Genomic DNA, 55,901 nt, shown 5'->3' on the forward strand with positions numbered 1-55,901 from the left:
GATCACGACCGCGCCCGGCACGAGCTGTGCGAGCGCGTCGCGCAGCACTATGGCGAGGATTGGTGGTTCCTCACCATGTATGGCTGGGCGATGACGGAGAACGGCGACGTCGCGCGCGGCCGTGGCGTCACCGAGCGCGGCTTCGATTTGCGCCGCGCCAATGCCCATGCCGCGCATGCCGTGCTGCATGCGATGTTCGAGGACGGCTCGATCGAGGCGGCCGATCGCCTCGTCGACGACTGGATCCCCGGTTACGACCGCGCCGGAATCTTGCACGGCCATATCCGCTGGCACCAGGCCCTCGGCGCGCTCGAACAGGACGATGCGGCGCGGGCGCTTTCGATCTATGCCGACGTGCTCCAGCCGTCGGCTACGCAGGCGCCGCCGCTCAATGTGGTCACCGACGGCGCCTCGCTGCTGTGGCGCCTGTCGGCCTACGGCCACACCGTGCCAGATGCGCTCTGGCGCGATGCCGACGCCGCTGCGCAAAAACTATTCCCGAAATCCGGCCTACCGTTCGCCGACGTCCACATGGCGCTGTTTGCTGCCGCAACACAGAACCACGAGGCCCTAGCCGCGCGCCTCGCCGTGATCGAACAGCGGCTGGCGGACGGCAAGCTGCCGGCCGGGGAGGTGGTGCCTGCGATCTGCCGCGCGCTTCTGGCCTTCGCGGATGAGGATTACGCGGCCTGCGTGCAGATGCTCGCACCGGTTCTCACCGACGTCGTGCGCATCGGCGGCAGTCACGCCCAGCGCGAGCTGATCGAGGACACCTACATCGTCGCCCTCATGCGCAGCGGCGAGCTGCCTCTAGCCCGCGGCCTGCTGGAGGCCCGCTTGCATCGCCGGCCCTCCCTGCGGGATAGGCGCTGGCAGGCCGCGATGGGCTAGTCTAGGCTCTGCCACGAAAAAAACATCGGCCTGACGGCATGTGCGGGCCAGGACGATTGAGGCGGTCGCGAATCGCCAGCGGGTGACGCGGTGGTATTTCGGTCTGGGTTGGCAAAACAAACGGGATCGCAACGAATTTGCGGTTCGATGGCTATCGGGCGGAACTTTCCCGTGTCCGTCGCCCCCTGGCACGCGAGCCTGACGATGCGCCTCCGCCGACCGGTTCTGGCCGCAACCCTCATCGCCTTCGCAAGCCCTTGTTTTGCCGAGCCTTCTGCTCCGATTCCCGTCAACAATCCTCCGGCGCAGCAGAACGGCTTCATCGATCTGCTGGCGCTGATGTCCGGCCATTGCAAGACGCTCAAGGTCGCCGGGCGCACCTATGCCTGCAAGACGGTGGCCTACGCCCATGGCGACAAGGGCCGGGTCAATTTCGCAGTCGCGGTCGACAATCCCGCCGACGCCAACCACGTCGTGTCGTTCTCCGGCGAGAACGGCAAGCGCGCCGACGACAATTCCTATGAGCTGCCGATCGACCGGATGCTGCTCAACTCCAAGGACCGACCCAAGGTCGACGGCCTGCCGGTGCCGGCGGAGCAGACCTCGACCGGTGTCTGCCGCCAGACCGGCAATTTCGCCGCCAGGAAGGTGAACGACGTCGCCTGCTCGGCAACCGACAGCGAGGGCCGCAAATACGAGCTCTTGTTCGTCTCCGACGGCACCCCGGTCAGCGTGCGCCGCATCCGCCAATCGCTGCCGTCGATCCAGGATCCGTTCAAGTAGCCGCCTTCCGCGCCTCGGAGAGCGCGCGCATCCATCCGTTGAAACTCCAGGTCGGCCTAGTATGCTCTCGCGTGCATCCTCACTGAGGAGCCCGATTGCAAGCGGAGGCGGGGCCAGGAAGTATGCGCATCCTCAGCGGCCTCACACGCATCCTCATCGTCTGCCTGTTCGTCAATCTCTCGCATCAATGCATAGCGGCCGACGGGCCGCGGCAACGCTCGATTCTCGTGCTCGAAGAAGCCGATTTTCGCTCGCCGTTCTATCTGGAGATCTTTACCGGCATCAGCGCTGCAGCGAAGCAGAACGGCAAGTTCCCCACCGTGATCTACGGCGAGAGCCTCGATCTCGCCCGCTTTCCAGGACCGGACTACGAAGAAAGCCTCGTCGGTCACCTCAAGTCCAAATATGCGCAGCGTCAGATCGACGTCATCGTTTCGATCGGCGTTGCATCGGCGAAATTCCTTCAGACGCGGAAGCAGGAGATTTGGCCCACTGCTCCTGTCGTCTACGGATTCGTGCCTGATCTGCCCGAGACGCGCGCGCTGTTTCTGCCGGACACGACGGCCATCTTCGCCAGAGTGAGGCCAACACATCTCCTGACTGCGGCGCGCGCGATCGTTCCCGACTTGACCCACGTCGTCCTCGTCGGTGGCGCCTGGAAGAATCCGCTGGTCTACGGACAATGGAAGCAGGATTTCGCGGCCGCAATGCCCGGTCTCGAAGTCACCGATCTGTCCGATGCGCCGTTGCGCGAGGTTCGCAAGCAAGTCGCCAGCCTGCCCGCCCGCTCTGCGATCCTGACTTCGGCGATGTATTCCGACGGCGAAGGCACCTATTATTCTCCGGCTGCGGCACTCGCACGCGTCGCCGAAAGCGCGAACCGCCCGATCGTCATCACCTCCGATACCTTTCTCGGGCGCTCGGGAGTGGGAGGATTCCTGCTGCTACCCGACAGCATCGGACGGGAAGCTGGCGAAGTAGCGATGCGCGTTCTCGACGGCGAAGCGCCCTCGAGCATCCCGCCCTTCAATGGGGACAACGTGAAGCCGATCTTCGATTGGCGTCAACTGAAGCGCTGGAACGTCGACGAAGCTAATCTGCCCGCTGGCAGCCAGGTGCGCTTCCGCGAGCTGAGCTTCTGGGAGCGCTATTACTGGCACACCACAATCGCGGGCAGCGTGATGCTCGTGCAGGCGCTGATGATCGCCACTCTGTTGCGCGAGCGCAGGCTGCGCTTCCTGGCGCAGGTCGAGGCAGGCCAGCGCATGTCGGAGCTCGCCCACATGAACCGCCGCGCGACTGCGGGGCAGATGTCGGCCTCGATCGCACACGAGCTGAGCCAGCCGCTCGCCGCGATAATGATCAATGCCGAGGCCGGCGCACAGGCGCTCCAGCATCCATCTCCCGACCTAGGCGAGCTCAGGGACATACTGGACCATATTCGCCGCGATGATCAGCGAGCGAGCGAGGTCATCAATTGGCTGCGTTCATTCCTGAAGAAGGAGCGGACCGAGCCGCGCGAGCTCGACTTCAATGTGACGGTCCGGGAGGTGTTCCAATTCCTCTCCGTGCAGGCCGTAGCCCGTAAGGTCGAACTCGCGACCGAGGCTTCCTCCTCGGACATCCGCGTCAAAGGCGACAAGGTACAGCTGCAACAGGCCATCCTGAATCTCGTCGCAAATGGCATGGATGCTGTGGCCCATCTTCCGCCCGATCGACGCCGCGTCCTCGGCCGCACCAGCCTCGTCGAGGGCAATCGAGCCCATCTCTCCATCGCCGACGCCGGCGATGGTATCCTGGCGGAGAAGACGACTGAGATATTCAAGCCGTTCTTCACGACCAAGGCGCAAGGCATGGGCATAGGCCTTTCGATCGCACGCACCATCATCGAAACACATGGGGGGCGCATCTGGGCTGAGAACGTGCCGTCCGGGGGCGCCGTCTTCCACGTCAGCCTGCCGCTGGCAGCGCAGCGATAGCTGCGGAGCGCGGTTGCCCGCGACGTCGCCTCGGCGAGCCCAGGGTCAGGCAAGCGCTTTTTCCAGCGTCGCGAAGATCCCGACAAACGGTTTGTCGCCGCCTCATTCGGGGCGAACTCATGGCGACGACGCAGCAGCGCTCCGCGAGGGGAACCATTGTAAACTATCGTTAATGCATCACTCACACTACCTTAGTGCTGCGTCGTTTCGACGCCCGCACTGGCCGGAACGCGCGGGATGCTCATCTGTTGTCACACAACATTCAACTGGAGTGATGACATGAAGTATCTTTTTGTCGCGATGGCCGTCGGTGCTGCGGCGCTTGCCGGTGGCTCTGCGGCGAACGCGGCCGGTGGTTCCAGCGCGAAGCAAACCGCGCAGGAAAGCCAGACCACAGACATCAGCGCGCACCGTAGGCATCATCATTGGCGTGGTCACCGCCATCACTGGCGGCACCATCACAGCCACTACCGGCCCTATTATCGGAGCTATGGTTATTACCCGCGCCACCACGGCTATTACGGCGGTGGTCCGTACGGATATTACGGCGGTGGTCCCGGCGTGACCTTCAGCTTCGGCGGCGGACGCTGGTAAGCCAGACGCAGTCCACAGACAGGAGGCCCGCAGAGATGCGGGCCTTTTTTCTCATCGCCTCAGAATTAGCTCCGCCGTCGCGAGGCCGCTCGCCAGCGCCGCTTCAACCGTGCCCATGTCACGGCCGCGATAGAGCGCCTCTCCGGAAAACAGAACCATCCCGTCGGCGCGCGATAGCGTCGCCTGCGCCTGCCGCGTACGTGGTGTTGCCCAGGAATAGGCGCCGCGGGCGAAGGGATCGTGCATCCAATTGATTGCCGCCGACGCCATGAGGTCACGTGCAATGACCTCGCGCGGTAGCTTGAAGATGGCGGCGACCGAATCGAGCCCGGCCGCGATCAGTCCTTGCGGATCGAGACGCGACAGCTCCGCCGTCCGTGGGCCGCCGAACCATCCGGTGAGCAGCGGATGCTGGTCCGGATATCGCGTCCACCACACTGGAATCGTCTCCTCCGAGAGCAGGAAGGTCATGTCGGCGAGATCTTCGCCGTGATCGCGCCACCATGGTCGCGTGAAGCGGAGCAGGATCTTGATGACGTTGCCGAAGCCGATGTCGTCGGCTGCAATGAGCTTCGCGCGCGCATCTGCCGGCAGCGCGATCTCACGCAGCAGCGGCAGTGGCACGGTCAAGACGACGCGGCCGCACGGATGCGCATCGCCGCCTGCGCAGCGAACGACCACGGCTCCGCCTTCCTCCTCGATCGCCGACACTGTGCAACCGAGCCGGATCGCAACGCCGAGGCCGTGGCACTCGCCCGCCAGAAAATCGATCAGCGCGCCATAGCCGCCCTCGATGCGGGCCTGCGGCGCGTGACCGCCGTCCATCCACTCCTCGCGCAGCGCCAGCGTCGAGGCGTGCTCGGGGTCTGCAGCATCATAGCCCTCGACCATGCGCTCGATCGAATACCGTAGCTGCGCATACTCCACGCCGGCAAAATGGCGGCGCAGGAAATCGGCGACGGCGAGATCGTCCTTCAAGTCCCGAAGCACGGCGCGCAGCGCTGCCTCATGCGGGTCGTGCCGGTTTGCATGCGACAGGCCTGCGCCGTCAAAGCTCCACTGTGTGCCTTCGATCTCCTGAAGAGGCAGCCCGGCCTCGCGCAGCAAGGCTCGCGTGACCGGCGCCTCGCCATGGACGAACTCGGCGCCGCCGTCGGCGGGGTAGCCGAACTGCGAGGCCGGCAGCGGATGGATGCGCCCGCCGCAGCGCTCGCGCGCCTCCAGGATGGTCACGCGGCGGCCCGCACGCGCCAGCTCCCGTGCCGCCATCAGCCCGGCGGCTCCGGCGCCGACAATGACGATGTGCTCCGATTGTTGCGACATGCCGGCGCTCAACTGGCCCCGGCTTGCGGCTCGTTCTGGATCAGATAGCGCAGCAAGAGGACACCGCCGCCGAGCTGACGCGTGCTCTCCAGCGTCATCGCCGTGAGCGGCGCACGCTTGTCGCTGTCCGCCTCCGTCGAGTCGAACACGAAGGGTGCACCCTTCGCGCCGTCAATGGCCGGGCTGAGGATCAGATTGAATTCATCGATGAGGCCGGCGCGCAGGAACGCGCCATTGGCAACGCCGCCGCCCTCCACCAGCAGGCGCTTCACGCCGAGCTCGCGGCTGAGGATGTCCAGCGTGAGCGCCAGATCGATCTCGGACTTGCCGGCGAAAATGTAGGACACGCCTTCGCCGCGGAGCCCCGCGAGATGCGAATCTGGCACGCTTTCGGTGAGCACGACGACGATCGGATCGCCGCCGATGTCGGAGCGGCCCCAGCCGATCTTGCCCTGCGCATCGAGCACGATGCCATAGGTCTTCGCACCACGTCGCGCCAGCCAATTTTCACGCGGAAACTTTTGAGGCGTTTCCGTCGGGTACGGCTTGCCCTTGGCGAATTCCGAGCCGGTGACGCGGCCGATCACCCAGGCATCGCCGCCGAGTTCGTCATGGATCTTCTCGAACCAGTCCGTGCCCGCACCCTTCGGACGCCAGCGGCTGGGATGGGTGCGGCCGTCCAGGCTCGAATGCATGAGACAAACGACGTAAGGCTTCATGTGCTTCTCCGAATCTCAAGCCCCCGACCCACCGGCCTTGGCGCGATCGTTCACGATCACCGCCAGCGGATTGAGCTTTGGCGGTGCGACCAGCTCGAGCGTGTTGGTGTCGCGGTGATTGAACGGCGCGCCGCGCACGAACAACTCGGTCTGGATCAGATAGGTCCAGCTGCCGTCGTCGTTGAAGCTGATGTCGCAGCGATAGGAATCGGTGCGGAAAGCCTGCTCCAGGAAATCGGTCGAGCAGATCCCGTAAGCGGTGTCGCCGCGCTTCGCACTAACGGAGATCGTCCTGTCGTCCGGCCCGGCCTTGCCGGAGGCGAGCAGCACCTGCCCCCGCGGGATCGCCAGCGTCTGCATGATCAGACCGGTCGCCGGCTCCCACAGCCAATAGCCGACCTGATCGTGGAAGGTGATGTCCTCTTCGGGTGTGTTGATGTGGATGTGATAGCGCAGCCCGTAGAACAGCTGCGGCCCGTTGGCCTGCGGATCGATCGGGTCCATACGGATGCGCTCGATGAAGGTGCGCCGCTCCGGTCCCTCCGCCTTCGTATTGACGTCGATACCCTTGTTTGCCTGCCAGCTGCCGGCCAGACCGCGAAGCGGGCCGAGATTGGCAAGGCCGTCGGGCGAGACGTCCTCGGGCTCGGTGAAGATGTCGGCAGGAAGGGGAAGCATGGGTGTCCTCGCGCAAGATTTGCGAGGAGCAGCCATAGCACGGAGGCGCGTCTGCGACTCGCGCGCAAGTCTCACAATTGCGAATGGACCCCGGCGCGACGTAGCGCGTCCAGCGACCAGGACCGTCTTAGGCCGCTTCCGACATCGATCTCGCGCGCTGCTCGAGCACGCCGATCGTCGACACCAGATTGTCGCGTCGCGCGCGAAGGTTCAGCGCGAGCAACGGATAAGTCGGTTGACTGGCGTCGAACACCCCGGCTTTGGCTTCCTCTTCGAGAATGTCGGTGTTGATGAGCCGAACGCGCCACCAAAGATCGGCGATCAACGCATCGAGCCGGAGCTCGCCGGCAGTACCAGAACGGGACATGTCTTGCATCGCTTGCCTCAACCTGAAACGGGCCTCTCCGCCGAGGCCGGATTTGGTCGAGACTGAGCAAGCCGGATGCCAAACCGGATCGCTATGCCGACAGACGATCTGGACGCCCAACAATGCGGGTTCCGCAGTGATCCAGCGCCCCGCCCCGGTCGTTGTCAGTCCGAGAGGTCGCTTGTCGAGGCGCTATGATCGCTGCTATCCGGGCTTTGAAGATGCCAATCCGAGCCGAGGCCGGTTTGCCCCGGAGGGTGACGACGCGGCTGTCGATTGGTGCGAGCAAAGGGCCGAAAGCAACGGTGGACTGGGCTGATTTGATCGGACGCGTCGCCTCTGACGGTGACCGGGAGGCTTTCAAGCGACTGTTTGAGCATTTCGCGCCCCGCATCAAGGGCCTGATGCTCAAAGCAGATTGCAACGCCGAGGAGGCGGAAGAGATCGCCCAAAGCACCATGATCGCCGTGTGGCGGAAGGCGCACCAGTTCGATCCGGCGACAGCCGGCGCGGCGGCCTGGATCTTCACGATCGCGCGCAATCTGCGGATCGACTTGTTCCGCCGCAGGATGCGGGCGGATCGGCTGGAAACCGGCCTCGAACTGCCCGATGCGCCGGATCAAGCCGAGCCGGCCGACATCCTGATTTCACGCGGGCAGGATGCGGCGCGGATCGCGTCGGCCATTCAGCAACTCTCGGCAGAGCAATCCTTGGTGGTGAGGCTGTCGTTCATCGAGGAAAGGCCACACCCGGAAATCGCGCGCGCACTGGGAATTCCGCTAGGAACGGTCAAGTCAAGGATCAGGTTGGCGATGAACCGGTTGCGAGACATTTTGGACGAAGAAGCATGACGATCAGCCATCATCCGCCGGAAGATCTTCTGGCCGATTTCGCGGCCGGCAAGCTTGAAGAGGCCCATCAGCTGGTCGTGGGGGTGCATGTCGCCGGCTGCCCGCGCTGCACCCGCTTCGTGCAGGCCATCGAGCAGCTCGCAGGCGCCGCGCTGGAGGATGTCGCACCGGTGCCGATGGCAACAGATGCGTTCGACCGTGTGTTGTCACGCATTCACGAAGCCCCGAAGGAGGCAGTCGCGCCTGCCCTGGCGTCCAACACCGATGACGATGTTCCGCCGGCCTTGCGAAAGTATCGCATCGGCAAGCGCCGGCGGGTCGCGCCCGGTCTCAGCCTGCGACCAATCGAGCTATCTGGTCAGGGCCAAGCGCGTGCCTTCCTGCTTCGGTCGGCGCCGGGCTCGCGCATGCTCGAGCACACTCACACCGGCACCGAGCTGACGCTCGTGCTCGAGGGCAGCTTCAGCCATGAGGGCGGGCACTTTGGTCCCGGTGATTTCGACTATGGCGACGACGAGGTCGAACATCGCCCCATCGTCGGCAACGAAGGTCCTTGCCTCTGCCTGGTCGCGATGACGGGCGACCTGCGCATGAACGGCTTCCTCGGCCGGTTGATCGGGCCCTTCGTGCGACTCTGATCCTGCTTGGTCTTTCTCCCTTTGGGTGATCCGGGCCTGCGTCCGGAGCGTTTCGTAAGCGAACGCATGGGAGACAGGACATGGCCTGTTCGAGCCCGGTCAATCAGGCGCGGATCCAGATGCTGCCCGAACTGCTGGCACGCGTTTCCGCTGGCGAGGCACGCGCCTTCGCAGAGCTTCACGCTCTGACACGCGGCAGGCTGCGCCGGATTGCGCTGGCGGTCGGCGCCGCGCCGCACGACGTCGATGATATCCTGCAGGACAGCTTCCTGAAGATCTGGCGCAACGCCGCTCGGTTCGATTGCGGTCGGGCATCGGCCATGACCTGGATGTCCGCAATCGTCCGGAACACGGCGATCGATCATCTGCGGACCAGGCGGCAGCCCAGCGTCGAATTCGACGAAGCGCGTTTGACGGAGGCAGCAGACGAGCCGTCACCGGCCGAAGATTTCGACTACGCCAGCGCCGAACCCATCGTCCAGGGCGCGTTGGCCCGCTTGCCGGAAGATCGCCGCAGGCTGGTCGCCTTGGCCTATCTCGAAGGCGAGAGCCGCGCGAGCCTGTCGCGGCGCTTCGGTGTGCCGGTCGGCACCATCAAGACCTGGCTGCACCGGACCATTTTGGCGGTGCGCAAGGATTGCCTCAGCGCAGCGGCCGCAGCCTGATCCCGGCGAGACCCCGTGCATGGACGCAGAGATTATTGAATTTCCCGAACAAGGTCGCGACAACAGGCTCGCTTCCGCGATCGCGAGGCTCGAGACGATTTTGCGAGAGGTCGAACGCGTCGCAGCCGACGAGCCGATAGCCGGCATTGATCGGCTCCTCGCCCTCATGGAACGCATGGGCGATCAACTGGTCGGTCTCGCATGCAATCTGCTCCAGGAAGAGCCGAAGCTGCAGGCCCAACGCGCCTTCATCTCCTTATCCGACAAGATCGCGGAAACGAGAAAGGCGTTGGACCAACTCGAAGGCCGGAAGCAAACCTGAGCCGACACGCATGCGGGTGCGAGGTCGCCCCGGATGACGCAGCCGCGCGCCGGCTCAATGCGACAGCTTTTGGGCGACGAGGAATCCGATCCAGGCACTGACGCCGGCAAGACACGATCCCCAGCAGACGTCCGCCACGGTCAACCCGGTCGACCAGTTTCGCAGCGTCGCCTGATTGGTGAGATCGTAGGTCGTATAGGTGAAGCAGCCGAGCAGCAAGCCGGAGGTGAATGCGCGCAACGCGCCGCCATCTTGCTGCGCCGGCAGCACGGCAAACCAGATCAAGCCGAGAGGATACAACAGGTAGAATACGGCTGCGGCCGGCAGGTAGGGCTGGGCCCGCAACATATCGCCGAGCACCGGCCGATACAGCTTGTCGACCATGATCGTCAGCCAGACCATGTCGACGGCAACGAAGGTCACGGCTACAGCAAGGTAGGTCAAGAAGAGATTCATGCCGGTGTGTCTCGTTGCTCTGCATTCGGGTCATCGGCCGCCCGTCAGATTAACGCTTCACGAACCGCAACGGATCACTTCGGGCCCCTTTACGAGATCCGAGCCCGCGGCTGCCGATGCGCCTCCCGCGCCGTCATCTGCTATCGCGGAGCCTGCCGCGCCGGCCATGGGAAGAAGACGCTGGTGCGCGCCTGATATGCACGATAGCGCTCGCCGCGCGATCGCAGCATCTGCTGCTCAAGCGGGGGGATTCCCGTCACGTGGACCAGGATCCAGTACATGATCACCGGGGCCGCCAGGCTGGCCCAACCCCAGGCATAACCTGATGACAGCGCGATGATCGGGTAAGCCAGCCACCCCAGCCATTCGAAGAAATAATTGGGATGACGCGACCAGCGCCACAGACCGACATCGCAGACCTGTCCCTTGCGTGACGGGTCGCGTTTGAAGCGCCGCAGCTGCCAGTCCGCCAAGCCCTCGCCGGCGACGGCAATCAGGATGATAACGATCCCGATGTAGTCCTGCAGCCGCAGCTCTGGCGCCGGCGTGTGCGCCGCGAGGAACACCGCAAAGGGGAGCGGCAGCGAGACCAGCGCCTGTGATTGCAGGAAGAAGAACATTCGGCGCGGGGCATCCGCTCCCCATTCGCGCGCATAGTTCGCATATCTGGGATCGTCGACCCCGGCTGCAGAGCGACGCGCAATGTGCGTGCCGAGCCTCACCGACCAGAGCAGCACAAGCCCTGCAACGAGCGCCTGGCGAGCCGGCAGGGCGCCGTCGAGAGGCCACAAGGCAGCGGCTGCGCCGACCAGACCGCTTGAATAGGACCAGATCGCGTCGACCCAGCCGGAATTACCGGTGCGCTGCTGGACGACCCAGGCCAGTCCCATCAAGAGACAGAGGGTCAGCGCCATGCAGCCGATCGCCTGAATGTACGGAAGGATCATGCCCTCACCCCAATTGAGCTTGTCTATACGTCATGCCCCGGGCTGCGGTTTCGCCCCGGCGCTGTGCTCGCGCGAGGTGATCCGCGCCCTCTTGCCGGACGTTTCCTGATCGTTGCTTCGAGGGCCGTACTAGCGGTACCGTAGTGGGGGCGAAAAGCATGCGTTTGGCCGTGATCGGGACGGGAATTGCCGGCAATGCCGCGGCGTGGCTCCTGTCGAAACGTTACGCAGTGACCGTTTACGAGCGTGAGCTGCAGCCGGGGGGGCATAGCCACACCGTTCGCATCGACTATGACGGCGAGCCCATTGAGGTCGATGTCGGCTTCATCGTGTTCAACGAGACCAACTACCCGCAATTGACGTCGCTGTTCGCGCATCTCGGTGTGAAGACCGTCGAGACCTGCATGAGTTTCGCCCTGTCCGCAGATCACGGCCGGTTCGAATGGCGCGGTAGCGGCGATAGCGCCCTGCAAACGGTCTGCGGCCTGTTCGCGCAATTCCGCAACCTCGCATCCCCGTCATATTTCCGCATGCTGGCGGAGGTTGCGCGGTTCAACAAGCAGAGCGTGGCGGATCTGCGCGCCGGCCGGCTGCACGGCCTTACCCTCGGCGAGTACCTGCGCCGGCAATCATTCGGCCCGCGCCTGTTCTCCGACTATCTCGGCCCGATGGGGGCGGCGATCTGGTCGTCCTCATCCAACGACATCCTGTCGTTTCCGGCCGAAAACTTCGTCGCCTTTTTCGACAACCACCGGCTCCTGCATCTCGACCGGCCGCGCTGGCGCACCGTGGGGGGTGGCAGCCGACACTATGTCGACAAGCTAACCGCTTCGTTCAAGCACAACATTCGGCTAGGCTGTGCGGTGACTTCGATCGACCGAACGGGACATGGCGTGACTGTGCGCGACAGCCGCGGCGGGGTGGAGAGTTACGATGCCGTGGTGATGGCTTGTCACAGCGATCAGGCCTTGGCGGCGTTGTCGGATGCCGACGCCCAGGAGCGTTCCATTCTCGAGGCGATCAGATATGCCCCGAACACCATTTATCTGCACCGTGATCCCAGTCTCATGCCGCGGCGACGTCGGGCCTGGGCCTCCTGGAACTTCCTGCGCTGGCCGCGGCAGACGCCTGCCCTGAACGACGTCGCGGTCACTTATTGGATGAACCGGCTGCAGGGCATCGACGAGCGCAAGCCGCTGTTCGTCAGCCTCAACCCTCCGTTCGAGCCGGCGGCCGATCTGACATTCGGGAAATTCACCTTCGCCCATCCGCAATACGATTTGGCCGCATTCGCGGCGCAGCGGCGGCTGCCCGCGATTCAAGGCCGTCGCCGCACCTGGTTCTGCGGCGCCTGGACCGGCTATGGCTTTCACGAGGACGGGCTGCAGGCCGGCATCGCCGTAGCCGAGGCCCTCGGCGCCGACCTTCCCTGGCGTCAACGGGATCCGGCACTGGCCGAGGCTGCCGAGTAAGGCGATGCTCCGAACCAAGACAGCCGAAGTGAAGGATGCGACAGCGCCCGCCGCGCTCTATCGGGGAAAGGTGATGCACGCGCGATGGCGCCCCGTGCAGCACAGATTCACCTACCGCGTGATGAGCCTGCTGATCGACCTCGACCGGATGAAGGAAGCCGATCGCCAGTCGTGGCTGTTCGGCATCAACCGCGCGGCGCCCTTCAGCTTTCACGAAGGCGATCACGGCGACGGCAAAGGGACGAACCTCAGCCAACACGCCCGACGACTCGCGGCGGAACGCGGTATCGACCTGTCAGGAGGCCGCGTTCTCCTGCTCTGTTATCCCAGGGTCTTCGGTTACGCGTTCAATCCACTCTCGATCTACTTTTGCTATGGCGCTTCCGGCAATCTCGCGTTGCTGATCTACGAGGTCCGCAACACCTTCGGTGAGATGCATTCCTACATCCTGCCGGTGCAAGAGGGCAGCGCAGGCTCCATCGTCCGCCAAAGCCAATCGAAGACATTCTACGTTTCACCCTTCATGGAGATGGATACGCATTACCGCTTCAGCGTTTCTCCACCGCAGCAGGACGTGAGCGTGCGGATCGTGCAGAGCGGCACGCAGGGCGCGATGTTTGCGGCGGCATTCCGCGGACGACGCCGCGCTCTGACGAACCGCTCTCTGCTGGGGGCACTCTTTGGTCTGCCCTTCCTGACTTTGAAGGTCATCGCAGCCATTCACTGGGAAGCAATGCGGCTGTGGCTGAAAGGTGTTCCGTACGTGCCTCGTTTGAAACAACGCGAGATCTGAACCATGGACCTGGCAGCCACCCATCCCGCCGTTCGATTCGACGGCGTCCCGTTCTTCGCCCGCCTGGCTCTGCGCCTTGCATCTCAACTTCGGTGCGGCACCCTCCATGTGCATCTACCCGACCAGAGAATGGTGACGTTGCGCGGCCAGCATGCGGGGCCGTCGGCCTCAATCGAACTGAAGAATTACAGGTTCGCGCGCAGCCTCGTCATCGGCGGCGATATCGGCATGGCCGAGGCTTATATTCGAGGCGACTGGGCCACGCCCGATCTGGCCCAGCTTCTCTACGTGCTCTGTCTCAACGAGGACCTGGTGGACAACGCCTTCGCTGGGAACATGCTGGTTCGCCTATGCCGGCGGGCGGTTCATCGCCTGCGCCGCAACAGCAAGGAGGGATCGCGACACAATATCCATGCGCATTACGATCTCGGAAACGAGTTCTTTGCAGCGTGGCTCGATTCCAGCATGACCTATTCGTCGGCTCTGTTCTCGGCCGAGACGGCCGACCTTCCCGCCGCGCAACAGCACAAATACGAGCAGTTGGCGAAGGCGATCGAATTGCAGCCCGGTCAGCGCGTGCTCGAGATCGGATGCGGTTGGGGCGGCTTCGCCGAATTCGCCGCCAAGACTTACGGCGCCAACGTCGTCGCCCTCACCATCAGCAAAGAGCAGCATGATTTTGCTCGTCGCCGGATCCACAAGGCCGGTCTTGCCGAGAAGGTCGAGGTCCGATTGCAGGACTACCGCGACCAGGACGGCCATTTCGACCGCATCGCCTCCATCGAGATGATCGAGGCCGTCGGCGAGCAATTCTGGCCGGCCTATTTCATTCAGCTGAAGCAGAGGCTCAAGCCCGGCGGCCTCGCCGGCATCCAGGCCATCACCGTTCACGACGAGCTCTTCGGCAGCTATCGGCAGCGCGTCGACTTCATCCAGAGATATATCTTCCCGGGCGGGATGCTGCCCTCCGCCAACATCCTGCGCTCCTTCGGCGAACGCTTCGAGATGCCCGTCATTCGCGAGCGCATGTTCGGGCAGGACTACGCAAAGACCATTTCGGTGTGGCGTGACGGTTTCAGCCGGGCCTGGATCGACCTGACCTCGCTCGGATTCGACGAGCCGTTCCGTCGGATGTGGGAATACTATCTGTGCTACTGCGAGGCGGGCTTTCGGGCCGGAAAGATCGACGTCGGGCACTTCGTGTTTGCGCGGCAGGGATGAGCGGGAATAGTGCGCGCTCGCTGGGCTGCAAATTGCCGATTGAAGCGGACGTGACCTGGGCGGTCCTCGAACCCCGCCGTGGCGGGCTGGTCGAGGTTGAGCCGGACCCAGCCGGTCAGGAAGCGTCCGTCGAGGGTGGCTGCGCTACGGTACCGAAGCATGGTGCCCAGGGGCGGACTGGACATGCATCCATTATAGATCAGCAAAACAACAACTTACCGCGCAGGTCGATTTGCTCTTTGTACCACTCAAATGTGCTGCTGTCGATCAGGGGCCGACAGCTCCAACCGTCGTAGATCGGCACCAATCGCTATGCACCGACGAACGACTGGCTTGTCCCGATGTCCGCTAAAGCGCCAAGAGCGGCGGCAAAGCGGACGTGTCTCGAGGTCGCTGAAGGGGCCAGAAGCGGTCGTCACGTCCGGTCAATTTATTAGCCACCATAAGTACATGGGCGCGAGCGGTTCCATCTAAACAATAATGGATTGTCTCTACGTCTCTAGATAGTCTCGGCTGGTGATTGGAGGGCGGCAACCATGCTCCCAGCAGACTACTTCTTTGGCTTCGCTATCGCCGGTAGTCGGGCTAAATCTTTATCTTGGCCCGCGTATCGTAAGTGAGCGCGTTGCTATGCAATGGGGTTTGAGCGGAGAGCCAACTTGGTATGCCCCTAAATGGCTCGCTATGTGGGGGATGATTGCTTTCATGGCGGCCGTCCGGCTCTTCATCTGGCTCGCTTCGACATATGCGCCGCAGCATGTGCACGGTGCTGACTTGGGGATAGTAATCTTCTCGCTTATAGCCGCCGGTTCTCATCTGTTCGTTCTGATCAAGGCGAGAGCGACCTCCTGAAAGCTCGCGCGAGTCGGCTGTGGGGTCAAGAGCGGCGGTCAGTCCGCCAATCGGCCAACGTCTGGATCCCCATAGCGGAAGTCGCGGCGGCTCTTCGGGTGTACAGCAGCTTCGGGCCACGAGCAGACTCATGCGCGGCAGCGGAATGGCCTATCTATTCGATGACATGGTCGGCGCGAACGAGCAACGAGGGCGGCACGGTGAGGCCGAGCGCCTTTGCCGTCTTCAAGTTGATCACCAGCGCGAATTTGGTCGGCTGTTCTACCGGCAGATCAGTGGGCTTGGTGCCTCTGAGGATTTTATCGACATAGCCGGTTGCACGGCGGTACAGATCGGCAAAATCAGGGCCGTAGACGATCAACCCCCCAAGGTCGGCGCATCGTCGGAACAAATAGCTTGTCGGTAGATGATACTTCGCAGCGAGCGCGACCAGTCGGGGAGCTTGGAAAAAGGTCAGACTATCGCCCATATCCAACACGGCGTCGACATGTTGGGCGGCGGCCGACGCAAATGCAACGTCAAGTTCGTCGGGCGTCGTCGCCTCAACCGTGAGCAAAATCACTCCAAGCCTCTCGGCGGTGCGAGCCAAAAACTCCCCGAAGTTAAGCCTGTGCATCGGGTTGTTCGGGTTGATTAAGATAGCGATTTTCAAGACATTGGGGACGAGCTCGCGGAGTATTTCGAGGCGTTTCGCACCGAAGTCATCAGGAACCATGGTCGCAACACCTGTGATGTTGCCGCCTGGTCGCGCAAGGCTTTGCACGAGCCCCAGCCCCAGGGGATCGGCGACAGCCACAAAAACGATCGGAATGGTGGAGGTTGATGATTTCAGGACTTGCACTGCCCGCGGTCCAGGAGCGACGAGCACATCAGGTGTTAAGCCGACCAGCTCGACGGCTAAAGCTGGCAAACGATCCGGGGCGTATCGATATTCGACAACCAGGTTTTTGCCCTCGATCCAACCCTTCTCTCGCAACCCGCTGAGCCATGCAGCGTGAATGGGGTCGCGTGTCGGATCATCCGCCCAAACGCCAAGGAAACCCATCCGCCGAGGCTTCTCTTGCGCGTGTAGATGCCTGGGCTGAACGAGCAGCGCCGCAGTGCCAGCTAGGAACTCCCGCCGCTTCATTCGATCCTCATCGCAGATTGAGGACGAGGGAGGCAGAGTATCACGTCTCGATGATTGTTGCACTTGCAGTGCACCGATAAGGCGTATGGGCGTAGGACCGCAACGGGTCAAAAGCGGTCAACGGCACAATCCGCTCAGAAGGTCAGCTACGGGGCCAATACCGGAAGCAGTTTTCTTCGATATTGACGCGCGAAGCGCGGTTCTTGACGAAGAACCAACGGCCAAATCCGCAACAGCTGACTTTTGCGACATAATCGGCCAGAAGCGGAAGTCAGGGTGGGCTGAAATGAAGCCGCCGCCGACTGAGACGGGGCTTTTGCACTTCGTGGCGGCTTTCCTCGCCGGCGATTAAAGCAATTCATGTTGCGTGCGGACCAGAACCCCCGCGATATTGTTGCACGCAACTCAAAGCCATTCTAAGCGAGAATCTCGACTTGCTTGCCACAACTGGCGTGCTCTTTTGGACCAGATCGGGAATGCGCTGCCGAGCAATGGCGGAAGTTTGCCGAGCAGTACCGAGCGCGTAGTGCATCGCTGAAACGGCATCACCACGCCAAAAGGCCGATGAGCAAGTCTCTCCCATGTCCGAGAAGTCCGACCGTCCGGCAAATTAGGCGAAATCCTACTGGCCGAATCTCCGCAGTTTGCTTCAGCGTAAAAGAGGTGTGAAGCTCCCTTTAGCTGCCCTCTAGAACACCCTGTACCCTTCGCGCAAGGTCGCTTTGAGTAAACGGCTTTTGTATCAAAGAAACTCCGCGATCGAGTCTGCCCTGATGAACGATGGCGTCGCGGGAATATCCGGTCATATAAAGCACCTTCAGTCCTGGCCGTCGACGCTGTGCTTCTTCAGTAAGAGCGCGTCCGTTCATGCCCGGCATCACCACGTCGGTCAGGAGTAGGTCTACTTGATGTGTCGCAAGTGCGCTAAGTGCGGCATCGCCATCTTTGGCTTGCATGACTTCATAGCCGAGTTCGATCAAAGTTTCTGAAACAAACTTCCGCACTCCCTCATCGTCTTCTGTTACCAGCACACGTTGCCCTCGCCCGTGGGCAGCACTTTCGATGACATTGTCTTTCGCCGTTGGTTTGCCAACATCCATATGTCTCGGGAGATAGATAGTGACGGTCGTGCCTGCACCCTGTTTTGATTTAATTTTAACGTCACCGTCGCTCTGTTTCACGAAGCCATAGACCTGACTCAGCCCGAGCCCAGTTCCCATACCGGGCGGTTTGGTTGTGAAGAACGGCTCGAATGCTTTGTCTGCCACCTCCAGCGACATACCCGCTCCGGTGTCGCTTACCGAAACAGACACGTATTGTGTGGAGTTCACTCGATCAGCTGTTACTAAGAAATTCTCGTCAAGAAAAGCGTTTGCGGTCTCCAATGTAAGCGCGCCTCCATTCGGCATCGCGTCTCGGGCGTTGAGTGCCAAATTCAACACAGCAGATTCAAGCTCAGTTATGTCAGCCTGCGTCTCCCACAGATCGGATGCTAGGATCTTCTCGATCCGGATGGTCTCGCCGAGCGTGCGAGCCAGCATGTCCGTCAGATTGTTGACAAGCCTATTTAGATCGACAGGTCCTGGATTGAGTGCTTGCTTCCGAGAGAATGCCAAAAGAGCTTAGTGAGCTCGGCTGCCCTCAACGCTCCCCTTTGCGCATTTTCCAGCATGGCTTTCGGCTTCTCGTCGGGGACCCTACGGATCGCCATCTGCAGGTTGCCGATGATAATCGTGAGCAAATTGTTGAAGTCGTGTGCGATGCCGCCGGTGAGCTGCCCGATAGCCTCAATCCGCTGCGTGCGGCGCATTTCCTGCTCCAGAATTTCTCGACGCTCTGCCTCCGCATAAAAGGCCCCAGTGCTGCGAGCGGTGAGAAAAATGAAGAAGCAGACCAGAGCGAGGGCGGGTGCGCCGATAGCCAGATACCCGCCAACTTGCCGAAGCCACGCTCTTCTTATTTCCGACGTTTCCATGCTGGAAGAAACATACAGCGGCAGTCCCGCCAGCTTTCTAACTGCAAAACGCCGCTCTAGTCCGTCTACGTTCGACACCGTCGTGTATCGTCCTCCTTCTGGACTCCCTTTGATCAGCTGACCAAAGCCACTCGACTGATCCAACAAGATCCCAGGACGGGCTGCGACAGGGTGACGAGCGAGGACAGCACCGTCCTCTCTAATCAGAGCAAAGCTAGCGCTCGACCTACCGCGCAGGGTTGCATAGAGAGTTTCAAATGAGGTGGGTAAGACAGAGATTAGCGTGTACCCGCTGAAAGTACCTGAGCTATCGTGCCGTCGTTTGCTAACCGGAAATAGGATCGCACCCGTCAGAGAGATACTGACCACGCCTCCAATGTAAGCTTCGTTGCCTTGCGCTAACTCTGCCTTCAGGTGAGATCGCTCTGGTGCGTTGAAAGCAGCGGGCACCGGGAAGAATAGAGACGACAGTAATGCATCGCCCTTGCGGTCGAGCACCCAAATTGAACTAATGTCTGGAAACGTATGCGCGAGCTGCTTCAGGCGCTCGCTCAGCTCGGCGCCGGAGTCTTTGATTGTCAGGTCAGTTCTACCGCGAGTGATCTGATCAATACTATCGAGAGTAACGTTGATTGAACGAAAGACTCGGAGTGCCTGTTCCGCTGACACCTCCAAACTGCGTTCGATTCGCTCGTCTGCCAGTTCAAAGGCATCGCAGTAAGCATCGTAAGCCGCATATGCGAACACAAGCGCCGGAGCGATGATTGAGGCCGCCAGCGAAAACCACAGCCATCGAAGGGCTGCATCCTTCCGCCGTTTCATCGTTCGATCTGCCCCCCACAGTGATCTCGAATGCTCTTTTTCAGATCATTAGATAGCTTTTACTGCCCATGCCAGCCAGTTCTTCGTCCCAGCCGCGGCAACCTTGCGGGTGGCTTAGGAGAACTCTGAGCGCGCATTCATTCCACGTCGTCTCTTGCCTCCTACAACTTCAATCGTGTGATGCGCACCACGGACGCCAGCCTCTGAAGCAAGGACTGGCTCACGCTTTTGTTGACTTTGGCCTTTTAAGAGCCTGCACGCAGTATCTAATGATACATCCCCGTAATTTCCCGGATAGATCTGCCTATACAGCCATCCTCATCCCGACATGCCCTGCGGCGGCTCACAAATTTATAACCGGCCGATGCGAGTTGAGAGATTCGCGGAAGCAGGGGTTTTGAGGGCGCTTCCAGTACTCTGCGGATTGGCTAGCATGCCGCGAGTAGGCTGCCTTAACCTTCTGACAATCTCAATACCGTATGGGACTAATAGGAGGGGCCCAGCATGCTGTTCAGGCTTATCTACGAAAGCCGCAATCTGCTTAGAAGGCCAAACGGCAGCAACGAACTCTTAAAAATCATTCGCTCGGCAGAGCGTAACAACCTGGCCCTTGCGCTTACTGGCGCTCTTCTCTTTGACAAAGGTCGGTTCTTCCAGGTTCTGGAAGGCGAGCGGAGTCGGGTAACGAACCTATTTGTCCGAATTGCTCAGGACCCGCGCCACAAAGACATTTGCCTTATCGAGGCAAAGTCTATGCCTGAACGGCGCTTTCCGAATTGGTCGATGGCTCTGATCGAGAGACCTCTTGCATTGTTTGAGCCTGATTCCCTCTCGGGAGATGATTTACTGAACTTTATGTGCGATCAACTCGCCGAATCGAGCGGCCCCATCAAGGTATCTGTACCTGTGTGGTGAGTTGACCGTCTGCGCAGATCGCTCCGGCCGCCCCGAGAACCGTCGGGGGCTAGATGCATGGATAGAAAAACGACCCACCCCCGGTTCGCGGCCGCATCTGCGGCGACGATAGCTAGGGTTGCGGTCAGTCCAAACGGCGCACCCTCGCATACGACACAATTCATCGTCTGGGCCATGTCGTTGGCCCGCTCTCGGCGTCTTATTGCCTCGTGGCCTGGGCCTCGCGCTAGCTGCCCTTACGGCGGCGTTGCCGCGTCGATGCCAGCGTAGTCGTCGCGCCGCAGAAGCGCGCCGGTGCCGGGCACCTTCAACAGCCCGGCGGCGACCAAAGCATCTGCGTTATTCGTTCTATCGCTCGAGCCGCTGCCCGCTGCATCCGGAACAGCGTGGATTTGCCAGGTGGCTTCCACAGTCCATCCCCTTGTGATGAGCGATAGAAGCCACCAAAATCAAGGGATTGCCTATTGGAGATTTCAGAATGCCCCTTGTTACTGATCCATCTCGCGACTCCGAGCTCCGGCTTTGCGAAGGGATTGCGTTTTCGATGTTTGACCGCGAACACCGCGTCCTTTGCTTCGTCACCTGGGCTGCTTTGCTCGATCGCGCCGCTAAGGATGGGACCCGTCAAACGGACGTCAGAGGCACGTTCGAACGGTACCGCTGGAAGATTGAACTGATCGCGAGCGGGAACTACGACCAAGGGGAAACCAAGCCCGTGGTCCGCACCGACCAGCTCACCCCTGGCCGGTAAGCTGCCGGGTGACCAGCATCAGGCGGGAAGCACTTGCAATAGTAGACTATGCCAGCGCCAGGAATCGTTCCGCGCACCAACTCGGTTGTTCGGCGTCTAATCGCTGGCCTGCGCATAGCACGATCGGCACAGAGCTAGGGCTTCGGCCCAGAGACCTGCCGGTCCGCGCTGGCGGGCCTAGCTCATCGTAAGAACCCTGGTTTGCGGCGCGAACCGATCTGAGAATGTTGCGGCCTTTGCATCCCGGGCTGCGGAAACCGCGGCGGAAATAAACGCCGAACATCCGATTGTTGCCAGCGCCAAGAGAGCCGCGCCAAAAATCAGTCTACTCATCTGAGCCTCCGTATACCTGTCGCTCCAGCATCGGATTGAAGTGTTTCAACTTCGCTTCGCGTGCTGCCCCGAGTGGTTTCGTGCACGCGGGCGTGAATGCGCTCCGCATGCAGATTAGATGAGCGAGCCGAACGACCGCAGACTATACGCCGAGGCTAGTGCCGCAGCTTCAGGGTCACACAACTGCTCCACTCCTCAAGTTGAACGCGAGGCTCGAAAACAGGCCGCGGCAGGCTGAGCACTGAAACCGCGGTCCGCCTAGCTGGCATGAGCGTCATGCCACACGTTTCATGACGCAACGCAAAACGACCTCAAGCAGCTCCGGGAGATCGCTCGGACGCTGAGCGATCGGCCTGATCACTGCGCTGGTCAGGGCGCCGCGCGAAGTTTTTGGGGAGATCTGCCGCCGCACTACAAGGAAACGCGTCCGGCGGAGACTGACGCTCCGCAATACCTGCCACCGAAATCACCTAGCTTAGTGCGACGTCAGTTCCCCCGCCGCGGCCTAAACTTCTTACTATCGCTAGCCGCTGAGCGGGCCACTTTGTGGGCTTTAAAACGAAGCACTGCCTCGACTGCCTCTTCTAGCGTTGCGAGCTGGCTATTATTGATGTTGCCAGGCGTATGCTCGCCTGTCAGCAAGAATGAACTCGTCAATCGCGCCGGCGGTAGCACGACATAGCTCATGACCTCGCGATTGTCCTCGTCCATCCGCGCGACCACGACAAGATCGGCGCGTTGGTCGATGCGACGCCTGATACCCCACCGCGGAAATCTTCCGCGATCATGGTTTGCTCGCGCCACCGCGATCATGACCTTGACCGCGCGATCGATCGTGATCAGACCTGTCTTCTGATCGAAAGCGAGAGAATGCCCAAACGCAACGAGTTCGTCGGCAAACTCCTCCCGAAGTTCGACTAAGGTAGCGATAACAGCGCGACGCCCGTCATGGAATTTCAGGCTGTCTGGATAATAGCCGATGGCGGCATACGCCTTCCTGAGACTGCCGAACCTCTTGATATACGCGCCGTTGCCAGGAAGATCGAACGAGGCATCGATGATCGGGGCACTCAGTTTACCCTTCTCGACTAGCAGGGCCTTCAATCGTTCCAGCATGTCCCGATCCGACAGCAGCAGCCGCCGCCGGCTGGAAATCTTCTGAGCTTTCCAGAACAGCGCCGGCTTCACGATTGGAGAAAACGACGCTTCGGAGCGTATCCAAACGTCTGGCGGATTGGGTTGGCGTTTCTGGCCCAGCTTCCAGTTGCTGCGGTTATAGACGTTTCTTCCTATATAATGTTCGTTCTTGAGCAGATAACGGAGCGTCCAGCTCGTCCAACGCCGACCAAACTGGTTCAAAATGCCCTCGCCGTTCAGTTCCTTGGCGATCGCCGATGGGCACTTTCGCTCTTCGACGAACGATCGGAAAATACGCCGAACGACCTCCCGGGCGCAGCAGTACCCGGTCCTCCTGCAAGGCCTTGCGTTGGCCGTTCGCAAGAAAGCCCTTGGATCGGCCAGCCCTGTCGACAAGCTCACGACGTAATCCGTAGCCGGCCGGACCGCCCTGGCGGAATCCAAGGGTGACTAAGCGGCATTGCGCGGCAAACACCTTCTTAGATAGGTCGAGGCTATACTGTCCCGCTCCAATGCGCTTCAGCTGCTTTGCGATGTTCGACATGAAGCTACCGTCGTTGTCGAATTGCTCGGCACAATACTGCACCGAAACGCCCGCGCTTTTGCAGATGAACTCGTAGTAAGCGCTTTCGTCGGCGTCCTGGAAGCGGCCCCAGCGGCTGACATCGAAGACCAAGATAACCTTATAATCTGCCTGAGCAGTTTTCACGTCATGGAGCAGTTGCTGCAGAGCGCTGCGACCCTTGATCGTCAACCCGCTTCTCGCTTTGTCGATATAGCTTTGCACAATCTCGAGGTCGTGCTCTATGGCGTAAGCTGCGATCGCAAGCGCCTGGTTTGCGGTCGAATATCTCTGCTGCTCGCTGGACATCCGGATGTATTGCGCGGCCCGCACGCGCTTTTCGCTCTGTTGGGCAACTCCTAGTAGCTGCGCCATGGCCCTCTGCCTTCGCCGATGCTACGGTTATGCCACAGCCTTGGACAGTAGTTCGGCAATGCTCGCCGATGGTTGGCACCCTCTCAACCGATCGGAGAAAGTTAAAGTATCTTTTTCGGAAACGTTGCAGTGCGCGTTAGCTCTGCGCTCAGCCAGAACGCAGCACCAGTTCGCTTCAGCGATCACCAAAACAATGAAAACAGATGGCGGCTCAGCCATCCCAGCGCAGCGGAACAAACGAGAGAAAACAAGCCCGACCAAAGCCATGAACGGCCTCGGGCGGCGCTAATCGACCGCAGGTACAGGAATGCGCCCAGCATCGTTCCGTAGTTCCTCCTAAAATCCCCGTTGAGCTTGGCGATCTTTGAAAGCTCGGATGAGCCCTCGGTTCCTTCGGACATATGCGCTGATCCTCATATTCGAGCCAGCGTCTTATGAACCACTGTTTTGCCCGACGGAGCAACAAGAATTTCGGTAAAACAAAAATAACTGCTGCTGCCCACCTCGCTGCTATTGACCTATTGGTTGCGGTCCAATTGGCATAGCCCCCAATCCCCAGCGGCTAGTTCTGAGAGCCGAGTTGCCTCTAATCTAGTGCGATGACTCAAGTAAACGAATCCCATGGCGAACCCCAGCCTATGCAAGGCACGGCAATGCGAACTCTGAGTTAGGGACGCCAGATGTCCGCAGCTCGTATCATAAAGCCCCCTCCGATGTCAGGAGGAGACCGTAAGCATTATGCTAGGGAGCTTCACAAGGCCGAGGTAAGTTTCGCGCACCTTCTTGAGGATGCTGCGGCGGCTCACGCTGCTGCAGACGCGGCGCGCGCTAAGGCCTACGCACTCGATTGCCTGGCTTGGAACACCGGTCTGTTCATCGGAGAAGTCGACCAGCAGTCGCCCACGATCAAGGCCGCAATTGTTGGTGGGTATTCGCTCCTCGAGGTGCGCTGCGACCATTGCAAACACACCGAAATCATCGACTTGTCGCTCGTGGTGCAGCCTCGTGACAGACAAATCTCACTGATGCGGAACTTTCTTTATTGTAGCCCTTGCCAGAGAACCCTCGGCAAGAAGCGCCGGCCCGATCTGATCGGCTTACGTCCCGTTGGTGATCCGCAGCCTGCGGGGCCATCCCGCCGGACGAAGAAAGCCTCCTAACAATGTGCAATCTCTATTCCATCACGACCAACCAGGCCGCGATCAGCGCCCTATTTCGCGTGGTCAATCGATACGTCGGCAATCTCGCGCCAATGCCCGGCGTTTTCCCTGACTACAGGGCGCCGATCGTCCGGACTGGCGCCGCCAGCCGCGAACTTGCCCTTGCTCGATGGGGGATGCCGTCATCTTCCAAAGCGCTAATGGAGGCGACCAAAAAGCGAGCCGAGAAGCTGCAGGCCAAAGGCAAGACTGTTGACTTCAAGGAACTGCTTCGGATGGAGCCGGACAGCGGCACTACCAACATTCGCAATGTGAAGAGCAAGCATTGGACGAGATGGCTTGGCATCGAGAACCGGTGCCTGGTGCCGTTTAATTCCTTCAGCGAATTTAATAAGGCCGAGGGCGGCGACATCTGGTTTGCGCTCGATGAAGCCCGGCCACTCGCGTGCTTCGCCGGCATTTGGACTAACTGGACATCGGTCCGGAAAGTCAAAGAAGGCGAGACCATCAACGACCTCTACGCTTTCCTGACAACTGAGCCAAACGCTGAGGTTGGCGCCATACATCCGAAGGCAATGCCGGTGATTCTGACAACGCCTGACGAGGTCGAGACTTGGATGACCGCGCCAGTCATGGAAGCTTTGAAGCTGCAGCGGCCGCTCCCCGATGGCGCGCTGCGCATTGTTGCGCGCGGGGCGAAGGAAGATTCGGCGCCCAACGCGACCTGACATTCTGTAGCAGTCTAGTGCAACCCGCCGGGACTAGCGGTTATCACAGAGAAAAAGGCACCGCCCGTCCCGCCTCTTGACAATCCGAGGAAGATGCGAACAAAAATAGAACAAGAATTGCAATACCCCGAAGGTCCGTTTGGCCAAGCTCCCTCAACTGCCCGCATACTATTATCTCGACCACTTCGTCGAAATGCTCGGATTCGTGCAGCGGACGTACAAGCCCGTTCTGGGTCCTGATCATTCCGCATTCATAACGCGCTTCGAGCACCTCTCGAGAGATGCCCGATGTCTGTTGGTCCGGATGATCAACCGACGTGGTTCAATATTCAAACGCTCCCTGTTCAGCTACCCCGAGATCGATGACGTCGAGCGGGCAATCCGCGATTTGATAGCGGCCAGCCACGCGCGCGCGCTCTGCGAGGCCGACTATGCGGCCTTCGTCTCCTGCCTGCCGAAGGACGTCCTCATCACCGGAGCGCAAGCTGCGGGTCGAGGAGACGTCCGCAAGTCATGGTCGAAGCCGAAGTTCATCGACTACTATCTAGAGAGCATCCCCTTTTCAGTTGCCGCGCAGCACTGTGGCGCCCGTAATTTCATCGCGTTGGATGGGACGCGGCCAATCGAGTTCCTGCTCTACCTGTATTTCGGAAAGACCCAGGTTAGTCTCAAGAATTTCGCGCTGCGCGACTTGGGGATTCTCCGCACCAACCGCGAGACCTCGTTCGGAGCGCGCTTTACCGATGCCGAGGAAGCGCTTGCCTCGTTCCACTACAGCCAAGTTCTCGACAGCTTGGAAGAGGGATCAGAGCTCGCCCATAGACGAGCTGCCATCGATGTACTCTCCGGGCCCGCCTGCACAACCCAGTACGCCGGCGACCTGCGCAATCAAGCTGCGCATCAGACGGGACTTTTCTTCGAGAGAGCGGGTGAAAGCGATCTTGCCCGTCAGCTCTACCGTGCGGGGTCATCGCCCGACTGTAACGAGCGTTTGGTTCGCCTGCTCTACAACGAGGGCGACAAAGCCGAGGCCGAAACGCTGCTGCAGCGGATGATCGATGATCCCGCCAGCGATGGCGAACACCTCTTCGCCACCGATTTTTACGCCCGAAAGTTCGGCGGACGGCGTACAGGTCTTTACACGGAACTCTTGCGGTCCGGCCGCACGATCACCGTCGATGACACCTATCGCGGCAATCCCGAGGCGGGCGTGGCGGGCGTGCTTCGGCGTGAGGGCACGGAGGTTTTCTTCACTGAGAATGTGCTCTGGCACACTCTCTTCGGCCTGCTCTTTTGGGACGAGCTGTTCGAAAGCACCCGGATGCCTAGCGCATTCGATTGGCTACCCCACTGCCTCAAGGACCGCAGCTTCCGGAGGTTGTTCGCCGCGACGATCGACGAGAAGCTGACAGCCATCGCCTCCGGAGCTTCCCTCCCGCTGATTCTCCGCACTGTCGCAGCCAGATGGGGGCGTCCGAACGGGATCTTCAGCTGGGATCACGTGCAAGTTGAGGCGCTGCGAGCACTGCTCGAAGGATCCAATCCGGCCGGCATCGCCAACATCATCGGCAGTATGTGCGACGATTTCCGGGGGATGCGGGACGGTTTCCCCGACCTAATGTTGGTGCAGGGTGGCAAAGTTTCTTTCATGGAGGTCAAGGCCGAGGGGGACGTGATCCGTCGTAATCAGCTGACCCGTCTCCGCCAGCTAGATTCAGCCGGTATCATGGCTGAGATCGGTCGGGTGGATTATCGTTTCGACCCTGAGCAGGATTACGTGGTGGTCGACATCGAGACGACCGGTTCATGGTCGAATGGCGATCGCATCACCGAGATCGGTGCGGTGAAGGTACGCAATCACAGCGTTGTCGACGAATGGCATTCTCTCATCAATCCGCAGCGCTCCATACCGGCAAAGATCGTTCAGCTGACCGGCATCACGAATGAGATGGTTCGCAAGGCGCCTTTGTTCGCGGAAGTCGCGGATGCATTCATGGAGTTCATGGCAGACGGTATTTTCGTCGCTCACAACGTCAGCTTCGACTACGGCTTCATAGCCTACGAGTTCGAGCGGATCGGCCGGCGGTTCAGATTCCCGAAACTGTGCACGTGCGCCGGAATGCGGCGGCGCTATCCGGGCCACAAGTCCTACGGACTTGGGAAACTTTGCGAGACCTACGGCATAGAACTCAAGAACCACCACAGGGCTCTATGCGATGCGCGGGCCTCGGCGCACCTGCTGAACTTGATAAACGAAAAGCGCGTTGGTGAAGCGCTACCGAGCGCGGCCGCTGCTTAGGATCTTCAAGGCCCTAAGAACTCTGGTGCTCCGCAACTTTTCAGTTTTTCCACCACTGCGGCGCTGTCCACGACCTTACCGTCCCGGCTAAGCGGCACGTAAGCCGCCTTTCGCCCTTCGGCATCGGTTACTTCGATGACTTGAGGCATCGTATCGGGATATTCGCCGGCATGCTCTTTCGTGTCGACATGGTATCCTTCAAAGCGCATGTCGCTGCCATCCATGCCGGGATCTTGAGGCCTCCGCTCCGGCGGCATGGGGGGCAGGTCGGGCTCTACCAAATTTCTGGGCGAAGAACTCGAGGAGGAAAGTCCTTGATCGAGAAGGCGGCGGAGATCGGCAACGGCTTCGCCGCGCCGCTCAAGCTCCTCGACTGCAACGACAACCTGATCTCGATCGAGGACGTCCAGAAGTGCGTTGATCGTCCGCTCGCAGTCGCGCGCACCCGGTTCCAGGTAGTTCGCCAAAATGGCTTGGGCTCGCGCAACGGCTTCCAGTACCTGCTTCTGGGCAGACATCGTCAACTACTCCACGCTACTTAATTCGCCGACTCAATCAGGTCCTGAGCACCTTGTTCCTAGCAAGCGGCGCAGGGGAACAATGATGATAGACGACAGCGGCCGCCCGAAAGGCCGACCAAAGGGGCGCAGGCACATAAGTTATTTCTTGGACAAACCTTTGAAGGAACTTGCGCGCAGCAATCCTTCGGACGTGATGTCGCGATATTCAATGTCGGCGTAGAACTTCGGCTCCACCCAGGTGGCCTTCGGTTTCTTAATGGGTTTAGTGAGCTTCTGCTTTGGGCTGACGACCGTATCAAGAGCGTCCCTGATCTTGCGTGATGTGGTTCGGCTCCAGCCAGTGCCGACCTTGCCCATATAGACGAGATCCTTCCCCTTCTTCTTGCCGAGGTAGAGAGCGGCGACACCTGTGGGATCCTTGATGAACCCTACGACGGGGAATTTCCCCTTTTGGACGACCTTTACCTTCTGCCAAGCCTCAACACGCTCTGATCGATAAGGAGCGTCAACACGCTTCGAAACGATACCTTCATAATTGAGCTTACTCGCGGCTTCGAACAGCGCCTGCCCGTCCCCTTCGTGGTGTTCGCTGTAGAAGATCGGCTCGTCTAGCTCGTTGCTCTCAATCAGATCCTTCAGCAGCCTCTTGCGCTCAATCTGCTGATCTTTCCGAAGGTCGTTACCATTGAGCCACAGGAGGTCGAAGGCGAAGAAGAGCAAGCGGTCCTGGTCGCCTCTTGCTAGGTCTGCCTGAAGTTCGGAGAAGTTGGTGCGGTCCTCGTGGATAACCACCACCTCACCGTCAACAATGGCCTGCCCTTCGATGTCGAACGCGCCGGCAATGACAGAAAACTTGTGCGTCCAGTCGAGACCGTTGCGGGTGAAGACCTTGCGACGATCACCGTCGACGTGGAGCTGGATGCGATAACCGTCGTATTTGACTTCGTGAATCCACAGGGGCCCCGAAGGTGCGTTCATCTTCAGGGTCGCAAGCTGGGGCGCAATAAACCCCGGCATCGGAGCAGCTACCGGCTTTCTGGCCGATGCCTTGGTACGCTTTGCCACTTACGCAACTTACAAAAAGCCCGCCGCCGGTGAGCCGACGGCGGGCAGGAAACCTACCTTCTTCACGGGTCCAGCAACGTCGATGGCCGCAAGGAGTTCCAACGCCCTCGCTGGTTCGTTGGTAGTCGAGATTGCGCCAAGCTGCAGCGGGTGCCAAAGGGCAGTTACAGTCCTCCACGGAGGTATCGAACTCCCAGCGAGAGCCGGCGTTTACTGACATCATGTCAGATGCATTCGATTACTTCCGGGCCTACGCTATCCGAGCTCTCTGCAAAGCGAGATCCATGCCGCGGGGCAGGATGAAGCATCTGCAGCTAGTGGCCGGCCGGATCTACAATCTCCTCAAGAAGGAGGCTGCCTACGGCCCCAATATCCAGCACCTTGAGGATTTTCGCGCAGCCCAGAAGCTCGAGCGCTCGCTCGACCGCCGGGCAAGTGACCGCTCCAGCGATCGCGTTGCTCCGGCTGCGCCGCAAGGCGCGGACCAGGAGGCCCGCTAAATGCCTTCGCTCGACACTCGCGGTGTGGCAACTCTCCTGCGAGAATATGCGCAGCGTAGCGCCTTGCGGGGCGGCAATCCTTACCGGGCAAAGGCTTACTCTCGGGCCGCGGACAGCCTGGCGGCTCTTGCCTTCCCGCTGGACGTCCTCATCGCCGAAGATCGTCTTACGGAAATCCCGGGCGTCGGCGAGGCGATAGCCGAGATCATCACCAAGCTCCACAAAACGGGCACTCACCCGAGCCTCGAAAAACTCCGGAAGGAGGTTCCCGAGGGCGTGCTCGAGATGCTCTCCGTGCCCGGTCTGCGCCCTGAGAAGGTGCTGCATCTCTACAAGAATCTCGGCGTCGGCTCCCTGGCCGAATTGGAGGCTGCCGCGAAGGACGACCGCATCAAGAAGGCCAAGGGGCTCGGTGCCGCGCTGCAGACCAAGATTTTGCAGAGCTTGGCCATCGCAAAGAGCGGCGAAGGGCGGATGCATCTGCACCGTGCAGCCGCCTTGGTGGAACATGCGAAGGATTCACTCCGCAAGTCCAAGCCCGAGCTGAAGCGGGTCACGATCGCCGGCGACTTTCGCCGGGGCTGCGAACTGGTGGGCGATCTCTCGATCGTTGCCGAGGCGCCCAAGACCGGCAAAGCGGCGAAGCCCTCGCGGACGGACGGACTGCAGATCCGTCTGTCGGATGGCAAGCACTTCGGCGCCGCGCTTTTGTTCGCGACCGGCTCCGCCGCCCACATCGAGCAGCTCCGGATGCTGGCCGCCGAAAAGGAGATGCGGTTGGAAGCCGACGGCTTGCACAAGGGGCGCACCCTGATCGCCGGCGAGGAGGCCGAGATCTACCGCGCCCTTGGTTTGCCCTTCATCGACCCTGAGCTCCGGGAGGGGCGCGGCGAGATCGTGGCGGCTCTGAAAGGCAAGCTGCCAAAGCTCGTCACCGACCAGGACCTGCGCGGCATCCTTCACTGCCACACCGATGCCTCCGACGGCACCGAGACCCTGGAAGCCATGGCCAAGGCCACGCGCCAGCGAGGCTTCGAGTATTTCGGCGTGGCCGATCATTCCAAGTCCGCCCACTACGCCGGCGGTCTCTCCGTCGACGAGATCGCGCAGCAGCACCGGGAGGCCGACGGCCTGAACAAGCGCTTCGGCAAGGACTTCCGCATCCTCAAAGGCATTGAGTCGGACATCCTGGCGGACGGCTCGCTCGACTATCCGGCTGGCGTGCTGGAGCGCTTCGATTTTGTAGTCGCCAGCATCCACGGCCGCTTCAAGCTGGACCGCAAGGCGCAGACGCAGCGCTTGCTTCGCGCCATCTCCGATCCTCATACCACCATCATCGGCCACATGACTGGGAGGCAGCTTCAGCGGCGGCCCGGCTACGAGATCGACGTTGAGAAGGTGCTGCGGGCTTGCGCCAAGCACGACGTCGTCGTCGAGATCAATGCCCACCCGTGGCGCCTGGACCTGGACTGGCGCTGGCACCAGGCTGCGCTCGAGTTCGGCTGCATGCTCAGCATCAATCCGGACGCGCACTCGATCCCCGAACTCGACCACATGCACTGGGGCGTCCTGATGGCCCGAAAGGGCGGCGTCCCTGCCGATCGGGTCCTGAACGCGATGAAGCTTCCCGAGATCACGCGCTACTTCCGCCAGAAGCGGCGTTCGCTCGCCCGCGCCGCTTGATGCCGCAGGCGCACGATCTATCGCTTGAGGGGAAGGTGGCGGCGGTCGCCGCCGACCCTGGGCACCACTTCAGCAAGCCGGTCCAGGATCGCATCGTTCTGGTCGAGGGCCACGGCGTTCAAGGCGACGCCCATGCCGGCGCTTTCGTCCGGCATCGCTATCTCGCCCGCCGCCGACCACGCCGACCCAATCTCCGGCAGGTCCACCTGATCCCGGCCGAGCTCTTTGCATCCCTCGCGGAAGCCGGCTTCGAGGTCGCAGCGGGGGACATGGGTGAGAATATCACGACGACTGGCCTCGACTTGGAGCGGATGCCGCTTGGCACCCTCATCGAGCTGGGTCCTACGGCCATCGTCGAGCTAACCGGTCTGCGGACACCCTGTGTCCTGATCGACCGCTTCCGGTCCGGCCTGAAGCGACAGGTGCTCTCATCGGGGGATACCGGCCCTCCATTCAAATCCGGAGTGCTGGGCGTGGTACGGGCCGGCGGGATGGTCGCGGCCGGCGATATCGTGCGGGCTCGCCTTCCGTCCTCGTTTCGGCCTCTGCCGGCCCTGTAGAGACCCTGCCATGGCCCGAAAATCTACCCTGCCTTATCGCCTGCAGCCCATGCTGGCCACGCTGACGGATGCGCCGTTTGACGATCCTGATTGGGTCTTTGAAGACAAATTCGATGGTTTCCGCATGGTCGCGGAAATTTGGCGTGGTCGGGTCGCGCTCTATAGTCGTAACGGGAAAATCATCAGCCAGTCCTATGTCGAGGTCGCGAAGGCACTTGAGGGCGTTAAGGCGGACGCCGTGATCGATGGCGAGCTGGTCGCGATCGGAAAGGACGGCGTATCTCATTGTCAGTTGCTCCAGAACGCCCTGCGTCATGAGGCCAAGCTCTTGTACTGCGCGTTCGACATCATGTTCGCGGACGGCGAGGACCTGCGCGCGCTGCCGCTCCTCGAGCGCAAGAAGCGGCTGAAGGCCATCCTGCCGCGCCACAAGCTGATCGCGTTCAGCAATCACCGCAAAGGCAAGGGAACGAAGTTCTTCGCAGAAGCCGAGCGGAGACACCTCGAAGGCATCATGGCCAAGCGCGCTGACAGCTCGTATGCGTCCGGACGCCGGACCGGCGATTGGCTGAAGGTGAAGACTGCGCAGCGGCAGGAAGTCGTGATCGCCGGGTTCACGGCGCCAAGGCGGACCCGGCCTTTCTTCGGCGCCCTCGTGCTGGCGGTACGCGAAGGAAATGCATGGCGGTACATCGGCCACGTCGGCACGGGCTTCAGCCACCAGGTCCTCGAAGAGCTTCACGGCAAGCTGGTGAGGCTCCAGACAGGGAGGTCGCCGTTCTCCGCCAAGGTAAAGGACGAGCGGGTCACCACCTGGGTGCGTCCTTCGTTGGTTGCGGAAGTGAAGTTCGCTGAGTGGACCAGCAAGGGAGAGCTGCGCCAGCCCGTCTATCTCGGCCTGCGGTCCGACAAGAAGGCCAAGGACGTCGTTCGCGAAAAGAGTTGGTCGAAAGTAGGGTAGCTGATGCGGAGCAAAGGACCTGCGTTCAGCCGGCCTCGCGCTCGGATGCCGAAGGCCACGGCGGCAGGGGCGGCAACCCGAGAGCCTTGCGTACAGGTCCGAACGACCTCCGGTGAGCTGCGCATGCACCAAGCCTGGCAAGCGCTTCGTAATGAGCCGGCACCGGGTAGCCCTTGTGATCCGCAAAGCCGTAGCCGGCGTGACGCACGTCGAGCGTCCGCATTACCGTGTCGCGCTCGACTTTCGCCAGGATAGACGCAGCAGCAATGCTCGCGGACTTGGCATCGCCCTTGATGATGGCCTGCTGGGGGACGTCGATTTCTTTCAACCGCTTCGCATCGATCAGCAAGTGCTGCGGCGTCAATCCTAGTCCCCTGACCGCGCGCTGCATGGCCTGGATGCCCGCCCAATAGATGTTGATCGTGTCGATCTCCTCGACCTCTACAAACGCCACGTACCAACTCTCTGCCTTTGCCTTGATCTCCTTCGCGAGTTCCTCACGGGCCGCAGCGTCGAGTTTCTTTGAGTCGTCGATCCCGACTATCCGGGTGCCCGGCTTTAGGATCACGGCGCCAGCGGAGACCGGCCCGGCGAGCGGGCTCATTCCGGCCTCGTCCACGCCCGCCACGGCATGAACGCCGCTCTCCCACAGAGAGGTTTCAAAACTGAGCATCTTGCGGAGGCGCTGCCCTTCGGACCTGTTTTGAAAACGCCGTTTGTCGATCGAAGCCAGGATGGCGCGGACTCCAGCGCGGGTGTCGACCCGCAAGATCTGCTCGACGCTAACCTCGAGCGGTCTTTTTTCGACGACATAGCGCTGACGCAGCACATCGAGCGAATATTGGAACATGGAGGCCTTCGTGGAGCTAACTGTGGGGAGCGTCTCGGTGAACTTTGTGGCGATTGTCTGAAGCTAAGCTACGCCGAGCGACTTGCAGCGCCTTTTCCCAAGGTAACGGCCCTGCCTTCACCTGAGATGGATTGCATCCACCGATCTCAGAACGGAACTAACTGGTGTCTTTATCCCTTTAGGAGAAGTGAAGCCTCGATCCCAGGGTGCTTCCGAGGGACAGGCCCATGCTCCGAGAGACTGGCAACGACGAACAGGTTCTGGACCGCACCGCCGAGGTTGCGGCCAGCATCGCGGAAGAAGGGCTGCGGTACGTCACCGACTCTGCGCCGGGTTACACGCGAAAGCGGACTGGGACCACCTTCAGCTACTACGACAAGGACGGCAATCGCATCACCGATTCCGCGGTCATCCGGCGCATCAAGTCAATCGGCATCCCGCCCGCTTACGAATCCGTTTGGATTTGCCCCTCGGCCAACGGCCACATCCAGGCGACCGGGCTGGATGCGCGGGGTCGCAAGCAGTATCGCTATCATCCGAAGTGGCGGGAGCTTCGCGACCAGAACAAGTATGAGCATATCATCCAGTTCGCTGCCGCACTGCCTGCAATACGGGAGCGGGCCGCCCTCGACATGAAAAGAGACGGCCTACCGCGCGAGAAGGTGCTGGCCACAATAGTCAGTCTTCTGGAGAAGACATTGATCCGGGTCGGTAACGCCGAGTACGCCGAGAAAAACAAGTCCTACGGGCTCACTACCATGCGTCGCAAGCACGTCGCGGTCGGCCGCGGCGTCCTTCGGTTCGACTTCACGGGCAAGTCCGGCAAGCAATGGAAACTTCGCGTGGAGGATAAGCGGATAGCCGCCATCGTGAAGCGCTGCGCGGAGATCCCGGGACATGAGCTCTTCAAGTACCTGGACGACGATGGGCAGCCGCGCACCGTCGATTCCGGTGACGTCAACGCCTACATCAAGGACATCACGGGCGAGGACTTCAGCGCCAAGGATTTCCGCACCTGGGCGGGAACAGTTCTGGCGGCGTTGGCCTTGGGCGAATTCAAAAAGTACGATAGCCAGGCCGAGGCGAAGCGCAACATCGTCGCCGCGGTCGAAAGCGTCTCGAAGCAACTCGGCAACACGCCCGCAATCTGCCGCAAGTGCTATGTGCACCCGGAAGTCCTGAATGCCTACATGTCCGGTGACCTCGTGAAGATGATCGAAGCCAAAATCGCGCAGAAGTTCAAGCGTCAGTACGCCAAGCTCACGTCCGACGAGATCATGGTGTTGGCATTTCTGCGCAAGCGTCTCGATTCTCTGAAGGCCGCCGCCTAGCCTCCAGTAGCAGTCTCGGAAGGTCTGCGTCCTCCTCTATACTTCGGGACATTCAAACGCAGCTGCTCTCGTCGGCACAAACAAAGTAACGCGCGTTACGCTTTGGGGTGGGGCTGGGGAAATAATCGAGGGTCCGGGACAATTTAAGCCGTCGCGCTCGGCTAGGCTTTTTCCTCAGCCGGGAGTTCACCTCAAGAGGCGTTCACCCTCGCTCGTTCGCGCGCCTCGCGACGACGCTCGCGGCGTTCGCGCCGCCTCTTGGCACGGTCTGCGGCCTGAGGCAGCGGAGGAACTGGCTCTGTTTCGGATACCGCTTTAGCCTTATCGACGGGGGCCTGCTGGGCTGGCTCGGCGGCTGGGGGAGCTTCCATCTTATGGAGCACTTCCCGCCCGCGGGCCGTGATCTTCCAGCCCCCGTTGATGCGTTCGACAAGCCCTTGGCAAAAGATGTCAAGGTCCGGTACTCGCGCTGCCAAGCGCCTGGTCCGATCCGCCCAGTCGCGGCCGCTGGTCGCCAGAATAGCCATGTCCCGTTTGAGGTCCTCCATCGGGGCAAACCCGTCCGGATACGCCACCAAGATCTTCAGGACTGTGACTTGGAAGTTCACGCCAGCCCCGCGATCAGCGCCACATCGTAGGTGCGTAGAGGGCGTCGCGGCCAATCTGCCTGAGCACCTCGGGCGAAACTTCGCCTCGGGTAGCCGCTTCCAAAATCTTCGATGCGACGTGGGTACGTGCCCCGATCTCGCGCTGAGAGACGCTTTCGCAGACTTCGTCGAGGACCGCGCGCAATAGCGCGGTAGTTGTCGTATCGAACATGAGATGCCCCATCAGGAAATATCCGAGTTTAAACCCTTTCACAAATTTGTGGATTTAGGCATGTTAAGACTGGGTCATGTGCGGTGCACCATTTTGACGAGCAGAGCGCCGTCGGCCCAGACTGGTGGTGAGCTCGATCAGCCGCCGCGTCGTCGACTGAACTGAAAGTTGGAGCGAGCGTCTTGTCCGCTGCAATGACGGCTATGCCGTTCGACTATTTCGCCACGGCTCGACGGGGAGCCCCAACGAACCAGGAACAATGTCCAGGCGATCAGATTGGATTGAACGTCCGACCGGGATCACTTCCAGGAAGGCGTCTTTGCAGGAAAGAGCCACCAATGGATGCCGAACGAAAATCATCAAAAGCAGGGGACCGAGCCGCCGAAGGCTTGCGTGAAGCAACTTCCAAGGATGAAGCGAAAACCGAGCGCCAGATGGGGCACGATCTAGCGAAGGGGGCTGATCGTTTCGAAGAGCGCTCGAAGAGCTCCGATGGAAGAAGCGCGGAAGATAAACGAAAGGGGTGAACCAAACAGCAGACCCGTCGTGGCCTGTCCGCGAGGCCGCAGGTGTCACGTGTGATGTATCGGATCGCTCAGCGGGATCGACCTCTCCGCGCCTGGGCCGGCTCCGATCGTGGATGAAACAGGGCCTGCGCTGTTAGATTAGAACGATCAGAAGACCGAATTGCTCGCTCCGTCGGCCCTCCAAAGTCTGCATTGCAGCCTTTGACCCTTGCGGAGAAGCTCATAGGCTTCGCATATTCATCGTTATGGAAAAAGCCGACCAGCGGCCGACGTCCGGTTTGATCGACTTAGCGGACTCGCAAACATTCAGAGCGTAAGTCAGCAATGGGCCACAATGAGACATCAATCCCAATTCTAAGTATGGCTTCATGCTCGGATTAACTCGCCTCTACCAATATCTCGGTTGAGAGGGCCTGAAATGCTGGAATGGCTGGAACTAAGCGGACTGGGGCCACACTTGGCTCGCTTCCGCCGTTGGCTGGACAAGATGCCGAACCGCGAGTTCTCTCAACTTAGCACTTGGGGTAAGTTTGGCCGCCTCATGCTGGTGCTAGTGGTCCTCGGCTTGGTTTCCGCACCAGCCGTCTGGTTGCTCGTCAAATAGCAAACGGGCGGCGCTTGACGCTCCGGCCACATCGATGGCTAAGACGAGGGCGTCTTGCTTTGGGTCAAAAGCCGCCGTCGGCCCCTAGCCCGGAACGGCTCAAGGGCCACAAGCGGAAGTCAGGGCATAGTCAAAGGAGGCCGCGAACTGAGGCGGCTTACTTCGGCCCCGGGAGATCGTCCTTCTTCGGCGGACGTAGGCCGGGCGAGTTAAGCCAATCGTCCATGTGAGCGGCTGCCTCTGCTTGCCTTGCTCTTTTTAATGCCGCGTCTCGCACTGGTCCGTGTGGCAGCAACCTAGCCTCCTCCAAGAGCTTGTGAGCCTCTTCAAGGAGCCGTTCTTTAAGTGACTTAGTTTGTTTGAAACGACGCCGACGAATGATCGTCATAACGCGCTCCTTTCCAATTGGAGGAAGGCGGGAGCGCAATCGCGTTCTCGTCACGGATAAAAGCCAAGGTCCGGTCCGTGATGAAGGGGATAATGACACAGCCCCGGGTCTGGTCTCTATCTTTTGATACGCAGCGGGAAGTAATTATTCTTTGAGTAACTTACTCAAACTGAGCCATTCCCATATTGAAGGCAGCGACCTTCGGCAGTTAGGTCCGCGGCTCCTGCTCACCCGGCACAATGAATTGGATCTCGTCGGCTGTTTCACCGTCGATATTGCGCGGGGGCTCTTGCGTCTTGCGACCGAGAAAGGTGTCCGGCAGTGACTGCGCGAGCAGCTCGCACGACCTCGAGCGTTTGCTCAGCTCGCTCTTGAACATTAGCGGTAGGACGATAAACCGGCATAGGCCGTGCTCCCTTATCACGCAGGCGGGAGCGCAATGATCTCTCAGCCACCGACGCCTACGGGCAAGCCTTGGCCGGTGATGGCAGGTAACTAACACAGGTTGATTGGGTTCCGAAGGAGATAGGACGGTTGCTCCTTATTTCAGCTTCCAGACAATGATCGCCTTGGCGGTAAAGCTGGGTCTGGAGCCAACAAAGCTTTCTTTATCGGCCTCGATGGTGATTTCAATTCCCAATTCCCGGGCTTCTTCAACAGCCTGGTTGAGGGAGCGTATCGCCTCCGTCACCCGATCTAATGCGGCTTGCTCATCTTTATTCGGCAGGGCTACCGACGTTAGTCATACGTGCGGGGGCCGTCCACTCCCCTCAAGGCAGTGCCTTCAGGGCAGCTGAGGGTCAGTAGCGGGCGTCGCGGTTATTGCGAAGGTCAGCTACGGGCCACGAGCGGAGGAGCAAACGCCGGCGGCCGAATATGAAGGCCCCCAACCGAGGCGGCCTCACTTTTAGCCAACAACTCGGAGGCGCGGGCTCAACAATCTTTCAGGAGGGACGCGAACTGGCGTCAGCCTAGTGTCGCGCCGCTGAGCGCTCTTGCAATTAGGGCAAATGAAGAGGTGAGCGATCATGGGCTCGGCGTCGTCTTGCACCAACTCGGATCGAAACCATCTCATTCCGACGTTGCAACTGGAGCAGGCAGGGGCATCAAGTTGCCCCAGCGAATCTTTTGGCCGCTCCATTGCCCGTCCCTCTGTTCGGGAAATAGTAGCAGTATTGCTTCGCCACAAAGGTGTAAAAGTATACACAAGGGCTGCCAGGCCACCGCATTTCACAGACGATAAACCCGCGTCTTGGAACGTTAGATAGAAGACTTGCTTTTTCGCTGCGCAACACGACTGCTGCTGCTCTCGTAGCAGGCGGGTCCGGATGGGATGGCTGCTGGCGCCACCACGGCTTCTTGATGAAGGATTATTGTGCGGGTCGTCCCGCATCTGCGCGCCTGCCATCGCCGATGCGTGTTGCGCCCCCGTCGTTAAACGGAAGAGAACTCACGCGTGAGCACCTTTGATGGCTTCGCGCAGCAGAAGCGCGAGCACCAAGGCCGATGCACCAGTTCGGAGCTGCAGAGCAACACAGGCCCCAGCTCCGGAGGGCTGGGGAAAGAGCTGGGGCCCGACAGCGCTACCCAATTGGGGATGGCGCCGGGAAAACCTAGCAACCGGCTAAGCGTTCCAAGCTCGACAAAGACTTAGCGGCCGATATCGGTCTTGCCATTGGGGCTGCCGTCGCCGCCGCCGTTGCCCTTGCCATTGTTGCCGCGCGGGCCGGCCGGTCCACCGCCAGACTTCGCAATTGCATCGGACGTGAGGGATGTCGAGAGCAGCAGCGTCATCGTCGGAGGTGTCACGGCGGCGAACCGTCCGCATGTTTTTAGGAATTCCCGACGATCATCTTTCTGAGCTGGCATGCGACGTCCTCCAAGAAAACCAGATTAAATCACGTTAAACGAATTTAATCAATTAACCTTCGTTCCCAGGACACCTGTGACTTTCGCCCTAGGGCGCCAGCCGAGCGGGGTACAAAAATCACACTGGCGAAGAGACTTAGCTGGCTACCCCGGCCAACTCTCTGGTTTGGCTTCGAGGTGCCGAATGTCCTTTGATCCGGTGGCCGCTGCGAATCGATTGGTTCGACGCTTACCGTGCTTGGCATTGCGTCGGCGCCTCGGCGGTCCCGGGCGACCCGGTCCAGTGCCGGGGGCGCCCGGGATCATTTCGCGGTGGAACGTTCGCGCTTTTGCCGAGTTTTCCCGATGCCCTTCCCCAAGGGTACCCCAAGTGAAATGGCCCCAGCTCCGCCCGCCCCCTGCGAGCTGGGGCCATTCTTGGCCACCGAGATCCTGCGCTGCGGACAGGCGTTGCAACATTGTCATGGATCAAACCGCACTGTTTGATGAGCTGAGGCGGATCGAGCGCGATGTCGTCGAAGGAGAACGACGGCTCGCTGAGCAGGAGGCCGTGGTTCTTGATTTGAAGCGCAACGGTCAAGACACGACCAAAGCCGAAGCCGAACTTGAACGGATGCGCCAAGATCAGCGAAGTCGCGACCAAGACCGACAACGACTCCTCTCGCGGCTCCAACCCTGATCGTTCTGCGACTCAGAGAAATGTTGCCGTTGTGCTTCTCCGAGACTCTACATCGACGAAATTTGCCGATGTCCGCAACGGGGTCACACGCTGACAATTCAGCAGGCGCCGCTGTGTGTCAGCTTCGGGCCGAGTGCCGACTGGCCCATTCACTCCGTTCAGCTCAGTCCTCTCCGGCTCCCCGGCGATAGCCTTCGCTGTCTAGTTTCGAAATTCGGAAGTGATTTACGCCATAGTAGATCATCAGTCCAACAATCCATCCGATCAGGATGCCCATGCCGGTCGTGTGGCCGAACAGCTTCTGCTCAATCCAATCAAACACCCAGATTGAGACGAGCATTGAGATTAGCGTCCATAGAGTATCAGTCGTCACTTTTGGCTTTGAAAGCACTTCTCTTCACCCGCCAGATATCGCTATCAGCGAACCCTGTTCCGACCCTTGGTCGGGCTCACAATTCAAATGGTTCATACACGAAGTCGGTGAGCTTCCGGTTTAGGTCAGTGGCTGCCCTCGCTGCTCCGGGAAGCCAATTCCGCTCAGCTCTTGTGAGCGGACGGTGCGGAGCAAATAGTCGATGTCCGCCACGGGCGGGCGTCGCGGGTACTGCGGTGAAGGTCAGCTACGGGCGAGAAGCAAACCATTCAGTCCACTCCCCTGGTGCCGAGCGGTCCGGTTTTTTTTGCACTCGCGCAGCCATTCCCGGTCTAATCGTCCCAAATGACTCTAGCGCAGTTCGGGCACTGGTAGACTCGCGCAGGTGGGCGGCCAGCCTCCAGGCGCGAAACCGTCGTTTTGAATATCGCCGGCAGGCGGCAGTCGTCACACGGGGGCGACGGCGCTCGGATGGACTCGCTCGGTGATGTTCGGATCAGCATCCGCAGAACAATGCCATTGACCGAGATGAACGGCCACCTCTTACGTTAAGTTAGAAATCGCGCGCGCACCCGTTCAGGGTCGTCACTTCTTCGGCCGGCCGATTTCCCGGATCGTTAACTCGGCCAAGGCGACAGCGTTGGTGACCCCGCCGTCATAAAGCTCGATCATCCTACTCGCGACCAGATCGCAGATCGGATCGTTTCGACCGGCAAGGTCGAGCTTGCGCAAAGCGTGGTTAAAAGCCAATTCGAGAAGGTGTTGCTGTTCGGGGGTGAAGTGAGTATTCGCGATCATACGCGAGATCGGCATAGTCGTGGCTCCTCAATGTTCGAGTAGACGGGAGCACAACTGGTCTCTCAGTCACCGAACAATGCACGACACGCGCGATGATGTAAGTACCTTTCTACTTTCACGATTGGCAGTCAATAGATGCGGAGTGCCATTTCGCGGGTCTAATTGGGCTTCTGAGGGCTACTTACCGATGTCGGCGAGATGCTGCTACACATCAACGCCAACTTGTCCGCCTGCAACGCCTCAACCGCGGCTTCAATCATTACACGGGGTAGCGACTCCAATCCGGGGGAGATGAGAATACGGAGTTGCCGAATCCTTGCGTCGATCTGATCGCACTTCTCGCACATAGTTTCCCGCTCGCTTCTGGCGGGAGCGCGACTGTCGCTCGCATCACCGATAGATGCCTCGGACCGTGCGGTGATCGGGTGCGGATAGCAGATTGAAGGTCGGGGTACTCCAACAAATGTTAAAAGCAGACCCGTCAAGTTCGCTCCCCTCAGGGCCGGGGACGCAGGCGGCGCGGGTTGGGTGATGTCGCGTGCGATACGGGCTTGCGGCGGGCGCGTCGCTCCGCTTCCTCGACCTGGACTCGGAGATCTTCCAATTCTGAGAGCTGAGCAGCGAGTTCGTTTAACCGTTTAGCAGAAGGGATTTCCGGAAAATCGCGCATGAAGTCCCCAAAACAAAAGCATACTAAAATATCACTTCGAATTAGCGAGAGCCCGGCCGGAGCCGCATTAAAGCAAGTGAATCTCGCTAAACTTATGAACCGGCGCACATTTCCGTTCGCTCCCTTCAAGGGGGCTCAGCCAGCCTGAGAGTCCGCTTAGGGTCGCAATCGGTGGTCCAGACCGCTGCAATCAGTTTCCGCTCTACACCCGAGAGCCGACGCCCTACCGAGCATTCCGCTGGGCAGCGATGGGCCAATGGCGGACGTCGGCGCAACCTCCATCCAGCCAGTTGCCACGCATCATCAGCTTGGCAGCGATCTGTGACCTTGAGGGCAGCAATCAATACGAAAAGGCGGGGAGCTAGAGCCAATAACTCTTTTTTTGAGGCGACTGGGCTTTGACGTTATAATTCAGACCGACACGGGCAACGTGGAAACGCGTGTCGATGGTTCTGCGCCTGCAACGACGAACCGGGAACGGCGTTCGGACGTTGTAGGCTCTGCGGTCACCATCGCACTCTGCCTCGAGCTCTAGGTGGCCACATTTAGCAAGTTCTACTAGGCAGGCGGGCGCCGAAGTCTAAGCGACCTGCACCAGAACGCCCGATGCGCCGTTCAGCAGCCGCTTCAGGTGAAAGCCTGCGAGCCTGTCGTCGGCGTGCGCGCCCACCAGGGCCGCGAAAGCGGCCATAGCCGACTCATCTTTCGCCTCAAGCTTCGCGAAAGCCTTCCGATATCGTTCTGCCGACGGCGCCTCGAACGCCGGCGTATCCAGCGACTCGAAAGCTCGAAGCGGCTCGCTGCGGCCGCGAAGCAGCAGATCGCCTACCGGCCTACCCTTGAAGTCGGCCGCCGCTCGGGCGACGGGATCGCTGACACAAATGCGGGTACCCAGCGTTTTGTTGGCAGCCTCGAGCCTTGCCGCGGTGTTCACGGTGTCCCCATACGCTGTGTAGTCGAAGAAGCGGTTGCCGCCGAAATTGCCGACCAGCGCCGGGCCGGCGTGGACGCCGATGCGCGTGGCGCCGAACTCAATGCCCTTCGCCAACCAGTCGGCCCGGAATCCTTCCGCCCAGACGTCGATGGCGTGCGCGCAGGCAACCGCCCGGGTTGCGTAGTCAGGCTGGTCGCCTGGCGCGTTGAACAGCACCTGAATGGCGTCCCCGATAATCTTAGCCACCGTTCCCTCGTGCGAGAACACGACGTCCGTGATTCCGCCGACGTATTCTCCGAGCAAAACCCCGAGCAGGTCGGGAGCCGTGTTCTCCACCAGAGAGGTGAAGCCAGTGATGTCGGTGAAGATGACCGCGACGTCCCTGCGGTGCACCTCCATGCCGGCGCCATTGTTCGCGAGGCGACTTGCGATCTGCGGCGAGAAATATCTCGATAGCGACGCATGAGCGCGCTCAGCCTCCGCCTGTCGTCGCCGTGCTTCGCGCAAGGTCTCGATGTGTCGGATGGTCTTGTTGATCGTGGATTCCAGGTCGGCGAAATCGATGGGCTTGGTCAGAAAGTCGAAAGCGCCACGATTCATTGCGGTCCGTATGTTGATCATATCGCCGTACGCCGAAACGACAATTGCCGCCTTTTTGTCCTCTCGCTCCTGCATTTTCGCCAACAGGGAAAGGCCATCCATGCGCGGCATGTTGATGTCCAACACCATGAGATCGACATCCGGACGCAATTCGATCGATTGCAGCGCTTCAAGACCGTCGCGAGCGAACAAAAACCTTATGCGCCGCTCGCGGATTTGCCGGCGAAACGTCCGGAGGACCAGCGCCTCCAGATCAGGTTCATCATCGACGACAAGAACAGTCGAGGTCATGCGGCATGTTCCAGTCTCGCCTCGATCGCTCGGCGGACCTGTCCTAAGTCGATCGGCTTGGTCAACAGGGCCTGCGCGCCCCGCTCAAGGGCCGTCTTACGCGTTTCGGCGTCTCCGTACGCTGTGATCATGATCACGGGAACGTCGGGCCGCCGAGAGCGAAGCTCCGGCAGCATATCCAGCCCGCTCATCCCGGGCATGTTGATGTCGGAGAGGATGAGAATCAGCGTTCGCTCGCCGGTATCGGAAATGCGGTCCAGGGCCTGCGCTGCCGAACCGGCGAAGTCCATTACAAAGCGTTGGGCGCGAAGCTCGCGCCGAAATTGCTGGCGGAAGAGCACCTCCAGATCGGGTTCGTCATCCACCACGAGCACTGTTACGGTCATGGTCAGCCTGCGATACTGTCCGAAAGGGGGGTGTTGCGCGGCAGCAAGATGGTGAACTCGGTGAATTCGCCGGGCTCTGTTTCGACATCGATCCTGCCGCCATGTAGCTTCACGATGATGTCGTGACTCATCGATAGTCCGAGGCCCGTTCCTTCTCCGGGCGGCTTAGTCGTGAAGAACGGATTGAACATTTTCTCCTTCACCTCGGGCGGAATGCCAACGCCATTGTCACGAATTCGGATTTCAACGTGATCACCGCGATCATGCGTGCTGACGCAGAGTTTCGGCTCAAATCCGGGATCACCGTTGTTGCAGCGCTTGGCCACGGCATAGAAGCCATTTGATATGACGTTCAGCAGCACTCGCGTGATCTCCTGCGGGAATACATCGGCAATGCCGCTGTCCGGATCGAACTCGCGGACGAGGGTCACGTTGAATTGTGGTCTTTCGGTGCGCGCGCCATGGTAGGCGAGATTGAGGCTCTCCTCGACCAGCGCGTTGACGTCGGCAGCGCGATGTTCGCCGCCGCCACCACGCGAATGCAGGAGCATGTTCTTGACGATTGAGTCGGCGCGCTTACCATGCTGCACGATTTTCTGAAGATTGTCTGTTAGCAGCCCGCTCAGTTCATGGACTTCCTCGCGGATGTCATTTGGCAGCATGAGCGGGACGAGAACCTCGTTCAACTCCCCGGTCAGCTCGACTGAGAGCGCGGCAAAATTGTTGACGAAATTGAGCGGGTTCTTGATCTCGTGCGCAATGCCAGCGGTGAGCTGACCGAGTGAAATGAGCTTTTCTGTCTGTACTAGTCGATCCTGGGCCGCGCGTAGATCGTCGAGGGATCCGGCAAGTTCCTTCGTGCGTGCCTCTAGCTCTTCGAACAAGCGCGCGTTCTCGATCGCGATCACGGCCTGATCGGCGAACGTCTTGAGAAGGTTGATCTGGCTGTCCGTGAAGGTTCCCGGTTCGACGCGCGAAACGCCGATCGTACCGATCGCCACACCTTTTCGGAGCATGGGCACGACCACGATGCTTCGATATCCCCTCGCGCGCGCCATGCTCTTGATCGCCGGATGGACACCCGGGTCGGTCTCGATGTCGGAGCGAAATGCGATCGTCGACGTGAGTGCGACGCGGCTGTGGATCCCGGAGGACGTGAGCGGTGCGGGGAATGAAACTCGGATCTCCTCATCACCGGCCACACTTCCTGCCGTGCATGCCGCCAGATGAAGCATGTCGCCGACGACACGTGTCACGAGCGCCGTTTGGCCGGCAAGCAATCGCCTCGCGCTTTCGGAGATGACGTCGAATACCGGCTGCACGTCAGTTGGCGAACTGGCGATGACATTGAGTATTCCTGCCGTGACGGTCTGCCGCTCCAGCGCGATAGCGAGTTCGCTCTGCAAGCGGGCGTTCTCGGCTACTCTGCTTTGCAGTCGATGTTCGAGCTCATCGGCCCTCTGCCTAAGGTCGGCATCCGTTGTGGTGATCATCACGTTCCCCACTCAGCGCCCACACCGCGATCGCGACTAGGCCAACCCCAGGCCGCCGTCGATTGCAACTACCTGCCCCGTCATCCATTCCGAGCCCGAGCCCGCAAGCCGGACAATCCATTCTGCGACATCGTCCGGGATCCCTCGCCGTCCGAGCGGAATGCGCACGCGCTCCTGTTCTTTCACCGCGGCGGCTTGTTCCTGGGTCAGCCCCATCATGCCGGTGAGGGCGCCGGATTCCGTTGGCCCAGCGGCGACGGCGTTCACCCGTATGCCGAAGGGCGCAAGCTCCAGCGCCCAGCAACGGGTCAGATGCTCCAGCGCCGCCTTGCTCGCTGCATAATGAGACAGTCCGGCTGCGGGCCGGTGACCAAAGGTGCTCGACACGTTGATGATCGTGCCGCGCCCCGCCTTCAGGTGCGGAAGCGCAGCGGAGGCAAGCAGGCTAGGACCGAGCACGTTGACCGAGAAGATATCCATGATGTGATCGGCCGAGGTATCCGCCAATGGAAGGATTGCGCCGGCGCCGGCGTTGTTGACCAAGGCGTCTATTCTGCCCCAGAGATCCACCGCCTTGGCGATTGTGCGCCTGGCATCATCGGTCGAGGCCGCGTCCGCAACTATCCCCTCGATGTTCGGATGCTCGGCGATCGTTTCGTCCAACGGACCCGCCCGGCGGCCCGTCACGAGCACCTTGTCGCCCTGATTGGCGAGCCGGATTGCCGCCGCTCGCCCGATTCCTGAAGTGCCGCCGGTCACGATGATGACCTTCTCTTTGCTACGCATGTTGATCGTGCTCCTCTGCGGTCACTGGGCCGTCCAGCCGCCATCGACCGAGATCGACGTTCCGGTGACCTGGTCGGCGGCGGACGAACATAGAAAGGCGACAGTTCCGCCAAGCTGCGCCGGAGAAACAAATTCGAGGGACGGCTGCTTCTCCGCGAGGAGTGTCCTGGCGGCTTCCGTCCGGCTAATCCCTCTTTGCGCAGCGATGTCGTCGATCTGCTTGTCGACCAGGGGCGTTCGCACCCAACCCGGACAGACCGCATTGCACGTGACCCCGCTCCCCGCGGTCTCCAGGCCGACCACTTTGGTCAGGCCGACCAGGCCGTGCTTGGCCGCGACGTAGGCTGCCTTATGCGTCGAGGCGACGAGGCCGTGCGCGGAGGCGATGTTGACGATCCGGCCCCAGCACTGCTTCTTCATCTGGGGGACCGCCGCCGCAATGCCGTGGAACGCGGCCGACAGATTGATCGCCAGAATCGCGTTCCACCTGTTGGCTGGGAATTCTTCGACCGGCGCAGTGAACTGGATGCCGGCATTGTTGACGAGGATGTCGAGCCGGCCGAATTTCTCGACCGTCGCTGCGATCAATCCGCGCACGGCCTCCTCCTTCGACATATCGGCGCCATCGTAAACGGCGCGTACACCATGCTCGCGTTCGATCCCGCCGCGGAGCGCCTCTATTCCGCTGGCATCGCCAAAGCCATTCAAAACGATGTCAGCCCGGAGCTTGGCCAGCTCACGGGCGATACCGAGCCCGATACCGCTGGTCGATCCGGTGACGACGGCTACCCTGCCCTTCAACATGGGACTTCCTTTCGATGCTATGATGTGAGATTTGCCGCGAGATCAGTCGCGGCGGTGGATATCGTGCGTGACAATGCCGAGCTCGGGAGCGGGCGGGTCTAGCCGCCGCGGATCGGCCAACGTACGGCGGATATCCTCCAAACCGCTCTGCCAATGCGCGCGCATCGCGTTCAACCCGAATTCGTAGTCCTTTGAATGGCGCTCGTAGGTCTTGGACTGATAGATCAGATGGATGATGTTGCAGGAGCGATGGCGAGCCATGTCCGCGATGTCGCGGATTTCCGGATCCTGCTTCGCGCCATCCGGCAGCAGTTCAAGCATTCGCTGCAGCGCTCGACGCATATTCTGCATCCGCAGCGCCTGGTCCGTGATGGCGCGTGTGCGGCTGGAATACTGAATATCCTTCTGGCGGCTCGACACCTCCATCAGGTCATTCGGCACACGGCCCCGCGCCGACCAAAGGTCGACCTGGAAGGTCAGCGTGTCGCGCGGCTCGCTCGACAGCACTCGGGATAGAGGCGTGTTCGAAACGACGCCGCCGTCCCAATAGTGCTCGCCGTCGACCTCGACCGCAGGGAAGCCCGGCGGCAGGGCACCGGATGCCATGAAATGCTGCGGTCCGAGCCGGCGTTCAGCCGTGTCGAAGTAGGTCAGGTTGCCCGTACGGACGTTGACCGCGCCAACGCTGACGCGCACCTCCCCCGCGTTCAGCCGATCAAAGTCGACAAGCTGCTCCAACGTCTGCTGCAATGGTGAGGTATCGTAGAAACTCGTCGCTGCGTTGCCCGAGAAGGGCGACAAGAACGGTGGCGGGAAACGTGGCTTGAAAAACCCGGGTTGCCCCTGGAGGAGGGCCCTGAGCGCCGCCAGGGCATTGTGCGCTGAGCGGAGATCGAAGGCGAACGGCATCGCATGGGCAAGCCCTTCGCCGACCGGCCATTCCACCGCCGCCGCGCAGATGCTCTCCCAGAACTTGCGCAGCCGTTCGATCCGTTCGGCCTCGGGCGAGCCGGCAATAATGGCGGCGTTCAGCGCACCGATCGAAATGCCAGCCAACCAGTTCGGGCGTATGCCGGCTTCGTGCAGGCCTTCGTATACCCCGGCTTGATAGGCACCGAGCGCGCCGCCACCCTGCAGCACCAGGGCCACGACATCATATGGCAATGGCCTGGCCGGTTGCGGCGCCTGATCAATTTTCCCACGCATAACGTTCAGCATTTTCTGAAGCTCCGGATATAGGGCTGATCTCGGTCAGCCGGCATTTGCTTCGATCGAGACGTCAGAGACCGAGCCGCGGCGCGGAGTTGCCGGGTCGGCGGCAAGATAGTCATGGACCACGCCGCCGAGCCCGAGCGTCAGGTCCACGATGAGGTGCTTGGCCGACACGACCTGCAGTACCGGCAACTCGGCGACGGGTGCCAGCGCGTGCGAGTACAGATCCAGGGCGGCGGGCCCGGTCCAAGCACCTTTCACGGTGATGTCCTCGAGGTGGAAGCGCACCAGCTCGCAGATGCGCGGCGAACCGTCGACATGCGGAATGATCTTGAGAAGGAAGTTAGGGGCAGCGAGCTTCCTGGCTTCCGCCGCGGTATCAAGCGTGCGGTGCTTGTAGCCCATGGTGCCGGTCGCAATACGGACCGAACCGTAGTCCAATGTACCGACCAGCGTGTCGATTTCGACCTCCAGCTTCGGTTGCGCCAATTTTTTGGGAAATCCCCACAATTCGCGCCCGCCCGCAATCGGCGGATGGTCGTTCAGGAACATCTGATGGGTGAAGCCGCCCAATTGGCCCTTGTAGGATACTGGAATGACCTGGCCGCTCTCGGTGTAGTCGCCGAAACCAGTGGAATCCGGCATGCGGATGAACTCGTAGTTCACGACCGAGTCGGTGACCTCCAGCGGTTCCGGCACCACGCGGCGCAGCGCGTCGGGATCGGTGCGGTATTGGATGATGAAATACTCGCGGTCGACGAAGCGGTAAGGACCGGGAGGAAAGGCCGGGCTGCTCAGCGGCATTGCAAACGAGGATGCGCGGACGTTCTCGTATTTCATGTGGCGAACTCCATGTTCGACATTGGCGGGCGCATCGCGTCTGCGAGCACCCGCCACTGGTTCGGATTCGACTCGACTGGCGGTCAGTAGTCCCAGAAGACCGGGACCCAACGGAACGCGTCGCCGGCGACCGCGACATGGCCGACCGACGGGAACGGCATGTGCGTGGCCACCAGCAGCTCGCCGCTCTGCGCGAGCTCCCGCAGTAGCCGGATGCGAACGCGCGCCGCCTCCTCAGGGTCGTGCTCGAAGCCGTTGTGCCATTCGGGCTGGTCGAACCCGACGGCGAACACGGCGTCCCCGGCGAATGTCAGCGCTTCGCCGCCGGAGGCCACGCGGACCACGCTGTGTCCGGGAGTGTGACCGCCGGTGCGGCGGACGACGACCCCGGGCGCAACCTCGTGCTGCTCGTCGAACTTGCGGATCTGACTGCCGTACATCTTCATGAACTGCTTGGCAGCGGCGCGAAGCGCATCGGGAAACCCCTGGGGCATGTTAGTGTGGGTGAAATCCGGAGACTCCCAGAACTCGACTTCCGCGGCGGCGACGTGGATCTGCAGGTCGTTGCGCAACCGCTCCTTCACGCCCTCCACCAGCAAGCCGCCTACGTGATCCATATGCATGTGGGTCAATACTAGATCGGTCACGGACGAGAGGTCGATCCCGGCGGCCTCAAGCCGCTTGACCAACTGTCCAGCTCGCGGCAGATGCAAGTCCGGGTCGGACCCCAGTCCGGCGTCGATGAGGATCGTCTTGTCAGCGCTGCGTACCATCACCGCATTCAGGGCCCAGTCGAACGCATCTTGAGGCAGGAACATCTCGTTCAGCCAGTTGGCCCGTGCGGCCGGGTCAGCGTTGTGCGCCAGCATAGTGCTCGGCAGCGGCAGCACCCCGTCGCTGACCACCAGGACGTCGATGTCGCCTATGCGCACCGCATAGCGCGAGGGCACGAGCTCTTCGGGTTTCGCGGCAATGGAGGCGTTGTGCAGATTCATCTTGATTCTCCTTTTCGAGGTTGGGGGTAGTTGCTAGAGCGCGGTGACGCGCTCGGGATCAGCGGACGCGAGCGCTGCGGCACGCTCGGCCTTGGGCGGATAGATCCAGACTGTGTTGATCTCTCGCTTGGTCTTCTTTGCCGCGTCGCCGACCATCTCGACCGTGCGGTCCCAGCCGCGGGTGAACAGCGCGCCGGCTTCGCCGAGGTCGAGACAGGTGACGTAGGCCTTCTGGTGATACTGTCTGGTCCGAACGCCGAGCAGCTCGGCCGCGGCGTTGTTGCCGGCGAAGGCGCCCATTCGGGTCGCGTGCTGACATGACATCAGCGCGTAATTCCCGACATCGTCACACGCGGCTCGTGCCGCATCGCCCGTGGCGAAGACCCCGCTTACCGACGGCACGCGCAGATCGCGGTCGACGAGCAGCCGGCCAAACTTGTCCCGTTCGGCGGGGATCTGCGCCGTCAACGGCGCCGCGCGCATGCCGGCGGCCCAGATCACTGTCTCGCATTCGATCCGGTCGCCGCTGGAAAGCGAGACGCCGGACTTGTCGAGGGAGGTCACGCCGACACCAAGCTTGGTTTCGACGCCCAGCTTGCGCAGCGCCGCTTCGATGACTGGGCGAGGGCCGGCACCCATGTCAGGGGCGATCCCCTCGTTGCGGTCGACGATCACCACGCGCAGCTTCGCGTCTTCACCAAGGATCTTGCGCAGGCGCGAAGGCACCTCGGTCGCCGCCTCAATGCCCGTGAATCCGCCGCCTGCGACGACAACGGTATTGCGCGCCTCCGAGGCTGGGCGGCTTGACAGCCCGTGCAAGTGGCGATCGAGCGCAACGGCATCCTCGAGCTGGTCGACGCTGAAACCGTGCTCCGCAAGGCCGGGGACTTGGGGGCGAAACAGCTGGCTCCCCGTCGCGACCACCAGCCTGTCGTAGGACAGCTTGTTCCGCGTGCCCTGCGCTGCGGCGACCTCGACCACCTTGGAGGTGGTATCGATCGCCTCGGCTTGACCCTTGACATAAACGACGTCGATCGCCTTGAAGACGTCCAGCAACGGGGCCGCCAGGGTCTCGGGCTTCGGTTCGTAGAGCCGCGGGCGAACCACGAGCGTCGGTTCGGGCGCGATGACCGCGATCTCGAGCTTGTCCGGCGGCGCGCCGTGGATGTCGCGCAGGCGGGCGGCTGAGAGGGCGGCATACATGCCGGCGAAGCCGGCGCCTATGATGACGATGCGCATGTTGAATTGTCCTTGATTGATGCGATTGCGAATGAGGGGCGGCTAAGTCGTCACGAATCTGAGCAAGTCGGCATTGACGATCTCTGGATGCGTTGTGCACAGGCCGTGCGGCAGCAGGTCGTAGATCTTCAGTGTGCTGTGCTTGAGCAGGCGAGCCGCGAGCTCAGCCGAGTCGGCGACCGGAACGATCTGGTCGTCGCTGCCGTGCAGCACCAGCGTCGGGGCCGCGATGCTCTTCAGGTCTTCGCTGAAGTCGGTTTCGGAGAACGCCTTTATGCCGTCGTAATGCGCCTTGCTGCTGCCCGTCATGGCTTGACGCCACCAATTCCAGATGACTGCCTGAGAAGGCGCGGCGCCTGGACGATTGTAGTTGTAGAAGGGACCGCTTGCGAATTCGAAGTAGAATTGAGACCTGTTGGCGGCGAGCCGCTGGCGTAGGCCGTCGAATTCTTCAAGCGGCAGTCCGCCAGGATTGGCCTCGGTCTTGAGCATCAGCGGCGGCACCGCGCCGATGAGCACCAGCTTGGCCACCCGATCCCGGCCATGACGCGCGACGTAGCGCGTGGCCTCGCCGCCGCCGGTGGAATGGCCGATATGAACGGCGTTGCGAAGATCGAGATGCTCGACGAGTGCGGCGACGTCGGCGGCATAGTGATCCATGTCGTGGCCGCCGCTGACCTGGCTCGAGCGGCCATGACCGCGGCGATCATGCGCGATCACGCGAAAACCCTTGCCGAGGAAGAACAGCATCTGGGGGTCCCAGTCATCGGCACTGAGCGGCCAGCCATGATGAAAGACGATCGGCTGTGCAGATTTCGGTCCCCAGTCCTTGTAGAAGATCTGGACGCCGTCGCTGGTGGTGACGAAGCTTGCATCATCTTTCGTCCCGGCAGAGAGGACGGCGGGCCCGGCGTCGCGGCCGACGGCCGAGGTGGAGCGGACGGTCAACGAAGCCGTATACAGAAGAGCCGTTGCGAGGATGTTGCGGCGCGAGGTGCTCGCGAGCCGACAGAGAGAGGTTTTCAAGGGCATTTGCTGCTCCATTGCAGGTGTAGGTCACAATGGATGTCTAGCGGGCTGGATTTGCCAGCGCCCCAGCGCGATTGCGGTGATTGCAGCGAGATTGCTGCTAACGCACGCGCCGTCGCCAATCGCTCGGCGTTTCCCCGGTCAGCTTTCGAAACGCTGCGGCGAATGCGGTCTGAGAGGAGTAGCCCAGCGTGACGGCGATCGAGACGACGGACTCGTCGGTATCGCGCAGCATGTTCATGGCTTGCTCGAGCCGGTGCTGACGCAGCCAGGCATGCGGCGAAAGCCCGGTGCTGTCTTTGAACGCGCGGCAGAAGTGAAATCGCGACAAGCCAGCTTCGGCGGCAAGCGAGGCGAGCGAAACGTCGGCATCTCTTTCGGAGCGCAAGCGCTCGATCGCCCGAAGCAATGTTCTCGGCGCCAACCCGCCCCTGGCTGGCGCTATCGTGCTTGGTGAGCCGGTGTGCGCGGCGAGAAGACGCGTTGCAAGCAAATCCATGAATTGCTGTCTGAACAGCGTATCGAGAGCCTCGTTTCCTTCCAGCACATCCGCGGCGCTCAGGAGCAATCGGGACGTGACGGGGTCGGGATGCCCGGTTCGCTCGAGAAGTTCGGACGGTGCGCCAACTTCCGCTTCGTCGGCAACGCGATTAAGCGTAGTTTGCGGAAGGTAGAGTTGAACGACGTCGACGGGCTTGGGAATGTCCCACCGGGAGCTCGATCCCTCGGGAATGATCGTCACGACTCCCGGGCGAAAGGTCCCGATTGCGACGGATTGCCCGGACCGCCGCTCCATGCGTTGCACCGCGCTGTTGTAAGCCATGACGACGTGATGGCTCATGGGCGCGACCACATCGTGCAACGGTTCGTGCTTCCAGTGCGCAATCCCGGCGCCCGAGGAATCCAGGGCCATGCGGAAAGGTACCGTGCCGAGCACGCGCGCCATCTCCAAATCGGCGGGGAGGCGGTCGCCCGCCGGGTCGCGCCGCACCTCCGACGCGGCGGGGGCATTGGTCGAGGACTCGCGCAAGACAATTTTGCTCATGGCTTTACTGGTGCAGCGGCGCGTCACTGCCGCGCGCCAAATTGATTCAGCCGCCATCGTAGGGGGGCCAGTCTGGTGATCTTTGCTCAACGGCTTCATCGGCCCGAAGGCGCGCCATCCAGGTCCCAAAGCCGTTGATTTGCGGGCTTTTAGGAGGGGCGAAAATTTGCGTCTTTCCTGATTTTGCCATCTCTTGCCTGATTCTGCTGCGCGAATGCCTGGCGCGCGCCAATCGCGTGCGTTTGTGAAAAGTCGTGATGTCGACGCAGCAGCTAGTCGCCCGCCTGCTGTCGGAGCGGGGTCGGTCGGTCTCAAACGTGTGACAATTTGGGGGGAATCTACAGGGGCGGGTGCGACTTCGTCGGGCTTGGAAATAGCGGGTAGTTACCGATATAGGAACTTGGAAGGAGTGGGTTGTAGTGTGGCCTACTTCACCACGGCACAGACGAGACATCCGATGAGCAGGACAGGCGCGTACGGTGAACGACTCGGAGCATTCCTCCGCCTGGAGGAAGCGCCGCCCATGCTGATGACCCGGTCGCTGCGCAATGCCGAGATCGCAGTCACGGAAACGCGACACGACAACCCTGAACTAGGCCTTTCTGGTTCGTTCGCTGCGGAAGATGCCTATCTCATCAGCCTGAAATTGCGAGACTACCCGGATTGCGAGATTTGGGAACAGGGTCGTCACCTCACGAAGGCGGATGTCCGTGCCGGAACGACGTATCTGTACGATCTAAAAGCCGACCCCCGCTACGTGATCGACAAGCCGTTCCACTCGATGTTTTTCTATGTGCCGCGTTCGGCGCTCGATGGTCTCGCCGATCAGTCGGGAGCGCGCCGCGTCGATACGCTCGACTGCAGGCCCATCGGGCACGACGATGCCATCGTCCGTCACATCGGTGCTTCCTTGCGCGAGGGACTGAGAAGGCCGGACGAGGTCAACCAGCTCTTCATCGATCACATGATGCTGGCGCTCATCGCCCATGTGGCGGAGACCTATGGTGGTTTCAGGCCGGAGCCGGAGCCCGACCGCGGTGCGCTTGCGCAATGGCAACTTGTTCGCGCATGTGACAAACTCGAAGCGAATCTCGGCGGCAAGCTGCCTTTGCAGGCGATCGCCGCGGAACTCGGTCTGTCCGTCAGCCATTTCTCGCGCGCGTTCCGCGTTGCGACCGGTTTGCCGCCTCATCGTTGGCTTCTGCATCATCGCGTGAGAACCGCGAAGCGTCTGATGAGCGAGGGAGGGTCATCATTGTCCGAGATAGCCATCTCGGCCGGCTTTGCTAACCAGAGCCACTTCACGCGAGTGTTCTCTGCGATCGTCGGCGTCAGCCCGGGGGCATGGCGGCGCAATGCGTTGAACAGCGCAAGCCGTGGCCGGTGATGCAACGCTTGTAATATCTTATTGAAGGACCTAATGCGGTAGCGGCTTGCGGCCATGCCATCGGCTGAGCTGTTACGAGTTCAAAACAGGTCCCAATTGGCATCGATAAACCGAAGGGATCGATTTGGTGAGGCGCCCGTAACTCATTCAAAGTCACAGCTTTCCGGTTAGCCCTCTCGGGAAGCCGGCGTATTCCTCGATAACTTTGCAAGCCTAGTCCATCCGCGTCCCGTCGTTTATTGCCGCGTTGTTACAACGCAAACGCCCCAGTCTGCATCAAATGCGTCAGAGCCGCGATTGGTCCGCTAAGGGTCAAAAGCTGACCATCCGCAAGCGGTGGAACAAGGTCCGCCATGGGCTAACAGCTGACGTTGGGTCAAGGGCCTCCAACGTCAGCTTTCGGCGAGAAACACTACGAACCTTTTCTAATGACGGACGGATCCGAAGCGACTCTCGGTCGTGAGGCTAGGGGCAAATCGGAAGCCAAGGCGCTTTTACTTGAGCGGAGCTATGTCGAACAGCTTGTGGCTCACCAGTACGCCATTCTTGAAGGCGCGCTACGGCAATTGGGTCGCCAAAGCTAACGCGCGCTGCGCAGTGTTGCCTAAGTTGGCTCAGGCGGCGTCTTATGCTTCGTCCGTCCGAGCAGTATACCGTTCGCTTCCACGGGCATCGTGAACGTGAACCTGGTCTCCTCCGGATTGGAAGTTGCGACCAGTTCGCCGCTGTGTGCCCTGGCAATTTGGGACGCGATGTAGAGACCGAGACCCAATCCTTGCCTGCTCGCACGGGCCTTGCCGCGGAAGAAGGGCTCAAACAGCTTGTCCATGGCCTCCGGCGGAATGGGCTCTCCGGCGTTGCTGACGGACAGTTCAAAGGTCCCGTCGCGCGTCTCCGCGCGAACTATGACGGGCTTGCTGGCCGA

At 61.0% G+C, this 55,901-nt stretch carries 57 protein-coding genes (1 of these 57 only partly in view); 24 read left to right on the plus strand and 33 right to left on the minus strand.

Annotated features, from left to right (window positions below; translation table 11 throughout):
• From SE91_RS27735 to SE91_RS27750, 4 genes are all read left to right on the plus strand, one after another.
• Positions 1-891: tetratricopeptide repeat protein (locus SE91_RS27735; RefSeq protein WP_245318548.1), on the plus strand; the 891-nt coding region annotated here is incomplete at its 5' end.
• 204 nt (positions 892-1,095) lie between these two features.
• Positions 1,096-1,674: a hypothetical protein gene (locus tag SE91_RS27740; RefSeq protein WP_061851362.1), complete on the plus strand. Its 579-nt coding sequence runs from the start codon at positions 1,096-1,098 to the stop codon at positions 1,672-1,674.
• A 122-nt stretch (positions 1,675-1,796) separates the two neighbouring features.
• Positions 1,797-3,653, plus strand: coding sequence for a sensor histidine kinase (locus tag SE91_RS27745; protein WP_061849901.1), 1,857 nt, complete (start codon positions 1,797-1,799; stop codon positions 3,651-3,653).
• 279 nt (positions 3,654-3,932) lie between these two features.
• Positions 3,933-4,247 (plus strand): hypothetical protein, encoded by a 315-nt coding sequence (locus SE91_RS27750; protein ID WP_060734713.1) that lies wholly within the window; start codon positions 3,933-3,935, stop codon positions 4,245-4,247.
• 51 nt (positions 4,248-4,298) lie between these two features.
• On the opposite strand, the gene SE91_RS27755 is transcribed toward SE91_RS27750, so the two are convergent.
• The 4 genes from SE91_RS27755 to SE91_RS27770 form a co-directional block, all read right to left on the minus strand.
• The gene (locus SE91_RS27755; protein ID WP_061851363.1) at positions 4,299-5,570 is read right to left on the minus strand and encodes a flavin monoamine oxidase family protein; all 1,272 of its coding nucleotides are present in this window, start codon (positions 5,568-5,570) and stop codon (positions 4,299-4,301) included.
• 8 nt (positions 5,571-5,578) lie between these two features.
• Positions 5,579-6,289: a RibD family protein gene (locus SE91_RS27760; RefSeq protein WP_061849902.1), complete on the minus strand. Its 711-nt coding sequence runs from the start codon at positions 6,287-6,289 to the stop codon at positions 5,579-5,581.
• A gap of 15 nt (positions 6,290-6,304) precedes the next feature.
• The gene (locus SE91_RS27765; protein WP_061849903.1) at positions 6,305-6,967 is read right to left on the minus strand and encodes an FABP family protein; all 663 of its coding nucleotides are present in this window, start codon (positions 6,965-6,967) and stop codon (positions 6,305-6,307) included.
• A gap of 127 nt (positions 6,968-7,094) precedes the next feature.
• Entirely contained in the window at positions 7,095-7,454 is a 360-nt protein-coding gene (locus SE91_RS27770; RefSeq protein ID WP_442855164.1) for a hypothetical protein, read from the minus strand.
• A gap of 185 nt (positions 7,455-7,639) precedes the next feature.
• Here SE91_RS27770 and SE91_RS27775 point away from each other — a divergent pair, with 185 nt between their 5' ends.
• The 4 genes from SE91_RS27775 (at position 7,640) to SE91_RS36595 (ending at position 9,810) form a co-directional block, all read left to right on the plus strand.
• Positions 7,640-8,185, plus strand: a complete 546-nt coding sequence (locus tag SE91_RS27775) for a sigma-70 family RNA polymerase sigma factor (protein ID WP_061851364.1) — start codon at positions 7,640-7,642, stop codon at positions 8,183-8,185.
• On the plus strand, positions 8,182-8,823 hold the full coding sequence (locus SE91_RS27780) for a ChrR family anti-sigma-E factor (protein ID WP_061849904.1): 642 nt from the start codon (positions 8,182-8,184) through the stop codon (positions 8,821-8,823). Before SE91_RS27775 ends, SE91_RS27780 begins: the two co-directional genes overlap by 4 nt.
• Before the next feature lie 80 nt (positions 8,824-8,903).
• Positions 8,904-9,488, plus strand: a complete 585-nt coding sequence (locus SE91_RS27785; protein WP_061849905.1) for an RNA polymerase sigma factor — start codon at positions 8,904-8,906, stop codon at positions 9,486-9,488.
• 19 nt (positions 9,489-9,507) lie between these two features.
• Complete coding sequence (locus SE91_RS36595; RefSeq protein WP_156489815.1) at positions 9,508-9,810, plus strand: hypothetical protein; 303 nt, start codon at positions 9,508-9,510, stop codon at positions 9,808-9,810.
• Positions 9,811-9,864: 54 nt separating this feature from the next.
• On the opposite strand, the gene SE91_RS27795 is transcribed toward SE91_RS36595, so the two are convergent.
• Positions 9,865-10,266 carry a DUF2177 family protein gene (locus SE91_RS27795; protein WP_061849907.1) on the minus strand — a complete coding sequence of 134 codons (402 nt, stop codon included), beginning with the start codon at positions 10,264-10,266 and terminating at the stop codon, positions 9,865-9,867.
• Positions 10,267-10,406: 140 nt separating this feature from the next.
• Positions 10,407-11,180, minus strand: a complete 774-nt coding sequence (locus tag SE91_RS27800) for a DUF1295 domain-containing protein (protein WP_245318549.1) — start codon at positions 11,178-11,180, stop codon at positions 10,407-10,409.
• Between the two features lie 191 nt (positions 11,181-11,371).
• On the opposite strand from SE91_RS27800, the gene SE91_RS27805 reads away from it, so the two are divergent.
• The 4 genes from SE91_RS27805 (at position 11,372) to SE91_RS38330 (ending at position 15,551) form a co-directional block, all read left to right on the plus strand.
• Positions 11,372-12,685 (plus strand): NAD(P)/FAD-dependent oxidoreductase, encoded by a 1,314-nt coding sequence (locus SE91_RS27805; RefSeq protein WP_061851365.1) that lies wholly within the window; start codon positions 11,372-11,374, stop codon positions 12,683-12,685.
• Between the two features lie 4 nt (positions 12,686-12,689).
• Entirely contained in the window at positions 12,690-13,478 is a 789-nt protein-coding gene (locus SE91_RS27810) for a DUF1365 domain-containing protein (protein WP_061849909.1), read from the plus strand.
• 3 nt (positions 13,479-13,481) lie between these two features.
• The gene (locus SE91_RS27815) at positions 13,482-14,699 is read left to right on the plus strand and encodes an SAM-dependent methyltransferase (RefSeq protein WP_061849910.1); all 1,218 of its coding nucleotides are present in this window, start codon (positions 13,482-13,484) and stop codon (positions 14,697-14,699) included.
• A 516-nt stretch (positions 14,700-15,215) separates the two neighbouring features.
• Complete coding sequence (locus tag SE91_RS38330; protein ID WP_502687157.1) at positions 15,216-15,551, plus strand: DUF1648 domain-containing protein; 336 nt, start codon at positions 15,216-15,218, stop codon at positions 15,549-15,551.
• A 154-nt stretch (positions 15,552-15,705) separates the two neighbouring features.
• On the opposite strand, the gene SE91_RS27820 is transcribed toward SE91_RS38330, so the two are convergent.
• From SE91_RS27820 to SE91_RS27830, 3 genes are all read right to left on the minus strand, one after another.
• On the minus strand, positions 15,706-16,680 hold the full coding sequence (locus SE91_RS27820; RefSeq protein ID WP_061849911.1) for an ABC transporter substrate-binding protein: 975 nt from the start codon (positions 16,678-16,680) through the stop codon (positions 15,706-15,708).
• A 677-nt stretch (positions 16,681-17,357) separates the two neighbouring features.
• On the minus strand, positions 17,358-18,221 hold the full coding sequence (locus SE91_RS27825; RefSeq protein WP_061849912.1) for a response regulator: 864 nt from the start codon (positions 18,219-18,221) through the stop codon (positions 17,358-17,360).
• A gap of 26 nt (positions 18,222-18,247) precedes the next feature.
• On the minus strand, positions 18,248-19,477 hold the full coding sequence (locus SE91_RS27830) for a histidine kinase dimerization/phospho-acceptor domain-containing protein (RefSeq protein WP_061849913.1): 1,230 nt from the start codon (positions 19,475-19,477) through the stop codon (positions 18,248-18,250).
• Between the two features lie 504 nt (positions 19,478-19,981).
• Here SE91_RS27830 and SE91_RS27835 point away from each other — a divergent pair.
• Entirely contained in the window at positions 19,982-20,392 is a 411-nt protein-coding gene (locus SE91_RS27835) for a BLUF domain-containing protein (RefSeq protein WP_061849914.1), read from the plus strand.
• 236 nt (positions 20,393-20,628) lie between these two features.
• Here SE91_RS27835 and SE91_RS36605 read toward each other — a convergent pair whose 3' ends face one another.
• Positions 20,629-20,802 (minus strand): hypothetical protein, encoded by a 174-nt coding sequence (locus SE91_RS36605; protein ID WP_156489817.1) that lies wholly within the window; start codon positions 20,800-20,802, stop codon positions 20,629-20,631.
• A 68-nt stretch (positions 20,803-20,870) separates the two neighbouring features.
• Between SE91_RS36605 and SE91_RS27840 the strand changes: the two genes are divergently transcribed.
• On the plus strand, positions 20,871-21,143 hold the full coding sequence (locus SE91_RS27840) for a DUF1488 family protein (RefSeq protein ID WP_061849915.1): 273 nt from the start codon (positions 20,871-20,873) through the stop codon (positions 21,141-21,143).
• 819 nt (positions 21,144-21,962) lie between these two features.
• Here SE91_RS27840 and SE91_RS35725 read toward each other — a convergent pair.
• Together SE91_RS35725 and SE91_RS27850 are read right to left on the minus strand one after the other, a co-directional pair.
• Positions 21,963-22,865 (minus strand): recombinase family protein, encoded by a 903-nt coding sequence (locus SE91_RS35725; RefSeq protein ID WP_245318616.1) that lies wholly within the window; start codon positions 22,863-22,865, stop codon positions 21,963-21,965.
• On the minus strand, positions 22,750-23,550 hold the full coding sequence (locus tag SE91_RS27850; protein ID WP_061849917.1) for a recombinase family protein: 801 nt from the start codon (positions 23,548-23,550) through the stop codon (positions 22,750-22,752). Before SE91_RS27850 ends, SE91_RS35725 begins: the two co-directional genes overlap by 116 nt.
• A 1,162-nt stretch (positions 23,551-24,712) precedes the next feature.
• On the opposite strand from SE91_RS27850, the gene SE91_RS27860 reads away from it, so the two are divergent.
• Both SE91_RS27860 and SE91_RS27865 read left to right on the plus strand, forming a co-directional pair.
• Positions 24,713-25,438, plus strand: a complete 726-nt coding sequence (locus tag SE91_RS27860) for an SOS response-associated peptidase (protein ID WP_061849919.1) — start codon at positions 24,713-24,715, stop codon at positions 25,436-25,438.
• 139 nt (positions 25,439-25,577) lie between these two features.
• Entirely contained in the window at positions 25,578-27,737 is a 2,160-nt protein-coding gene (locus SE91_RS27865) for an exonuclease domain-containing protein (RefSeq protein WP_061849920.1), read from the plus strand.
• 5 nt (positions 27,738-27,742) lie between these two features.
• Here the strand turns inward: SE91_RS27865 and SE91_RS35735 are convergent, their stop codons facing one another.
• Positions 27,743-28,255 carry a hypothetical protein gene (locus SE91_RS35735; RefSeq protein WP_156489818.1) on the minus strand — a complete coding sequence of 171 codons (513 nt, stop codon included), beginning with the start codon at positions 28,253-28,255 and terminating at the stop codon, positions 27,743-27,745.
• Between the two features lie 141 nt (positions 28,256-28,396).
• Positions 28,397-29,323, minus strand: coding sequence for a non-homologous end-joining DNA ligase (gene ligD / locus SE91_RS27875; RefSeq protein ID WP_061849922.1), 927 nt, complete (start codon positions 29,321-29,323; stop codon positions 28,397-28,399).
• Positions 29,324-29,622: 299 nt separating this feature from the next.
• Between ligD (SE91_RS27875) and SE91_RS27880 the strand changes: the two genes are divergently transcribed.
• Genes SE91_RS27880 through ligD (SE91_RS27895) form a run of 4 tightly spaced genes read left to right on the plus strand, consistent with a single transcriptional unit; the run spans position 29,623 to position 33,027 of the window.
• On the plus strand, positions 29,623-29,823 hold the full coding sequence (locus SE91_RS27880; protein WP_061849923.1) for a hypothetical protein: 201 nt from the start codon (positions 29,623-29,625) through the stop codon (positions 29,821-29,823).
• Complete coding sequence (locus tag SE91_RS27885; RefSeq protein WP_061849924.1) at positions 29,824-31,506, plus strand: DNA polymerase/3'-5' exonuclease PolX; 1,683 nt, start codon at positions 29,824-29,826, stop codon at positions 31,504-31,506.
• Positions 31,506-32,066 carry an MOSC domain-containing protein gene (locus SE91_RS27890; RefSeq protein WP_061849925.1) on the plus strand — a complete coding sequence of 187 codons (561 nt, stop codon included), beginning with the start codon at positions 31,506-31,508 and terminating at the stop codon, positions 32,064-32,066. Before SE91_RS27885 ends, SE91_RS27890 begins: the two co-directional genes overlap by 1 nt.
• 10 nt (positions 32,067-32,076) lie before the next feature.
• Positions 32,077-33,027, plus strand: a complete 951-nt coding sequence (ligD, locus tag SE91_RS27895) for a non-homologous end-joining DNA ligase (RefSeq protein ID WP_061849926.1) — start codon at positions 32,077-32,079, stop codon at positions 33,025-33,027.
• Between the two features lie 25 nt (positions 33,028-33,052).
• Here ligD (SE91_RS27895) and rnhB read toward each other — a convergent pair whose 3' ends face one another.
• A complete protein-coding gene (gene rnhB / locus SE91_RS27900) occupies positions 33,053-33,877 on the minus strand; it encodes a ribonuclease HII (protein ID WP_061849927.1) in 825 nt (274 codons plus the stop codon).
• A gap of 227 nt (positions 33,878-34,104) precedes the next feature.
• Between rnhB and SE91_RS27905 the strand changes: the two genes are divergently transcribed.
• Positions 34,105-35,208 (plus strand): DNA topoisomerase IB, encoded by a 1,104-nt coding sequence (locus tag SE91_RS27905; protein WP_061849928.1) that lies wholly within the window; start codon positions 34,105-34,107, stop codon positions 35,206-35,208.
• A gap of 191 nt (positions 35,209-35,399) precedes the next feature.
• Here the strand turns inward: SE91_RS27905 and SE91_RS37835 are convergent, their stop codons facing one another.
• A complete protein-coding gene (locus SE91_RS37835) occupies positions 35,400-35,816 on the minus strand; it encodes a hypothetical protein (RefSeq protein ID WP_061849929.1) in 417 nt (138 codons plus the stop codon).
• Between the two features lie 13 nt (positions 35,817-35,829).
• Positions 35,830-36,027, minus strand: coding sequence for a hypothetical protein (locus SE91_RS27915; protein WP_061851366.1), 198 nt, complete (start codon positions 36,025-36,027; stop codon positions 35,830-35,832).
• Between the two features lie 338 nt (positions 36,028-36,365).
• On the opposite strand from SE91_RS27915, the gene SE91_RS27920 reads away from it, so the two are divergent.
• Positions 36,366-36,554 (plus strand): hypothetical protein, encoded by a 189-nt coding sequence (locus SE91_RS27920; protein ID WP_061849930.1) that lies wholly within the window; start codon positions 36,366-36,368, stop codon positions 36,552-36,554.
• Between the two features lie 1,533 nt (positions 36,555-38,087).
• Here the strand turns inward: SE91_RS27920 and SE91_RS36615 are convergent.
• Together SE91_RS36615 and SE91_RS27930 are read right to left on the minus strand one after the other, a co-directional pair.
• Entirely contained in the window at positions 38,088-38,237 is a 150-nt protein-coding gene (locus tag SE91_RS36615) for a hypothetical protein (RefSeq protein WP_156489819.1), read from the minus strand.
• 959 nt (positions 38,238-39,196) lie between these two features.
• On the minus strand, positions 39,197-39,340 hold the full coding sequence (locus SE91_RS27930) for a hypothetical protein (RefSeq protein ID WP_502687158.1): 144 nt from the start codon (positions 39,338-39,340) through the stop codon (positions 39,197-39,199).
• A gap of 538 nt (positions 39,341-39,878) precedes the next feature.
• Between SE91_RS27930 and SE91_RS27935 the strand changes: the two genes are divergently transcribed.
• A complete protein-coding gene (locus tag SE91_RS27935; protein ID WP_061849933.1) occupies positions 39,879-40,094 on the plus strand; it encodes a hypothetical protein in 216 nt (71 codons plus the stop codon).
• 163 nt (positions 40,095-40,257) lie between these two features.
• Here the strand turns inward: SE91_RS27935 and SE91_RS36620 are convergent, their stop codons facing one another.
• From SE91_RS36620 to SE91_RS28000, 13 genes are all read right to left on the minus strand, one after another.
• On the minus strand, positions 40,258-40,434 hold the full coding sequence (locus SE91_RS36620; protein WP_156489820.1) for a hypothetical protein: 177 nt from the start codon (positions 40,432-40,434) through the stop codon (positions 40,258-40,260).
• A gap of 618 nt (positions 40,435-41,052) precedes the next feature.
• Positions 41,053-41,280, minus strand: a complete 228-nt coding sequence (locus SE91_RS27940) for a hypothetical protein (protein ID WP_061849934.1) — start codon at positions 41,278-41,280, stop codon at positions 41,053-41,055.
• A 1,235-nt stretch (positions 41,281-42,515) separates the two neighbouring features.
• The gene (locus tag SE91_RS27950) at positions 42,516-43,760 is read right to left on the minus strand and encodes an adenylate/guanylate cyclase domain-containing protein (protein ID WP_061849936.1); all 1,245 of its coding nucleotides are present in this window, start codon (positions 43,758-43,760) and stop codon (positions 42,516-42,518) included.
• Positions 43,757-44,146: a response regulator gene (locus tag SE91_RS27955; protein ID WP_061849937.1), complete on the minus strand. Its 390-nt coding sequence runs from the start codon at positions 44,144-44,146 to the stop codon at positions 43,757-43,759. The genes SE91_RS27950 and SE91_RS27955 overlap by 4 nt, the downstream gene beginning before the upstream one ends.
• Before the next feature lie 2 nt (positions 44,147-44,148).
• Positions 44,149-45,639 (minus strand): GAF domain-containing sensor histidine kinase, encoded by a 1,491-nt coding sequence (locus tag SE91_RS27960; protein WP_061849938.1) that lies wholly within the window; start codon positions 45,637-45,639, stop codon positions 44,149-44,151.
• A 36-nt stretch (positions 45,640-45,675) separates the two neighbouring features.
• The gene (locus SE91_RS27965) at positions 45,676-46,425 is read right to left on the minus strand and encodes an SDR family NAD(P)-dependent oxidoreductase (protein WP_061849939.1); all 750 of its coding nucleotides are present in this window, start codon (positions 46,423-46,425) and stop codon (positions 45,676-45,678) included.
• 21 nt (positions 46,426-46,446) lie between these two features.
• The gene (locus tag SE91_RS27970) at positions 46,447-47,229 is read right to left on the minus strand and encodes a 3-hydroxybutyrate dehydrogenase (protein WP_061849940.1); all 783 of its coding nucleotides are present in this window, start codon (positions 47,227-47,229) and stop codon (positions 46,447-46,449) included.
• A gap of 42 nt (positions 47,230-47,271) precedes the next feature.
• Positions 47,272-48,447 (minus strand): DUF3734 domain-containing protein, encoded by a 1,176-nt coding sequence (locus SE91_RS27975; protein WP_061849941.1) that lies wholly within the window; start codon positions 48,445-48,447, stop codon positions 47,272-47,274.
• Positions 48,448-48,480: 33 nt separating this feature from the next.
• Positions 48,481-49,281, minus strand: coding sequence for an acetoacetate decarboxylase (locus tag SE91_RS27980; RefSeq protein ID WP_061849942.1), 801 nt, complete (start codon positions 49,279-49,281; stop codon positions 48,481-48,483).
• An 83-nt stretch (positions 49,282-49,364) separates the two neighbouring features.
• Positions 49,365-50,276 (minus strand): MBL fold metallo-hydrolase, encoded by a 912-nt coding sequence (locus SE91_RS27985; protein ID WP_061849943.1) that lies wholly within the window; start codon positions 50,274-50,276, stop codon positions 49,365-49,367.
• A gap of 33 nt (positions 50,277-50,309) precedes the next feature.
• A complete protein-coding gene (locus tag SE91_RS27990; RefSeq protein WP_061849944.1) occupies positions 50,310-51,515 on the minus strand; it encodes an NAD(P)/FAD-dependent oxidoreductase in 1,206 nt (401 codons plus the stop codon).
• A gap of 42 nt (positions 51,516-51,557) precedes the next feature.
• Positions 51,558-52,547: an alpha/beta fold hydrolase gene (locus SE91_RS27995; RefSeq protein ID WP_082813938.1), complete on the minus strand. Its 990-nt coding sequence runs from the start codon at positions 52,545-52,547 to the stop codon at positions 51,558-51,560.
• A 97-nt stretch (positions 52,548-52,644) separates the two neighbouring features.
• Complete coding sequence (locus SE91_RS28000; protein ID WP_061851368.1) at positions 52,645-53,589, minus strand: helix-turn-helix domain-containing protein; 945 nt, start codon at positions 53,587-53,589, stop codon at positions 52,645-52,647.
• A 457-nt stretch (positions 53,590-54,046) separates the two neighbouring features.
• Here SE91_RS28000 and SE91_RS28005 point away from each other — a divergent pair, with 457 nt between their 5' ends.
• Entirely contained in the window at positions 54,047-54,976 is a 930-nt protein-coding gene (locus SE91_RS28005) for an AraC family transcriptional regulator (protein WP_061849945.1), read from the plus strand.
• 604 nt (positions 54,977-55,580) lie between these two features.
• On the opposite strand, the gene SE91_RS28010 is transcribed toward SE91_RS28005, so the two are convergent.
• Positions 55,581-55,901, minus strand: partial view of a PAS domain-containing sensor histidine kinase gene (locus tag SE91_RS28010; protein WP_061851369.1) — the final stretch only. 825 nt of this gene lie beyond the right edge of the window; 321 of the gene's 1,146 nt are visible here — the last part of the coding sequence; its start codon lies off the right edge, out of view — the gene reads right to left on this strand; its stop codon occupies positions 55,581-55,583.

The sequence above is a fragment of the Bradyrhizobium sp. DOA1 genome (genome assembly GCF_001593325.1).
In the GTDB taxonomy this organism is placed as follows: Bacteria; Pseudomonadota; Alphaproteobacteria; order Rhizobiales; family Xanthobacteraceae; genus Bradyrhizobium.

What these genes read in the sequence shown, in the direction of transcription:
- SE91_RS27740 (WP_061851362.1), top strand. Translation starts at nt 1,096, where the DNA reads ATGCGCCTCCGCCGACCGGTTCTGGCCGCAACCCTCATCGCCTTCGCA.
- SE91_RS27745 (WP_061849901.1), top strand. Translation starts at nt 1,797, where the DNA reads ATGCGCATCCTCAGCGGCCTCACACGCATCCTCATCGTCTGCCTGTTC.
- SE91_RS27750 (WP_060734713.1), top strand. Translation starts at nt 3,933, where the DNA reads ATGAAGTATCTTTTTGTCGCGATGGCCGTCGGTGCTGCGGCGCTTGCC.
- SE91_RS27755 (WP_061851363.1), bottom strand. Translation starts at nt 5,570, where the DNA reads ATGTCGCAACAATCGGAGCACATCGTCATTGTCGGCGCCGGAGCCGCC.
- SE91_RS27760 (WP_061849902.1), bottom strand. Translation starts at nt 6,289, where the DNA reads ATGAAGCCTTACGTCGTTTGTCTCATGCATTCGAGCCTGGACGGCCGC.
- SE91_RS27765 (WP_061849903.1), bottom strand. Translation starts at nt 6,967, where the DNA reads ATGCTTCCCCTTCCTGCCGACATCTTCACCGAGCCCGAGGACGTCTCG.
- SE91_RS27780 (WP_061849904.1), top strand. Translation starts at nt 8,182, where the DNA reads ATGACGATCAGCCATCATCCGCCGGAAGATCTTCTGGCCGATTTCGCG.
- SE91_RS27785 (WP_061849905.1), top strand. Translation starts at nt 8,904, where the DNA reads ATGGCCTGTTCGAGCCCGGTCAATCAGGCGCGGATCCAGATGCTGCCC.
- SE91_RS36595 (WP_156489815.1), top strand. Translation starts at nt 9,508, where the DNA reads ATGGACGCAGAGATTATTGAATTTCCCGAACAAGGTCGCGACAACAGG.
- SE91_RS27795 (WP_061849907.1), bottom strand. Translation starts at nt 10,266, where the DNA reads ATGAATCTCTTCTTGACCTACCTTGCTGTAGCCGTGACCTTCGTTGCC.
- SE91_RS27800 (WP_245318549.1), bottom strand. Translation starts at nt 11,180, where the DNA reads ATGGCGCTGACCCTCTGTCTCTTGATGGGACTGGCCTGGGTCGTCCAG.
- SE91_RS27805 (WP_061851365.1), top strand. Translation starts at nt 11,372, where the DNA reads ATGCGTTTGGCCGTGATCGGGACGGGAATTGCCGGCAATGCCGCGGCG.
- SE91_RS27810 (WP_061849909.1), top strand. Translation starts at nt 12,690, where the DNA reads ATGCTCCGAACCAAGACAGCCGAAGTGAAGGATGCGACAGCGCCCGCC.
- SE91_RS27815 (WP_061849910.1), top strand. Translation starts at nt 13,482, where the DNA reads ATGGACCTGGCAGCCACCCATCCCGCCGTTCGATTCGACGGCGTCCCG.
- SE91_RS27820 (WP_061849911.1), bottom strand. Translation starts at nt 16,680, where the DNA reads ATGAAGCGGCGGGAGTTCCTAGCTGGCACTGCGGCGCTGCTCGTTCAG.
- SE91_RS27825 (WP_061849912.1), bottom strand. Translation starts at nt 18,221, where the DNA reads ATGCTGGCTCGCACGCTCGGCGAGACCATCCGGATCGAGAAGATCCTA.
- SE91_RS27830 (WP_061849913.1), bottom strand. Translation starts at nt 19,477, where the DNA reads ATGAAACGGCGGAAGGATGCAGCCCTTCGATGGCTGTGGTTTTCGCTG.
- SE91_RS27835 (WP_061849914.1), top strand. Translation starts at nt 19,982, where the DNA reads ATGCTGTTCAGGCTTATCTACGAAAGCCGCAATCTGCTTAGAAGGCCA.
- SE91_RS27840 (WP_061849915.1), top strand. Translation starts at nt 20,871, where the DNA reads ATGCCCCTTGTTACTGATCCATCTCGCGACTCCGAGCTCCGGCTTTGC.
- SE91_RS27850 (WP_061849917.1), bottom strand. Translation starts at nt 23,550, where the DNA reads ATGGCGCAGCTACTAGGAGTTGCCCAACAGAGCGAAAAGCGCGTGCGG.
- SE91_RS27860 (WP_061849919.1), top strand. Translation starts at nt 24,713, where the DNA reads ATGTGCAATCTCTATTCCATCACGACCAACCAGGCCGCGATCAGCGCC.
- SE91_RS35735 (WP_156489818.1), bottom strand. Translation starts at nt 28,255, where the DNA reads ATGTCTGCCCAGAAGCAGGTACTGGAAGCCGTTGCGCGAGCCCAAGCC.
- SE91_RS27880 (WP_061849923.1), top strand. Translation starts at nt 29,623, where the DNA reads ATGAAGCATCTGCAGCTAGTGGCCGGCCGGATCTACAATCTCCTCAAG.
- SE91_RS27885 (WP_061849924.1), top strand. Translation starts at nt 29,824, where the DNA reads ATGCCTTCGCTCGACACTCGCGGTGTGGCAACTCTCCTGCGAGAATAT.
- SE91_RS27890 (WP_061849925.1), top strand. Translation starts at nt 31,506, where the DNA reads ATGCCGCAGGCGCACGATCTATCGCTTGAGGGGAAGGTGGCGGCGGTC.
- ligD (WP_061849926.1), top strand. Translation starts at nt 32,077, where the DNA reads ATGGCCCGAAAATCTACCCTGCCTTATCGCCTGCAGCCCATGCTGGCC.
- rnhB (WP_061849927.1), bottom strand. Translation starts at nt 33,877, where the DNA reads ATGTTCCAATATTCGCTCGATGTGCTGCGTCAGCGCTATGTCGTCGAA.
- SE91_RS27905 (WP_061849928.1), top strand. Translation starts at nt 34,105, where the DNA reads ATGCTCCGAGAGACTGGCAACGACGAACAGGTTCTGGACCGCACCGCC.
- SE91_RS27915 (WP_061851366.1), bottom strand. Translation starts at nt 36,027, where the DNA reads ATGTTCGATACGACAACTACCGCGCTATTGCGCGCGGTCCTCGACGAA.
- SE91_RS27920 (WP_061849930.1), top strand. Translation starts at nt 36,366, where the DNA reads ATGGATGCCGAACGAAAATCATCAAAAGCAGGGGACCGAGCCGCCGAA.
- SE91_RS27930 (WP_502687158.1), bottom strand. Translation starts at nt 39,340, where the DNA reads ATGACGCTGCTGCTCTCGACATCCCTCACGTCCGATGCAATTGCGAAG.
- SE91_RS27935 (WP_061849933.1), top strand. Translation starts at nt 39,879, where the DNA reads ATGGATCAAACCGCACTGTTTGATGAGCTGAGGCGGATCGAGCGCGAT.
- SE91_RS36620 (WP_156489820.1), bottom strand. Translation starts at nt 40,434, where the DNA reads ATGCTCGTCTCAATCTGGGTGTTTGATTGGATTGAGCAGAAGCTGTTC.
- SE91_RS27940 (WP_061849934.1), bottom strand. Translation starts at nt 41,280, where the DNA reads ATGCCGATCTCGCGTATGATCGCGAATACTCACTTCACCCCCGAACAG.
- SE91_RS27950 (WP_061849936.1), bottom strand. Translation starts at nt 43,760, where the DNA reads ATGACCTCGACTGTTCTTGTCGTCGATGATGAACCTGATCTGGAGGCG.
- SE91_RS27955 (WP_061849937.1), bottom strand. Translation starts at nt 44,146, where the DNA reads ATGACCGTAACAGTGCTCGTGGTGGATGACGAACCCGATCTGGAGGTG.
- SE91_RS27960 (WP_061849938.1), bottom strand. Translation starts at nt 45,639, where the DNA reads ATGATCACCACAACGGATGCCGACCTTAGGCAGAGGGCCGATGAGCTC.
- SE91_RS27965 (WP_061849939.1), bottom strand. Translation starts at nt 46,425, where the DNA reads ATGCGTAGCAAAGAGAAGGTCATCATCGTGACCGGCGGCACTTCAGGA.
- SE91_RS27970 (WP_061849940.1), bottom strand. Translation starts at nt 47,229, where the DNA reads ATGTTGAAGGGCAGGGTAGCCGTCGTCACCGGATCGACCAGCGGTATC.
- SE91_RS27975 (WP_061849941.1), bottom strand. Translation starts at nt 48,447, where the DNA reads ATGCTGAACGTTATGCGTGGGAAAATTGATCAGGCGCCGCAACCGGCC.
- SE91_RS27980 (WP_061849942.1), bottom strand. Translation starts at nt 49,281, where the DNA reads ATGAAATACGAGAACGTCCGCGCATCCTCGTTTGCAATGCCGCTGAGC.
- SE91_RS27985 (WP_061849943.1), bottom strand. Translation starts at nt 50,276, where the DNA reads ATGAATCTGCACAACGCCTCCATTGCCGCGAAACCCGAAGAGCTCGTG.
- SE91_RS27990 (WP_061849944.1), bottom strand. Translation starts at nt 51,515, where the DNA reads ATGCGCATCGTCATCATAGGCGCCGGCTTCGCCGGCATGTATGCCGCC.
- SE91_RS27995 (WP_082813938.1), bottom strand. Translation starts at nt 52,547, where the DNA reads ATGCCCTTGAAAACCTCTCTCTGTCGGCTCGCGAGCACCTCGCGCCGC.
- SE91_RS28000 (WP_061851368.1), bottom strand. Translation starts at nt 53,589, where the DNA reads ATGAGCAAAATTGTCTTGCGCGAGTCCTCGACCAATGCCCCCGCCGCG.
- SE91_RS28005 (WP_061849945.1), top strand. Translation starts at nt 54,047, where the DNA reads ATGAGCAGGACAGGCGCGTACGGTGAACGACTCGGAGCATTCCTCCGC.